We start from the raw sequence: 57,671 nt of genomic DNA on the forward strand, positions 1-57,671 counted from the left end.
GCCCCATCCCGGCCCGGCTCAGATGCACGCCCAGCGAGGCGGCGATCGACACCGCCTGCTCGAACGAGCCCGCCGGCCCCTCCCCGGCGTAGGCGTGGCGGCGGGTGTCCAGGAACAGAGTGCCGCTGCTCTGCCAGTGCCGCTCCTCGCGGCGCACCATCAGCTCACCGCGGCGCGCGGTCGCCCGCCAGTGCACCCGCCGCAGGTCGTCGCCGTGCCGGTACTCCCGGGGCGCCACGTCGTCCTCGCCCGCGTTGGCCACCGTGCGGGCCAGGCTGTCCCCGCCGCCGGTCCAGCCGCCCATCAGCCGGCCGGGCGGCAGCTCCACCAGCGGCGGCGTGACGGTCAGTCGGTCCGCCAGGCTGAACGAGCGCACCAGCTCCACCAGCCCGAACGGGTCGGCCAGCCGCACCGTCAGCGGCCCCACCTGGTAGCGGCCGCGCACGTCGGAGCGCACCCGGTAGCTCAGCTCGCGCGAGCCGTGCGGCTCAATCCGGTCGAGCACGAACCTGGCCCGCCCGCCGAGGGTGTAGGGCACCCTGTCCTCCACCAGCAGCAACCCGCCGGGCAGCCGCGAGACGTTCTCCAGCCGCAGGTCCACCCGGGCCTCGTGCCCCACCGACAGCCGCGGCGGGTCCAACCGGCGGGCGCAGGCCAGCCGGTAGCGGGTCCGCGAGACCACCAGCGACGACAGCAGCGGCAGCGCCAGTACCAGCACCCCGGCGCGCAGCAGGTCCCGCTCGCCGAGCGCGAACGCGCACACGATCGCGGTCACCCCGGCGGCCACGAAGGACCGTCCACGGGTGGTCAGACCGCCCAGTGTCCTCTTCACGTCCGGTTCTTCCGTCGCAGGCCGGCGGGCGGGGTCAGCGGCCCGGGCCGGGCACCGGCAGCCGGTCCACCAGGGCGGCCACCACCTGCTCGGGCATCCGCCGCTCCACCTGCGCCTCGGCCGTCGGCAGCAGCCGGTGCGCCAGCACCGGGACGGCCAGCGCCTGCAGGTCGTCGGGCACCACGTAATCGCGGTCGTCGAGCGCGGCGTAGGCGCGGGCCGCCCGCACCAGCTGCAGCGTCGCCCGGGGCGAGGCGCCCAGCCGTAGGTCCGGATGCCTGCGGGTGGCGGTGATCAGGTCGACGGCGTACTGCCGCACTCCCGGCGCCACGTGCACCCGGCGCACGACGTCGATCAGGGCGCGTACGTCGTGGGCGTCGGCCACCGGGGTGAGCCGGTCCAGCGGCGAGGACTGCCCGTGCACGTCGAGCATCTCCAGCTCGGCGGACGGGTCGGGATAGCCCATCGAGATCCGGGCGGTGAACCGGTCGCGCTGCGCCTCCGGCAGGGGGTAGGTGCCCTCCATCTCCACCGGGTTCTGGGTGGCGATCACCATGAACGGCGGCTCCAGCGGATACGTGGTGCCGTCCACCGTGACCTGCCGCTCCTCCATGCACTCCAGCAGGGCGGACTGAGTCTTGGGCGAGGCCCGGTTGACCTCGTCGCCGACCACGAGGTTGGCGAACACCGGGCCGGGCTTGAACTCGAACTCGCGCAGCTCCTGGTTGTAGGCGCTCACCCCGGTGATGTCGCCGGGCAGCAGGTCGGGGGTGAACTGCACCCGGCGCACCGAGCAGTCGATGGACCGCGCCAACGCCTTGGCCAGCATCGTCTTGCCCACCCCGGGCACGTCCTCGATCAGCAGGTGTCCCTCGGCCAGCAGCACCGTCAGCGCCAGCCGGACCGCCCGGGGCTTGCCCTCGATGACCGACTCCACGGCGTCGCGGATCTTGGTCGCCACCTGCGCGAGGCCGCTCAGTCCGGGGCCGCCGTCTCGGGACGCTCCGCGGGCGGGTACCGGGGGGTTCACAGATGACTCGCCGTGCGTCCCTATTGCCACAAACCCTCCTCAGCCACCTCCGGTCGCGGCGCCGACCACGGTACGGGGGCCGGCGGCCCGGGCGTGGTCTCCTGCGAGGCGGTGCGCATGTTTTGTCTGCCTTAACGACAGTACGTGGTCCGGTCCTCCCGCCGCGACGTTCGCGCACCGCGGGCGGGATCACCATTCTGCCGCTCCATGGGGATCGCCACATCATCGGCGACTTGTCCGTTTTGTTCCGCGCATCGCCGCATCCGGATCCGCCACTTCGCCCCACTCCGTGTTCCCGGCGCACCACGGGAATGCGGGAGGCCGCCGTGCGGCGGTAACACGTCCGCTGCGACGCGCTGGCGGCCCCCCGCGGCGCTCCATTCCACCCCACCATTCTGACCTGCGGGTTTGTCGCGTGGGACGCAATGAAACGTGGGTTTTGACAGTTGACGGTGGGGAGGAGTGGAGTAGAGTGGAGCGCCGTGGGGGCCGGTCGCGCCCTACGCGGCGCGGGGAGGTGGGCCGGTGTTTCTGGGCACCCACACTCCGCGCCTCGACGAGAAGGGACGGCTGTTCCTGCCGGCGAAATACCGCGAGGAGCTGTCGGGGGGATTGGTGATCACGAAGGGCCAGGAGCGCTGCCTCTACGTCTTCCCCATGGCGGAGTTCCAGCGGATCACTGAGGCCCTGCGCACCGCGCCGGTCACCGACCGGGCCCTGCGGGCCTACAGCCGGGTCTTCTTCGCCAGCGCGTCCGACGAGGCCCCCGACAAGCAGGGGCGCATCACCATACCGCCGCCGCTGCGCGCCTACGCCGGGCTGACACGCGACTGCGTCGTCATCGGGGCCAACACTCGCCTGGAGATCTGGGACGCCCAGGCCTGGGAGTCCTACCTGGAGGCCGAGGAACCCGCCTTCGCCGATCTGTCGGAGGAGGTGATGCCAGGGGTCCTTTGAGCATTCACGCGCCGGTCCGAGGACCGGTACGGCCGACGTTCGGCCAGGTCTCCACCCGCTCTCCGGCCAGCTGACGCAGCTTCCCCGGTGTCAGGTGGCACTGTCTCCCCGCGGCAACGCGGTGGACTTCCTCACAGGGCAGCGGATGGGGACCTGGCCGGACGAGGCGGCCGGCTCTCGGGGGCTGCCGCAGGGATCTTCGCAGATCCCGCGCCCTGTGATTCGAACGATGGTTTGAATCCCGTGGCGGCAGGTAGAGAGCGGACCGGCGACACACCACCACGAACGGTCGCCTGCGCGTGCCGCATCCGGCACCGTTGACCGACGTGGCGTCACAAGGGGGTGAATCCGATGCACGACAGAGTTTCCGCGCCGCAGGCCGGTCACATACCGGTGCTGCTCGACCGCGTTCTGTCACTGCTCGCCCCTGCCGTCGAGTCCGTCCCTCCCGGACGCGACCCCGTCTACGTCGACGCCACCCTGGGCCTGGGCGGCCATGCCGAGGCCATGCTGCAGGCGCACCCCCGGCTGCGCCTGATCGGCCTGGACCGCGACCCCTCCGCGCTGGAGCGCTCCGCCCGCCGGCTGGAGCGCTTCGCCGAGCGGATCACGCTGGTGCACGCCGTCTACGACGAGCTTCCCCGGGTGCTGGCCGACCTGGGCGAGCCGCACGCCGACGCGGTCCTGTTCGACCTCGGCGTCTCCTCCCCCCAGCTGGACGAGGGCGAGCGCGGCTTCGCCTACTCCTACGACGCTCCGCTGGACATGCGGATGGACCCGACGCAGAGCCTGACCGCCGCCGAGGTGGTCAACGGCTACCCGGCCGAGGAACTGGCCCGCATCCTGCGGGAGTACGGCGAGGAACGGTACGCCCGGCGCATCGCCGCCGCGATCGAGCGCGAGCGCGCACGCGAGCCGCTGCGCTCGACCGCGCGACTGGCCGAACTGGTGCGCGCCGCTATCCCGGCGGCGACCCGCCGGACCGGCGGCAACCCCGCCAAGCGGACCTTCCAGGCGCTGCGCATCGAGGTCAACGGCGAGCTGACGATCTGGCGGCGGGCACTGCCGGCCGCCCTCGACGCGCTGCCCGTCGGCGGCCGGGTGGTGGTGCTGTCGTACCACTCGCTGGAGGACCGCATCACCAAACGGGTGCTGGCCGAGCACAGCACCGATACCACCCCGCCCGGGCTGCCCGTCCCGCTGCCCGACCGGCAGCCGCGGTTCCGGCTGCTGACCCGGGGCGCCGAGCTGCCCACCGACGAGGAGATCGCGGCCAACCCGCGCGCCGCCTCGGTCCGCCTGCGCGCGGCCGAGCGGATCCGCGAACCGGTCACCGGCCCAGGAGGTACGGCATGACCACGACCACCGGCTCCCGGTCGCGACCGGCCGAGCGCCCGGCCCGATCTCGCAGGGCGGTCCCGCGGCGTTCCGCCGGTGGGCGGCCCGCCGATCCGCCGGTCCGCCCGGGCGGGCCCGGCCGGGCCGAGGACACCGACCGGGTCCGCCCCGCGGGGCCGGTCCGGCGGCCGTCCGCGCCGCCGCGGACGCCGTTCGTGCTGCTGATCGTCGCGCTGCTCAGCGGCGCCCTGGTCAGCCTGCTGCTGCTGAACACGGTGCTCGCCCAGGACGCCTTCGAGCTGACCCGGCTGCAGCGCAGCGTCAAGCTGCTCGACCAGGAACGGCAGGCGCTGGAGAGCGACATCGCCCGCGAGGAGTCCCCCGAGCGGCTGGCGCGCAAGGCCGAGAACCTCGGCATGGAGCCGTCCGCCCCGGTCGCCTTCGTCGACCCGCACACCCGCCGGGTGGTGGGCGGCGCGGCACAGCCCGTCCCGCACGACGCGGCGGCGGCCGCCGGGGCCGCGGGCGCCCTCGGGGTGCCCGGCGCGCTCATTCCCGGCGACGGCGTGATCCCGGCGGCGACACGGCCGTGACCGCCGGGGGAGGATCATGACGACCCGGAGGGGAAGGGGCCCGGCCGGGCCCCCGCCGGGCCGTAGGGGCTCCCCGCAGGGCCGGGGGAACAGCGGCCCGGGCGCGGCGCGCGCGCCCGGGCGCCGGCCCGCCCGCCCGTCTGGCACCCCGCCACGCCCGTCGGGCGACCGCGGGAAGACCGATCGGGGCGGCAGGGGCGAGCGCGGCGGCAGGCCGGACGCGCGGTCGGCGCAGCGCGGACCGGCGCCCGAGCCCGGCAAGGGCGGGCGTCCCGCGCCGAAGGAGCCGAAGGAGCGGCAGACCGCCCCCCCGGCGTCCGGCAGGCGTCGGCCTGGCACGGCCGGCCGGACGTCGCAGCCGCCCGGCCGCCCGGCGGCACCGGCCACCCGGCCCGCCCGCGGCTCCTCCGGCGGCCGGTCCGCCCGGCCGGCCCGCCGCCGCCCGCCCGGCGGCGGGGGTCCCCGGCGGCCCCGCCTGGTGTTCCGGCGCAGCGACCCGCTGCGGCGGCTGAACGCCGGGCTGCTGGTCATCGCGTTCGTGCTGTCGCTGTTCGCTGGACGGCTGGTGCAATTGCAGACCATCGAGTCCGACGTCTACACCGCGCGGGCCCTCAAGCAGCGGCTGCACAAGCTGGAACTGCCCGCGGTGCGCGGCGACATCACCGACGCGCACGGCCACCCGCTGGCCAAGACGGTCGAGGCCCGTGCGGTGTTCGCCGACCCGTACATGATCAAGGACGGGCAGCGGCCGAAGGTCGTGGCGGCGCTGGCGCCGATGCTGGGCCTGAACCCCGACCAGCTGCTCAAGAAGATCAGCACCCCCGACAGCCGGTTCGTCTACCTGGCCCGGGGCATCACCCCCGACCAGGGCCGGATGGTCGAGGCGCTGCGCCTGACCGGCATCGACACGCTCCGCGAGTACCGGCGGATCTACCCCAACGACCGGCTGGCCGCCGGCGTCATAGGTTTCGTGAACCACGAGGGACGGGGTGGCGCCGGGCTGGAATCGGCCATGAACTCCGAGCTGGCCGGGGTGGACGGCTGGCAGCGGGTGGAGATCAGCCCCACCGGCCAGCACATCCCGATGGGCGAGGACAGCAAGCGCCCGCCGGTGCCCGGCAAGGGCGTGCGCCTGACCCTGCTGCGCGACCTGCAGGCCAAGGCCCAGGAGGCGATCGAGGAGCAGGTCAGGGCCACCGGCGCGCACAGCGGCAGCGTCATCGTGATGGACCCGCGCACCGGCCAGATCCTGGCCATGGCCACCACCCCCGGCTACGACCCCAACCACTACGGCCGGTCCAAGCCCGCCGACTGGGGCAACCCGGTCATCCAGGACGCCTACGAGCCGGGCAGCACCAACAAGGTCATCACCGCCGCCGCCGTGCTGGAGAAGGGCGGGGTGACCCCGCAGACCCCGTTCCGGGTGCCGGACCGGATCCAGCGCTACGACCGGACGTTCCACGACTCCAGCCCGCACCCGACCGAACGGCTGACCTTCGCCGGGGTGCTGGCCAAGTCCAGCAACGTCGGCACCATCCTGGCCAGCGAGCACATCACCGCCCAGACGCTGTACGACTACCTGCGGGCGTTCGGGTTCGGCGAGCGCACCGGGGTGGGCCTGCCGGGCGAGAGCGTGGGGCTGCTCAGCCCGCCGTCCAAGTGGTCGGGCACCGACCGCTACCCGATCTCCTTCGGCCAGACCGTCTCGGTGAACGCGCTGCAGATGGCCAGCGTGTACGCCACCATCGCCAACGGCGGGGTCCGTGTCACGCCCCACCTGATCGCCGGCACCACCGGTCCCGACGGCGTCTTCACCGCCGCGCCGCCGCCCGCGCAGCGGCGGGTGATCAGCGACCGGACGGCCCAGGAGATCATTCGCATGCTGGAGGGCGCCACCACCGACGAGGGCACCGCCCCCAAGGCCCGCATCCCCGGCTACCGGGTGGCCGGCAAGACCGGCACCGCCGAGATCGCCAACCCCGCCTGCGGCTGCTACAAGGGCGGTGGCTACACCTCCTCGTTCGCCGGGTTCGCCCCGGCCGACGATCCGCAACTGGTGGTCCAGGTGGTCGTGCAGAAGCCCACCCGGGGGAGCCACTATGGTGGCGACGTGGCCGCGCCGGTCTTCCGGGACGTGATGGCCTTCGCGCTGAAGACCCGGAAGATCCCGCCCACCGGGGGAGTGCCACCGAAGATCGATATCTACGCCCGCGACTGACCGCGATCGGTACGGTGAGCGAGTGACGTTCGCGCCGTGCCGCGGACGGTCACGCCGGCCCCTGTCCCGCCGCGAAAGAACCGTGATGCGCCCGACGACCAATCCCGCCCGCCCGCTGTCCGGGCTGGCCGAGCTGCTGTCCGCCGAGACGGACGGGCCCGGCCTGGCCAGAACCGCAGTGACGGGCATCACCCATGACTCCCGGCAGGTGCTGCCGGGCGACCTGTACGCCGCGCTGCCCGGTGCCCGCGCGCACGGCGCCGACTTCGCCGCCCAGGCCGCGGCGGCCGGCGCCGTGGCGATCTGGACTGATCCGGGCGGCCGCGAGCGGGCCGCCGCCACCGGCCTGCCCGTGCTGGTCACCGACGACCCCCGGGCCCGGCTGGGCGAGGCCGCGTCCTGGGTGTACGGGGATCCGGCGCGCGACCTGACCCTGATCGGGGTGACCGGCACCAGCGGCAAGACCACCACCGTCTACCTGCTGGAGGCCGGGCTGCGCGCCGCCGGGGTGGACACCGCGGTGATCGGCACCGTGGAGATGCGCATCGGCGACACCAGGCTGCCCAGCGCGCTGACCACCCCCGAGGCCACCGACCTGCACGCGATCTTCGCCAGGATGCGGGAGGCGGGCGTGGGCGCCGGGGCCATGGAGGTCTCCAGCCACGCCCTGGACCAGGGCCGGGTCGGCGGCGCCTTCTACGAGGTGGCGATCTTCACCAATCTGTCCCAGGACCATCTGGACTACCACCCCACCATGCAGGACTACTTCGCCGCCAAGGCGAAGCTGTTCACCCCCGCCTACAGCCGGGTCGGCGTCGTCAACGTCGACGACGGCTACGGCCGCGAGCTGGTGCGGACCGCCCAGGTGCCGCTGACCACCTTCTCGGCCGCCGGCGACCCGTCGGCCGACTGGCGCGCCGAGGACGTCCGGCTGGGCGCCGACGGCAGCGTCTTCCGGGTGGTGGGCCCCGGCGGCATCGAGGCCGACGTCTCCATCCGGCTGGCCGGCCCGTTCAACGTCGCCAACGCGCTGGCCGCGATCGTGGCGCTGGTGGAGGCCGGGATCGGGCTGCCTACCGCGGTGCGCGGGGTCGGCTCGCTGACCGGCGTGCCGGGCCGCCTGGAGCCGGTGGAGGAGGGGCAGGACTTCGCCGCCCTGGTCGACTACTCGCACAAGCCCGGCGCCGTGGAGGCGGTGCTGACCTCCCTGCGCGAGGTCACCGCCGGACGGCTGATCGTGGTGCTCGGCTGCGGCGGCGACCGCGACCGCGGCAAACGGCCGCTGATGGGCGAGGCGGCGGCCCGGCTGGCGGATGTGGCGGTGTTCACCGACGACAATCCCAGGTCGGAGGACTCCCTGGCGATTATCGCCGCTATGGTCGAGGGCGTGCTCAAGGTGCCGCAGGCAGAGCGGGCGCACCTGGTGGTCGAGCCCGACCGCGCCGCGGCGATCGCGCTGGCGCTCGGCCGGGCCCGGCCCGGCGACGTGGTCGTCGTCGCGGGCAAGGGCCACGAGCAGGGACAGTACGTGGCCGGCCGGGTCCTGCCGTTCGACGACCGCGAGGTCGTCCGCGCCGAGCTGCGCCGGCTGATGGCCGCAACGGACGGAAGGGACGTGGCCCAGCGGTGATCCCACTCGCGCTGACGGAGATCGCGCAGATCACGGGAGGCGAGGTCGCGCCGGGCGCGGGCGGCGTGGTGGCCGCCGGCCCGGTCGTCATCGACTCGCGGGCCGTCACCCCCGGCGCGCTGTTCGTGGCGCTGCGCGGGGAGCGCGCCGACGGCCGCCACTTCGCCGCCGCGGCGGTGGCCGCCGGCGCCGCCGGGGTGCTGGCCGAACGCCCCCTGGACGACCCCGGGCTGCCTGCCGTGGTCGTGGACGACGCCGTGGCCGCGCTCGGCGGGCTGGCCCGCGGGGTGCTGGCGCGCCTGCCGCAGGTCACCGTCGTCGGGGTCACCGGCTCGGCCGGCAAGACCTCCACCAAGGACCTGATCGCGCAGGTGCTGGAGCGCCATGGCCCCACGGTCGCCGCCAAGGGGTCGTTCAACAACGAGATCGGCCACCCGCTGACGGTGCTGCGCGCCGACTCCGGCACCCGGCACCTGGTGCTGGAGATGGGCGCCCGGGGCGTCGGGCACATCGCCTACCTGTGCCGGATCGCGCCGCCGCGCATCGGCGCGGTGCTGAACGTCGGCAGCGCCCACATCGGCGAGTTCGGCGGCCGGGAGATGATCGCCAAGGCCAAGGGCGAGCTGGTGGAGGCGCTGCCGCCGGACGGCGCCGCCGTGCTCAACGCCGACGACCCGCTGGTGCGCGCGATGGCCGCCCGCACCGACGCCGAGGTCGTCACCTTCGGCCGGGCGGCCGACGCCGACGTGCGCGCCGTCGACGAGTCCCTGGACGACCGCGGCCGGGCCCGCTTCACGCTGGTCACCCCGCAGGGCGCCGTCCCGGTCGCGCTGCGGCTGCACGGCTCGCACGCGGTCGGCAACGCGCTGGCCGCCGCTGCGGTGGCGCTACGGGCCGGGATGGCGCCGGAGGCGATCGCCGCGGCGCTGTCGCAGGCCGGCCCGGTCAGCCGGTGGCGGATGGAGGTCGAGGAGCGGCCCGACGGGGTCACGATCGTCAACGACGCCTACAACGCCAACCCCGAGTCGATGCGCGCCGCTCTCGACGCGGTCGCGCACATGGCGCGGGCCGCCGGCGGGGAGGGCCGGGCGTTCGCCGCCCTGGGCGAGATGGCCGAACTCGGTGCCCGTTCTGTGGCGGAACACGAGAAGATCGGGCAGCATGTCGCGCGCAGCGGATTCGCCGGGCTGGTGGCCGTGGGCGCCGCGGCGGCCCCGCTGCTCGACGGGGCCAGGCAGGTGGGGTCATGGACGGGAGAGTGCGTACAGGTGGATGACGTCGGCGCGGCGGTGACCGCGCTCAGCGAGCGGCTGCGGCCGCGGGACGTCGTGCTGGTGAAGGGCTCTCGTGTCGCCGGGATGGAGCGGGTCGCCCAGGGGCTGCTGGCGGCCGCCGGCGGGCGCGGCGCCGATGGGGGTGCCGACCGGTGAAGAACATCATCCTGGCCGCGGCGGTCGCGCTGTTCATCGGCATGGTGGGGACCCCGGTGTGGATCCGCATCGTCCGCCGCCTGGGCTACGGCCAGATGATCCGGGAGGAGGGCCCGTCCGCGCACCACGGCAAGCGCGGCACCCCCACCATGGGCGGCGCGGTCTTCATCGTCGGCTCGCTGGCCGGCTACGCCGCCGCGCACATCTTCACGCAGACCCCCCCGACGGTGTCCGGCGCGCTGGTGCTGCTGCTGATGACCGGGCTGGGCCTGGTCGGCTTCGTCGACGACTACATCAAGGTGTTCAAGCAGCGCAGCCTGGGCCTGCGCAGCGGCGCCAAGATGATCGGCATCATCCTGGTCGGCGTGGTCTTCGCGATCGGCGCGCTGAACTTCCCCAACGGCTACGACGTCACCCCGGCCAGCGACCGGCTGTCGTTCCTGCGCGACTTCGGCCCCTCGATCGGCCCCTACCTGTTCGTGCTGTGGGCGCTGCTGCTGATCGCCGCGGTCTCCAACGGGGTCAACCTGACCGACGGGCTGGACGGCCTGGCCGCCGGGCCGGCCGCCATGGTGCTGGCCGCCTACGTGATCATCGGCAACTGGCAGCTGCGCAACAGCTGCTTCAACGACGGGCTGGCACCCAACTGCTACAGCGTGCGCGACCCGCTGGACCTGGCGGTGGTCGCCGCCGCGGTGCTCGGCGGCGTGTTCGGCTTCCTGTGGTGGAACGCCCCGCCCGCCAAGGTCTTCATGGGCGACACCGGCTCGCTGGCGCTGGGCGGCGTGCTGGTGGGCCTGGCCATCCTGACCCGCACCCAGTTCCTGCTGGCGATCCTGGCCGGCCTGATCGTGATGATCACCCTGTCGGTGATGATCCAGGTCAGTGTGTTCCGGGTGACGTTCAAACTGAAGGGCACCGGGAAACGGGTGTTCAAGATGGCCCCGCTGCAGCACCACTTCGAGCTGTCCGGCTGGGCCGAGACGACGATCGTCGTGCGGTTCTGGCTGATGTCGGCGTTGTTCGTGGCGGTCGGTGTCGGACTGTTCTACCTGGAATGGATGCCCAAGGGGTGAACTGGAAGGATTCGGCGGTCTGCGTCGCCGGGCTGGGCGTGTCGGGCCGGGCGGCGGCCCGGGTGCTGGCCGAGCGGGGCGCCCGGGTCACCGTGGTGGACGCCCGCGACGACGAGGCCGCCCGTGAGCAGGCCGCCGCACTGGCGGCGCACGGCGTGACGGTGCGGCTGGGCGACGGCGGCACGCTGCCGCCCGGCACCGAACTGGTCGTCGTCTCGCCGGGCTGGCGCCCGGACGCGCCGCTGCCGGCGGCCGCCGCCGCGGCCGGGATCGAGATCTACGGCGAGGTCGAGCTGGCCTGGCGGCTGCGTCCGGAGGGCGCGGCCCCGTGGCTGGCGCTGACCGGGACGAACGGCAAGACCACGGCGGTGCGGATGCTGGCGTGCGTCCTGCGGGCCGCCGGGCACCGGCCGCTGGCCGTCGGCAACGTCGGCACCCCCATCGTGGAGGCGGTGCTGGACCCCTCCTACGACGTGCTGGCGGTGGAGCTGTCCAGCTACCAGCTGCACTGGTCGTCCACCGTGGCCCCGCTGGCCGCCGCCGTGCTCAACGTGGCGCCCGACCACATCGACTGGCACGGCTCCCTGGAGGCCTACGCCGCCGACAAGGGCAGGATCTACGCGCCCGGCGCCATCGCCGTCGTCAACGCCGACGACCCCATCTGCGTCCGGCTGGCCGAGGGCGCGCGGCGCACCGTGGGCTTCACACTCGGCGTTCCCGCACCGGGGCAGCTCGGCGTCGTGGAGGACCTGCTGGTGGACCGGGCGTTCACCGCCGATCCCGTCCGCGAGGCGGCGGAGCTGGCCGGGCTGGGCGACGTACGGCCGTTCGCGCCGCACAACGTCGCCAACGCGCTGGCCGCTGCCGCGCTGGCCCGCGCCTACGGGGTGCTGCCCGAGGCCGTCCGGGAGGGCCTGCGCGCCTTCGTGCCCGACCCGCACCGCATCGCGCACGTGGCGACCGTGGCCGGGGTCGACTACGTCGACGACTCCAAGGCCACCAACCCGCACGCGGCGGCGGCGTCGCTGGCGGCCTGCGAGTCGGCGGTATGGATCGCCGGGGGCCTGCTCAAGGGGGCCGACGTCGAGGACCTGGTGCGCTCGTGCGCGCCGCGGCTGCGCGCGGCGGTGCTGATCGGGGCCGACCGCGCCCAGATCGCCGACGCGCTGGCGCGACACGCACCGGATGTCCCGGTCGTCGACGTCGCCGCCACCGACACTGGGGCGATGGACACCGTCGTGACCGAAGCCTCCCGCCTGGCCCGTCCGGGCGACACCGTGCTGCTGGCCCCGGCCGGGGCCTCCTTCGACATGTTCGCCAGTTACGGCGCCCGCGGCGACGCGTTCGCCGCCGCGGTGCGGCGCCTCGCCGAGTCGGCGGCCGGCTCGCCGGACGCGGCCCGGTAGGCGCCGATGACCTCCCTTCCCGCGGAGGGGAACGGTGCGGGCCGGCCGGGGCCGCGTGCGCAGTTCGCCGCTGTGGTCGGGCTGCTGGACCGCCCGCTGACCTCCTACTACCTGGTGCTGGGCTGCTCGATGCTGCTGCTGGCGCTCGGCCTGACGATGGTGCTGGCCTCCTCCAACGTCGAGCAGCTGGAGCAGACCGGATCGGCGTTCACGCTGTTCCAGAAGCAGGCCATGTGGATCGGGATCGGGCTGCCGGCCATGTGGCTGGCGGCCAGGCTGCCGCCGCGCACCTTCCGGGCGCTGGCCTACCCGCTGCTGCTGCTGTCGGTCATCGGCCTGGTGATCGTACTGGTCCCGGGGCTGGGCACCACCGCCTGGGGCGCCACCCGCTGGATCGATCTGGGAGCGTTCCAGATCCAGCCGTCGGAGCCGGCCAAGCTGGGCCTGGTGCTGTGGGGCGCGGACCTGATGGCCCGCCGCGAGCGGCTCGGCGAGCTCACCGACTGGCGGACGCTGCTCATCCCGCTGCTGCCCGGCGCCGGGGCGGTGGTGCTGCTGGTGATGCTGGGCGACGACCTGGGCACCACCCTGGTGCTGCTGACGATCTTCCTGACGCTGCTGTGGGTGGTGGGTGCCCCCAGCCGGCTGTTCGTCGGCATGACCGGGCTGATCGGGCTGCTGGTGGCCATCCTGATCGTGGTGGAGCCGTACCGCATGCAGCGGCTGACCGGCTTCCTGGACTCCTCCGGCGACCCGCTGGGCGTGCGCTACCAGGGCACCCAGGGGCTGCTGGCGATCGCCTCCGGCGGCTGGTTCGGCACCGGGCTGGGGGAGGGCCGCGCCCAGTGGGGGTTCCTGCCGCACGCCGAGACCGACTTCATCTTCGCGATCGTCGGAGAACAGCTGGGCCTGGTCGGTACCCTCGTCGTGCTGGGCCTGTTCGGCCTGCTGGCCTACGCCGGCCTGCGGATCGCCCGGCGGGTCAGGGACCCGTTTATGCGGCTGGCCGCGGCGGCGGTCACCGGATGGCTGTCGGTCCAGGCGATCGTCAACATCGGGGCGGTGATCGGCGTGCTGCCCATCACGGGCATCCCGCTGCCGCTGGTCTCCTACGGAGGATCGGCGTTGATCCCCACCCTGGTCGCGCTCGGCATGCTGCTGGCGTTCGCGCAACGCGAGCCGGGTGCGCGGCAGGCACTGGCCGCACGGGGTCCCGGGCCGGCCGTGCGCGCCCTAAGCTGGCTGGGTCTGACCCGGCGTTAGAGGCCGCGCATTCACCGTAGGGTTTTCACCATCACGTCAAGGAGGCGTACTCGAGCATGAGGGTTGTCCTGGCCGGCGGCGGGACCGCTGGACACATTGAGCCCGCCCTCGCCCTCGCCGACGCGCTGCGCCGCGAGGATCCGAGCGTCGGGATCACCTGCCTGGGCACCGAGCGGGGCCTGGAGACCCGCCTGGTCCCGCAGCGCGGCTACGACCTCGCCCTGATCCCGCCGGTGCCGCTGCCGCGCACGCTGACCCCCCGGCTGCTGACCGTCCCGGGCCGGCTGCGCGGGGCCATCAACGCGGCCGCCGCGGTGCTGGACCGGGTGCAGGCCGACGTGCTGGTCGGCTTCGGCGGCTATGTGGCCACCCCCGGCTACCTGGCCGCCCGCAAGCGCCGTGTGCCGATCATCGTGCACGAGGCCAACCCGCGGCCCGGCCTGGCCAACCGGCTGGGCGCCCGGTTCACCGAGGACGTCGCCGTCTCGCACGCCGACTCGCCGCTGCCGCACGCCAGGTTCGTCGGGATCCCGCTGCGCCGCGACATCGCCACCCTGGACCGGCTGGCGGTGGGCGACAAGGCCCGCTCCTACTTCGGGCTGCTGCCGGACCTGCCGACCCTGTTGATCTTCGGCGGCTCGCAGGGCGCCCGCTCGCTCAACCGGGCCGCGGTGGCCGCCGCCCCGGCGTTCCGCGCGGCGGGCATCCAGGTGCTGCACATCGTGGGCCCCAAGAACACCGAGGAGCCCGAGCCGGCCGCCGGCGGTCCGCAGTACGTGACGCTGCCGTACTGCGACCGGATGGACCTGGCGTACGCCGCCGCCGACATGGCGATGTGCCGGTCCGGCGCGATGACCTGCGCCGAGCTGGCTGCCGTCGGCCTGCCCGCGGCGTACGTGCCGCTGCCGCACGGCAACGGCGAGCAGCGGCTGAACGCCGAGCCGATCGTGGCGGCCGGCGGCGGCCTGCTGGTCGACGACGCCGAGCTGAGCCCCGAGTGGATCCACGCCAACCTGCTGCCCGTGCTGGGCGACCCGGCCCGGGTCGCCCAGATGTCGGAGGCGGCCGCCCGGATGGGCCGCCGCGACGCCGATGTGGCGCTGGCCCGGCTGGTCCACGAGGTCGTCGCCGGGACCCGGTCCCGATGAGCCGGGCCGCCGGGCCGGGCGGGGAGAACGGCGGTGAGGCGATCAAGCACGCCCACTTCATCGCCATCGGCGGTGCCGGCATGTCGGGGATCGCCCGGATCATGCTGCGGCGCGGCATCGCCGTCTCCGGCAGCGACGCCAGGGACTCGGAGATGCTGGCGCACCTGGCGTCCCTGGGCGCTGAGGTCTTCGTGGGGCACGCCGCCGAGCACCTCGGCGACGCCGACACCGTGGTGGTGTCCACCGCCATCCGGGAGGACAACCCCGAACTGCAGGCGGCGCGCGAGCGCGGCCTGCGGGTGCTGCACCGTTCCGAGGCGCTGGCGGCGCTGATGACGGGGCGCCGGGCGGTGGCGGTTGCCGGCACACACGGCAAGACCACCACGACCTCGATGCTCACCGTCGTGCTGCAGCACGCGGGCGCCGACCCCGCCTACTGCATCGGCGGGCAGCTGGTCACCACCGGGCTGGGCGCCGACGACGGCACCGGCGACGTCTTCGTGGCCGAGGCCGATGAGAGCGACGGCTCGTTCCTGCGCTACCGCCCGCACATCGCGGTGGTGACCAACGTCGAGGCCGACCACCTCGACAACTACGGGGCCTTCGAGCAGGTCAAGGAGAACTTCGCCCGCTTCGTGGAGCGGGTGGGGCCCGGCGGCGCGCTGGTGGCCTCGGCCGACGACCCGGTCGCCCGCGAGCTGGCCGACGGCGCCCGCGGGCGCGGGCTGACCGTGCTGACCTACGGTGAGGCGGCCGACGCCGACCTGCGCGTCACCGGGTTCAGCCCGCGCGGCCTGGGCTCGCGTTTCGAGATCGAGGGCCTGGGCGAGCTGACCCTGGGGGTGCCGGGGCGGCACTACGCCCACAACGCCACCGCCGCCGTGGCCGTGGCGCAGCTACTGGGCCACGACTTCGCGACCGTGCGGGAGGGACTGGCCTCCTTCACCGGGTCGATGCGCAGGCTGGAGCGCAAGGGCGAGGCCGGCGGGGTCCAGGTGTTCGACAGCTACGCCCACCACCCGACCGAGCTGACCGCCGACCTGCGGGCGACCCGCGACTACGTCGGGCAACTGGCCGCCGAGGGGCGGGCCGGCCGGATCGTGGCGGTGTTCCAGCCGCACCTCTACAGCCGCACCCGGTTCTTCGCAGCCGAGTTCGGCCAGGCCCTGGGGCTGGCCGACGTGGCGGTGGTGCTGGACGTGTACGGTGCCCGCGAGGACCCCGAGCCCGGGGTGAGCGGCCGGCTGATCGCCGACGCCGTCCCGGACGGCACCCGGGTCGAGTACGTCCCGGTCTGGGACGAGGTGCCCGCGGTGGTGGCGGGCCTGGCCCGCCCCGGCGACCTGGTCATCACGCTCGGCGCGGGGGACGTGACTGCGCTGGGCCCGCTGATCCTGGCCCGGCTGGGCTGAACGGCCCGGCCCGCCGGGGCCGAAGTCTCCCGGTCCGGCCGTGGAGGGGAGGTCGACATCGAGGTCACGGCACAGCCGCCGACGAGGCGGCGGACGGGTGCGGACACCCCGGCCCCGCGCGGCCCCAGGCGGTGGAAACCGGTCCTGGCGACACTGCTGGTGGTGGCCGTGCTGGCGGCGGTCGCCTGGGTGCTGCTGGGCTCCAAGCTGCTCGTGGTGCGGCACGTGGAGGTCTCCGGCACCCATCTGGCGCCCCGCGACCGGGTGGTCGCCGCGGCCCGGATCACGCTGGGCCTGCCGATGGTCAGGCTGGACACCGCCGCCGTCCGCGACCGGGTGCAGGGCGTTCGCGAGGTGGAGTCGGCCCGGGTCGAGCGGGTCTGGCCGGGTACGGTGCGCATCGAGGTGCGCGAGCGGGTGCCGCTGGTGGCCGTGGAGCGCTCCGGGCGCTTCCACCAGCTGGACCGGTTCGCCATGACCGTGGTCGACTCGGCGCGGCGGCCGGCATCGCTGCCGCTGCTGACGGTGGCCGCGCCCGGCCCGGACGACCCGGCCACCACCGCCGCGCTGCAGGTCGTCGGGGAACTGCCGGCAGAGCTGTCGCGGCGGCTGACCGCCGTCGATGCCCCCAGCCCCGAGTCGGTCACCCTGCGGCTGGGCGGCGCCCGGCCCGGCGGGGCCGACGGCGATCCGCTGACGGTGGTGTGGGGCGCCCCCGGGCGCGCCGCGGAGAAGGCCCGGTTGGTGGACGCGCTGCGGCGGTCGGCGGCGGGGCGGGCGGCCGGCACCATCGACGTCAGTTCGCCCGAGGTGGTGACCACCCGATGAGCTCCGGCGGCCCGGTAGGCAAAGGATCACACCGGCGATCCGGTGCCGCCGTGTGTGTCGGCGGGTATGGGCGCCGCGATATGGGGCAGTCTTGGAGGATCGCAGGCGCGCCGTCCCGGCGCGCCGCCGTGTCGTGGAGGGGAGGGGACCGGGATGGCCGACCGCACGGGTGATCCGAGGGGCAGTCGGGCGATATGCGCCGACCGGGGCAACCCCGGCCCACCGCGACACGCCGGTTCACTTCGCGGGGGGTTAGTTGACCCTGGCGGTGACCCGCCCCTACTGTCCGTATCAGCCTTCAGGTTGACATAAGTCTAACCCTCAACTTGAGGGTGAGGGTTGACGGGCGGCCCCGGGCACCCATCACGGATCACAAGACCAGGTCAGTAACATCGCGCGGGCCGGTGTGCGGCTTCACCCGAAGCCCCCCGGCCAGCCGGACAGAACGAGCGGAAAGGCCCCTCGTCGTGGCAGCACCGCAGAACTACCTCGCGGTCATCAAGGTCGTCGGCATCGGCGGCGGCGGCGTCAATGCCGTCAACCGGATGATCGAAGAGGGCCTCAAGGGCGTGGAGTTCATCGCGATCAACACCGACGCCCAGGCGCTGCTGATGAGCGATGCCGATGTCAAGCTCGACGTCGGCCGCGAACTCACCCGCGGGCTCGGCGCCGGGGCCAACCCCGACGTGGGCCGCAAGGCCGCCGAGGACCACCGCGAGGAGATCGAGGAGGTCCTCAAGGGCGCCGACATGGTGTTCGTGACCGCCGGCGAGGGCGGCGGCACGGGGACCGGCGGGGCGCCGGTGGTGGCCAACATCGCCCGGTCGCTGGGCGCGCTGACCATCGGCGTGGTCACCCGGCCCTTCAGCTTCGAGGGCAAGCGCCGGGCGATGCAGGCCGAGGCGGGCATCGAGACCCTGCGCGACGAGGTCGACACCCTCATCGTCATCCCCAACGACCGGCTGCTATCCATCTCCGACCGCCAGGTCAGCGTGCTGGATGCGTTCAAGGCCGCCGACCAGGTGCTGCTGTCCGGTGTGCAGGGCATCACCGACCTGATCACCACCCCGGGCCTGATCAACCTGGACTTCGCCGATGTCAAGTCGGTGATGAGCGGGGCCGGCTCGGCGCTGATGGGCATCGGCTCGGCGCGCGGCGACGACCGCAGCGTGGCCGCGGCCGAGATGGCGATCTCCAGTCCGCTGCTGGAGGCCAGCATCGACGGGGCGCACGGGGTGCTGCTGTCCATCTCCGGCGGCTCGGACCTGGGACTGTTCGAGATCAATGAGGCGGCCCAGCTGGTGTCCAACGCCGCCGCCCCCGACGCCAACATCATCTTCGGCGCGGTCATCGACGACGCGCTCGGCGACGAGGTCCGGGTCACCGTGATCGCCGCGGGGTTCGACGAGGGCCGCCCTACTAAGCCGGCGCCGGGGGCGGACACCCGCAGGCTTCCGGCGTCGGCGAACCGTTCTTCCACCGCCCCGGGTCCGGGCACGGCGCAGGGCAACCCCATCCCGACCAGGGTCGGCCGGACCGACCCGCCCGCCGCGCCGCCGTCGGGCCACCAGTCGGTCGCCCAGGCCGCCGCGGCCCCGCAGTCCGCGCCGGCGCAGCCCGCCCCGGCGCCCGCCCGCGAGGAGACCTCCGCCGCCCGGGAGCCGGGCGCCGGCTCCGGCGACGCGTCCGCCGCCGAGCCCTCGTCCGCCAAGGACGACGCGACACGCCCGGCCGCCTCCGACGCGGCGGCCGGCTCCGGCCAGGCCAAGGCGGAACGGGACCCCGGCGCCGCCGTGCCCCCGCGGCCCCGCACGCCGCCGGAGCAGCCCCCGGCCCGGATGCACGCCCCGGAGAGCGATGGTGGCACCGGCCCGCGCCGCCGTCCGGTCGTCTTCGACGAGCCTGACGACGACCTCGACGTCCCCGACTTCCTGAAGTAGTGGACGCCTCCCCCCGGGGCCGGACGTTCCCGCGGGTGCCATGAGCGCCCGCGAGGACGAGCTGGCGGCCAATCTGGCCGGGGTCCGCGCACGCGTCGCGGCGGCCTGCGCCGCGGCCGGCCGGGACCCCGCCGAGATTACGCTGATCGCGGTAACCAAGACCTTCCCCGCCTCCGACGTGCGGCTGCTGGCCGGACTCGGGATCACCGACGTGGGAGAGAACCGCGACCAGGAGGCCGCGCCCAAGGCGGCCGAGTGCGCCGACCTCTCACTGACCTGGCATTTCGTCGGGCAACTGCAGACCAACAAGGCCCGCGCGGTGGCCGCCTACGCCGACGTGGTGCATTCGGTGGACCGCTCCCGGCTGGTGACGGCGCTGTCGGCCGGCGCGCTGCGGGCCGGCCGGACGCTGCGCTGCCTGGTGCAGGTGTCCCTGGACGAGCGTCCCGGGGGCCGGGGTGGCGCGGCCCCCGGGCAGGTGCCGGAACTGGCCGACCTGATCGCCGCGTCCGAGGGCCTGGAGCTCGGCGGCGTGATGGCCGTGGCGCCGCTGGGCGCGGACCCGGCCCCGGCGTTCGCCCGGCTGGCGGAGGTCGCCGCCGCGGTGCGCGCCGCGCACCCGGCCGCCACGGCCGTCTCGGCCGGGATGAGCGAGGATCTGGAGCAGGCGGTCGCGTGTGGCGCGACACACCTGCGGATCGGTACGGCGTTGCTCGGCGGCCGGGACGCAATCGTCAGGTAATGTCCCCACAGTGGTCCCTGCCCGGGGCGGGGCCGCATTCAGCTACTGTCCGAGCAGCGGCCGTCCGCCAGGCGCGGCACCCACAGGACGACGGAGGGGCGTATGGCCAGCGCGATGCGCAAGATGGCGGTCTACCTCGGCCTGGTTGAGGACGACCGCTACGACGATAAGTACGACGACTACGACGAGTACGACGTCTACGACGACGAAACGGCCGATCACGGCCGGCGTCGCTCCGAGGAGTCCGGCGGCCAGCTTACCCGAGCCGAGGACGGCCCGGACCGGGATCGCGATCATCACGCCCCGTCACCGCCCGACCGACGCTCCGTGGCCCTTTACGAGTCCGGTTCGTCAGACCTTGCGCGCATCACTACCCTGCATCCCAGGACCTACAACGAGGCCAGGATCATCGGGGAGCACTTCCGTGAGGGCACCCCGGTGATCATGAACCTGACCGAGATGAGCGACAGTGACGCCAAACGTCTGGTCGACTTCGCGGCAGGTCTCATATTCGGCCTGCACGGGAGCATCGATCGTGTTACGAACAAGGTGTTCCTGCTGACACCCGCCAACGTCGAGGTGACGGCCGAGGACAAGGCCCGGATGGCAGAACGAGGATTCTTCAACCAAAGCTGACGGCCACATGAGAGAGCGCACGTGAACATCGTCGTCACCGTGTTGACCACGGTGCTATGGATCTTCCTCCTGTTCCTGATTGGGAGGCTGATCCTGGAGGTGCTGCAGTCGTTCGCCCGGTCATGGCAGCCCAGAGGGGTGCTCCTGGTGGTGGCGGAGATCACCTACACCATCACCGATCCGCCACTGAAACTGCTGAGACGTTTCATCCCGCCCGTTCGGCTGGGTAACGTGGCACTAGACCTCAGCTTCACGGTGCTCTTCCTTGTGGTCTACATCTTGATCATCTTCATAGGGGGGCTGGTCTAAATGATCATCTTCGTCCGGGAGCTCTGATCGGATACCGTCCTTTGGGACAGACTCCAAGCGCGCCAAGGAGACGACATGCCGCTCACACCCGCTGACGTGCGGAACAAGCAGTTCAGTACCACCCGGCTCAGGCCGGGCTACGACGAGGAGGAGGTGGACGCCTTCCTCGACGAGGTCGAGGCCGAGCTCGACCGCCTCATCCAGGAGAACGAGGAGCTGCGCGCCAAGCTGGCCGAGTGCCTGCGCGGCAAGGTGCCGGCGATGGCCGCTCCGATCGTCGAGCCCAAGCCGGACCTGCCCCCGGTGCCCGAGCCGCCGCGACCCGAGCCCAAGCCCGAGCCCGAGCCCGCCCTCGGCTCCCTGGGCATGCCCGCGCCCAGCGGTGAGGACAACATGGACACCGCCGCCCGGGTGCTGGCGCTGGCGCAGCAGACCGCCGACCAGGCGATCGCCGACGCCCGCCGGGAGGCCGACGAGACGCTGGGCCGCGCGCGCCGCGAGGCCGAGGAGATCGTCGGCAAGGCCCGTCGGCAGGCCGAGCAGATCGTCGGCGAGGCCCGCTCGCGCGCCGAGGCGCTCGACCGCGACGCCCAGGACCGGCACCGCCAGGTGATGGGCTCGCTGGTGCAGCAGCGCGAGGAGCTCGAGCGCGAGGTGGACCACCTGCGCGCGTTCGAGCGCGAGTACCGCAGCCGGCTGAAGGTCTATCTGGAGGGCCAGCTGCGGGAGCTGGAGATAGGCGCCACCGAGGCGGGACCCTTCGGCACGGGGGTTCCCGGCACGGGAGGACCGCAGACCGGGCCGCAGCAGGTCATCTCGCACCCGGACGCCCGCAACGGCCAGCCGCAACCGGCCCCGGCGCCCACCACGACCGGCCCCGCGCCGTTCCCGCCGCCGGCCGAGCCCGCCCAGCACGTGCAGCACGCCCAGCACTCCACCACGGGAGCCTTCCACACGGCCGACAATCCGCCCCACGACAGGCGTTGACGCCCGTCGCCTGAGCGATAGTGTCTTGGGATCATCGCCGCGCCGCGAATGGCAGCGAGGCCATTCGCGCGGCGCTGCGCGGACCGGCGGTAGACCCAGGCGCCTCGGGCTGCCTGTAGAGAGTGGGACCCAGTGATCATCCTGAGTGGCGTCCTGGTGGTCGTGGCCATCGGCCTGCTGGTGGCGGGCATCGTGGCCGGGGACGAGGCCGGAGCACAGGTGCTCGGCGTCGACGCGCTGATGATGATCTACATCTCGATCGCGGTCAGCATCGTGTCGGCGCTGTGCCTGATCGTCGGCGTCTTCCTGCGGCGCAGGGAGCTGCTGTTCGGTACGGGCGCCTCCCCGGCGCGCACTGCGAGGGCCAAGGGCCGCAAGGGCCGCAAGAAGGCCGGGCGCAAGCCGGGCCGGCAGACTCCGGCGCCCGCCACGGCACGGGCCGCCGACACCGCGCCGGTCGCGACCGGCGCCGCCCAGCCCGCACGGGTGCCCGACGAGGCGCTGGTGCACGTCATCCCCGGGCGCAAGCGCTACCACCTGGCCAGCTGCCGCCAGGTCGCCGGCCGCGGCACCGAGGAGCTCACCTACGTCGAGGCCCGGGAGGAAGGGTTCAGCCCCTGCACCGCCTGCATGCCCGACACCGTGCTCGCGGCACGCGCCGCGTCAGCGGCACAGTCCGCCGAGCACGACGCCAAGAGCGCCGAAGACGCCAAGGGCACCAAGGGTGCTAAGGGCTCCAAGACCACCAAGGGCTCCAGGACCGCCCAAGCCGCCGCCGACAGCGAGGCCGAGCGGCAGGACGGGACGGCCGAGCAGGAGCGCGGGCCCGGCAAGGACGCCGGGAGCGGCACCACCGCAGTGCTGACCAAGCCCGACGTTCCCACCGACTCCGCCACACGGCCCGGGCCGGGCGAATCCGCGCCCACCGCCCCCGCCCCGGCGGCACCGAGCACGGTGCCGTCCGCCTGGTCCCCTCCGGCGTCCTCGCAGGACGGGAGCCGCGACACCGCCGCCCGGTCCACCGCGAAGCCCACCGTGGCCGAGCAGGCGGCTTCGGAACCGGCCAGTGACATTGCCGGCGATGCACAGACCGCCCCGGCGCCCTCCGCGGGCTCCGACCCGCAGGTCCGCATCCTCAGCGGCACCAAGCGCTTCCACCGCTCCGACTGCGCGCTCATCGAGGACATCGGCGACGAGACCGAGGAACTCCAGGCGCTGCCCCTGTCGGAGGCGCGGGCCCGCGGCTGCACCCCCTGCCTGGTCTGCCAGCCCGACAAGGCGCACGCCCGCGACTGACGCGCCGCCCGCCGTGCAGCCGGGGACTACTTGCGCTTGACGTCCACCCCGCCGAAGAGCGCCACCCCGCTCAGCCGGATCACCGGGGCGTCGGCGTCGAAGGCGTCGTCTTCGGGCGTCGAGACGCCCCCGAAGACGGCCGAGATCGAGTTGATCACCCTGACACCCGGCGGCACCTTGAGCGTGACACCGCCGAACAGACAGGTCACGGTGAGGTGCACCTCGCGGCGGCTCAGCACCGCCTGCCGGAAGTCCAGATCCACCCCGCCGAAGGCGGCCAGCACGCTGGTGTCCGGCTCGACCAGCCACCGGCCCCGGCGGTCGGCGCCGCCGAAGACGGCCACGATGCTCGTTGACTCGCGGCGCGGTGCCGGCAGCGACGGCTCCTTGTCGAGCCGGACGCGGGGCTGCGGCTGCGGGTCCGGCAGGGGGCCGATCGGCTCCCCGGCGTCCGGCAGGTCCGCCACCAGCGGGGCCAGCTCAGCGTAGGTCCTGGCCTCGTAGACGGCGTCGATGCGTTCGGCGTGCTCGGCCGGTGTCAGCCGGCCCTCGGCCAGCGCCTCGCGCAGCCGGTCGGCGACCCGGTCGCGATCGGCGTCGGACGCCCGCATCGCGGCGGGACCGGCGGGCGGAGCGGAGTGCGGTGCGGGCGATTCGGGCGCGACGGCCGGGCGCTGTGCCGGCCGGGATGAAGTCTCGGGGGAGTCCACCCGACCATCATCGCAAACACGATGCATCTCGACAAAGCGCTCCAGCCGTCCGGTCCGGGACACGACGCGCCGTGCCGCCCCCGAAGGCGCGGCACGGCGCGTCCGTACGCCGCCCGGTCCAACCCGTCTCGCACCAGGTCCAGCCCGTCTCGCGCCCGGTCCAACCCGTGCTGCGTCCGGTTCAACCCGCGTTGCGCCCGGTCAACCTGTGCTGCGTCCGGTTCAGCCCGCCTTGCGCAGGTGGAACACCAGGCCGAGCTCCTCGTCCCGCTGGGCGGGCAGCGGCTCGGCCGGGTCGCCCTCCCGCATCGAGACGGCCAGCACCTCGGCGGCGATCTGCCCGCCGTGCGCGCGCAGGGTCTCGGCGAGGTCGGCGGCGGTGGCGCCCTCGGCCCGCCACCACAGCTCGATCCGATCGGTGACCTCCAGGCCGGTGGACTTGCGGGCGTCCTGGACCAGCCGGATCACCTCCCGCACCAGCCCGGCGCGGCGCAGCTCGGGGGTGATGGCCAGGTCCAGGGCGAGGGTCTCGCCGGCCGCGCTCTCCACCGCCCAGCCGCTGCGCGGACGCTCGGTGACGATCACGTCGTCGGGGCCCAGCACCACCTCGCCGACCTCGGCGACCGGCAGGGTGACCGTGCCGTCCGCCCGCAGCGCCGTGACCAGCCCGGCGGCATCGGCCCCGGTCACCGCCTTGGCGACCTTGGGCGCGTCCTTCTTGTAGCGCCCGCCCAAGGCCCGGAAGTTGGGCTTGACCTCGTACTCGACCAGGTCCCCGCCGATCGCCGACAGGTCCTCGAAGTGCTCGACGTTGAGCTCGTCGGCGATCTGGGCGCGCAGCTCGTCCGGCAGCGACGCCCAGCCGGGGGCGCCCACCAGGGCACGGCCGAGCGGCTGCCGGGTGCGGACCCCGCTGGAGGCGCGGGCGGCCCGGCCCAGCTCCACCAGCCGCCGCACCAGGGCCATGTGCGCGGTCAGCTCCTCGTCCAGCAGGTCCTCGCGGACCTGCGGCCAGTCGGCCAGGTGCACCGAGGCGGGGGCGTCGGCGGGCCGGATGACGTCCCACACGTAGTCGGTGATGAACGGCACCAGCGGCGCCATCAGCCGGGTCAGGGTCTCCAGGCACTCGTACAGGGTGGCGAACGCCGACGCGCCGTCCGGGGTCTGCGGCCCTTCCCAGAACCGCCGCCGTGACCGCCGCACGTACCAGTTGGACAGGTCGTCGACGAACTCGGCCAGGCGGCGCCCGGCGCGGGCGGTGTCGAACTGCTCCAGCGCCGCGTCCACCTCACGGACGGTACGGTGCAGCTCGGCCAGCGCCCAGCGGTCCAGCAGCGGCCGGTCGGCCGGGGCGGGCGCCTGGCCCATCCGCTCCGGCGTCCACGCGCCCCCCTCGCCCGAGGCGGCCGCGTTGGCGTACAGGACGAGGAAGGAGGCGGTGTTCCAGTAGGTGAGCAGGACCTTGCGGACGATCTCCTCCAGCGCGGCGTGGCCCACGCGGCGGGCGGCCCACGGCAGGCCGCTGGAGGCCATGAACCAGCGCAGCGCGTCGGCGCCGTGCCGGTCCATCAGCGGGATCGGCTCCAGCACGTTGCCCAGGTGCTTGCTCATCTTGCGGCCGTCCTCGGCCAGGATCAGGCCCAGGCACAGCACGTTCTCGTAGGAGGACCTGTCGAACACCAGCGTGCCGACCGCCATCAGCGAGTAGAACCAGCCGCGGGTCTGGTCCTGGGCCTCGCAGATGTACTGCGCCGGGTACGAGGACTCGAACACGTCCTGGTTCTTGTAGGGGGCGCCCCACTGCGCGAATGGCATCGAGCCGGAGTCGTACCAGGCGTCGATGACGTCGGGCACCCGCCGGGCCTCCTTGCCGCACTGTGGGCAGCCGAAGGTCACGTCGTCCACGTACGGGCGGTGCGGGTCCAGGGCGGACAGGTCGCGCCCGGCGTGCTCGCCCAGCTCCTTGAGCGAGCCCACGGCCGTCACGTGGTCGTCCTCGCACACCCACAGCGGCAGCGGGGTGCCCCAGTAGCGGCTGCGCGACAGCGACCAGTCGACGTTGTTGCGCAGCCACTCCCCGTACCGGCCCTCCTTGACCGTTTCGGGGAACCAGTTGGTGGCGGCGTTCTCCGCCAGCAGCCGGTCCTTGATCTGGGTGGTCTTGATGTACCAGGCGGGCAGCGCGTAGTAGAGCAGCGCCGTGTGGCAGCGCCAGCAGTGCGGGTAGCTGTGCTCGTAGTCCTCGCCGCGGAACAGCAGGCCCCGCTTTTGCAGGTCCTTCAGCAGCGGTTCGTTGGCGTCCTTGAAGAACGTCCCGCCGACCAGCGGCACCGTGGCCTCGAAGCGGCCGTCGGGTCGGATCGGGTTGACCACCGGCAGGTCGTGGGCGCGGCAGGCGGCGAAGTCGTCGGCGCCGAACGCGGGCGCCAGGTGGACCATGCCGGTGCCGTCCTCGGTGGTCACGAAGTCGGCGGCGATCACCCGGTGCGCGTCCGGGATCTCCACCAGGTCGAACGGCCGCCGGTAGGTCAGGCCGACCAGCTCGGTGCCGGGCAGCCGCTGGATCGTCTCCCAGCCCTCACCGAGGACCTTCTCCAGCAGCGGCTCGGCGACCACGACCGACTCGGCGCCGTTGGTGGCGACCAGGTACGTCACGTCAGGGTTGACGGCCACGGCGGTATTGGACACCAGCGTCCACGGGGTGGTCGTCCACACCAGCAGGGCGGCGCGGCCGGCCAGCGGGCCGGAGGTGAGCGGGAACCGGACGGTCACCGACGGGTCCACGACGGTCTCGTAGCCGCCGGGCTGGCCCAGCTCGTGGTCCGACAGCGGGGTGCCGCAGCGCGGGCAGTAAGGGCTGATGCGGTGGTCGCGCACCAGCAGGCCCTTGTCGAAGATGACCTTGAGCGACCACCAGACGGCCTCGACGTAGTCGGCGTCCATGGTGCGGTAGGCCTGGGACATGTCGACCCAGTAGCCCATCCGCTCGGTCATCGTCTCGAAGGCGTCCACGTGGCGCAGCACCGACTCGCGGCAGCGGGCGTTGAACTCGGCGACGCCGTACCGCTCGATGTCCTGCTTGCCGGACAGCCCGAGCTCCTTCTCCACCGCGACCTCGACCGGCAGGCCGTGGCAGTCCCAGCCGGCCTTGCGGGGGACGTGGAAGCCCTTCATGGTCTTGAAGCGGGGGAAGACGTCCTTGAAGACCCGGGCCTCCACGTGGTGGACGCCGGGCATTCCGTTGGCGGTGGGCGGGCCCTCGTAGAACACCCAGCGCGGGCCCTGCGCGGTGCGCTCCAGCGACCGCTCGAAGACCTTGTCGTCCTGCCAGCGGCGCAGCATCTCCCGCTCCAGGGCGGGCAGATCGACCTGCGCGGGCAGCGCCCTGAACTGACGGCTCACTGCGGGAACCTCCGGTACGGCACAAGAAAACCTCATGTGGACCGGAGGGACGAGGCTCGCCCTGCGGGCCCCGCGGTACCACCCTCCCTTGACCGCGCCCGAGGTGGGCACGGCCCTCTTCATTCGAGTCTCGGCTGCCGGTTCTACTGGACCCGAAGGTGGTTCTTCCGGCGGCTCCGGGGTGATCAGACCGCCGGGCACGCCTCCGGGCTCGCACCGTCCCCGGATCGCTCATGGCTGCGTACGGCGGCAGGTGTCCCCATCAAGGCCCTGCCTGTGAGACTGCCGTAAGCGACGATACTGCACTTGCGGGGTGAACTCTCCCCGATATCGGTGCCGGGGCGCATGCGGGAGGTGGCGGTTGGCCGTTCGGGTGGCGATCCGGGTCGGGCCCGGCGCGTCGCGGACCAGGGTCGGCGGGGTGTACGGCGACGCGCTGGTGGTGAAGGTGACGGCCCGGCCGGTGGAGGGGAAGGCGACTGAGGCGGCGCTGCGCGCGGTGGCCGACGCGCTGGGGGTGCGGCGCCGCGACGTGCAGTTGGTCAGCGGGGCCACCGGCCGCGACAAGGTGGTGGAGGTGACCGGGGACGAGGCCGCGATCAGGGAAAAGATCAACGGGTTGCGAGGTTCCTGAGGACCGGCTGGTGGGCACATATGCGGCCTGTCATCAGGTCGGTCGTTCGCCGCCCGGTAGAAGGAGACCTATAGTGCCCGCACTGCCCGTAGAGAAGCCCAGCGCGAGAGGGACCGGAATGGCCGGCACGAGGGGAGAGCCGGCCTCCTCCGGCGAGGTGGCCGAGCGCACGTCCCCGGCCAAGCGGCGCCGGTCCGCCGTCCGGTCGGCGGGTGCCAAGGACTCCGCGCGGGCGGGCGCCGACCACGCCACCGCCCAGGCCGCCGAACTGCCGGTCCGCGGTGACGAGGAGCGCTGGACGGAAACCGAGCTCGCCGAGGTGCGCACCCGCCTGGACGGGGAGATCAAGGCCCTGCGGGCGGAGATCCTCGCTGCCGAGACGCAGATCGCCGAGGGCGACACCAGCGACGGGGCCGGCGACGACCAGGCCGACACCGGGGCCAAGACCTATGCCCGCGAGCACGAGATGGCGCTCGCCCACAACTCCCGGGACCTGCTGGCGCAGAGTGAGCGGGCGATCGCCCGGATGGACGCTGGCACATACGGGATCTGTGAGTCGTGCGGCAAGCCCATCGGCAAGGCGCGCCTGCAGGCCTTTCCTCGTGCGACCCTATGTGTACCATGCAAAACACGCGAGGAGCGTCGCTGAACGACGCCCAAGACTCCCAGAGCGCAGCCGAGGGCCCCGGCGGGTTCCCTCGGCCGCGCCGTATCGGCGTGCTGATCGCGGTGGCGCTGACCGCGCTGACCCTGGACGCGATCACCAAGGTCCTCGTGGTGGCGCGGCTGGAAGGCCGTACACCCATCGAGCTGCTCGACGGGCTGCTGACCCTGCGGGTGACCCGCAACAGCGGCGCGGCCTTCTCCATCGGCACCGGGCTGACGATCGTGTTCACCACCATCGCCCTCGGGGTGGTGGTGGCGATCTTGCGTACCGCCCGTAACCTGCGCAGCCTGCCGTGGGCGATCAGCTTGGGGCTGCTGCTGGGCGGTGCCACCGGCAACCTGACCGACCGGCTGCTGCGCGCCCCCTCCCCGATGGAGGGCCATGTGGTGGACTGGATCGAGCTGCCGTACTTCCCGGTGTTCAACGTGGCCGACTCGGCGATCGTGTGCGGCGGCATCCTGGCGGTGCTACTGGCCGGCCGGGGCCTGCAACTGGACGGCACGCGGGTGGGCGACACGGACGCCGGCGACAGCGCCGATGACGCGGATGCCACCAAGGACGCCGCCGGGAACGCCGCCGAGGGCGGTGCCGGGGACGCCACCAGGGACGCCGCCGGGGACGCCGCCGGGAACGCCGTCGAGGGCGGTGCCGGGGACGCCGCCGCGGACCGCGGCGCCGACAAGGAGCGGCGGAAGGAGCCATGACGGACGTACGCAGCCTCCCGGTCCCGGACGGACTTGAGGGCGAACGGGTGGACGCGGCGCTGGCCAGGCTGTTCGGGCTGTCGCGCAGCCGGGCTGCCGACATCATCGCGGCCGGTGACGTGCTGCTGGACGGCCGGACGGTGGCCAAGTCCGACCGGGTGCACGGCGGCGGCTGGCTGGAGGTGACGCTGCCGCCCCCGCCCGCCCCGCCGCGGCCGGTGGCCGAGCCGGTGCCGGGCATGGCGATCCTGTACGAGGACGACGACATCGTGGTGGTGAGCAAGCCGACCGGGGTGGCCGCACATCCCACCACGGGCTGGACGGGGCCGACCGTGGTCGGCGGGCTGCTGGGCGCCGGGCACACCGTGGCCACCAGCGGCGCGGCCGAGCGGCAGGGCATCGTGCACCGGCTGGACGCCAACACCACCGGCGCCATGGTCGTCGCCAAGAGCGAGGTGGCCTACTCCCGGCTGAAGCGGGCCTTCAAGGAGCGCCGGGTCGACAAGCGCTACCACGCGCTGGTCCAGGGGCACCCCGATCCGTTCCGCGGCACCGTGGACGCGCCGATCGACCGGCATCCCTCCGGGGACGGCCGGTTCGCGGTGGTCGCCGGAGGGCGGCCCTCGGTCACCCACTACGACACCCTGGAGGCGTTCCGGGCGGCCAGCCTGCTGGAGATCGACCTGGAGACGGGCCGCACCCACCAGATCCGGGTGCACATGTCGGCGATCCGGCACCCGTGCGTGGGCGACCTGCTGTACGGGGCGGACCCGACGCTGTCGGCGCGGCTCGGGGTCACCCGCCAGTGGCTGCACGCGGTCCGGCTGGGTTTCGAGCATCCGACGGCGGGCGAGTGGATGGAGTTCGAGAGCCCCTATCCCGACGATCTCGCCCGCTCCCTGGAGCGGGTCGCCGAGGACTACTGAGCCGGGACCACCGAGCCGGCGGAGCCCGGACCGGGGCCTCAGCCGGTCAGCAGCCGCAGCAGGGCTGCAGTGCCGGCGGCGATGACCAGCACCACCAGGAACGGGGCGCGCAGCAGCAGGGCGGCCACGGCCGCGCCGAGACCGGCCAGCCGGGGCGCGTCCAGTTCCAGCGCCCGGCCGGCGGCGAAGGTCTGCACGGCCACCAGCGCGGTCAGCAGCGCCACCGGCACCAGCTCGGTGAAGCGGCGTACCCTCGGGTCCTCCAGGATCCGCTGCGGGGTGACCAGCCCGCCCAGTTTGAGGGCGTAGCAGCCGGCGGCGGTCGCCAGCACGGCGATCCAGGTGTTCACGCGCCGAGCCCCTTTCGTCCCTCACCAGCCGTCCCGCCGGCGGCCTCGGCATCGCCCGTCCCGCTACCGGTGCTTGCGTCACCGGCGGTCTCCGCGGCCGTTTCACCACCGGCCGCCCCGCCGACCATCTCGCCGGTCGTTCCGCCGGTCGTTCCGTCGGCCGTTCTATCGCGGGCGGGTGCGCGCAGCCCGGCCAGGGCCGCCACGGCGGCGAGCATCACCGGCACCCCCGGCGGCAGTAGGGGAGTGGCGGCGATCGCGAGTACGGCGGCGGCCACTGCCACCCGCGCCTCGGCCCGGCCCGCCGTCAGCCTCGGCCACAGCAGCGCCAGGAAGACCGCCGGGCCCAGCACGTCCAGGCCGAACGTCCGCGGATCGCCGATCCGGGCCGCGCCCACCGCCCCCGCCAGCGTGCTGAGGTTCCAGGCCAGGTACAGGCTCACCGCGGTGGTGTAGAACCCGGCGCGGGCCGAGCGGTCGTCGGGCTGGCCGGTCGCCACCGCCGTGGTCTCGTCGATCACCACGTGGGCGGACAGCAGCCGCCGCCAGCCCCGCACCCGCAGCATCCCGGCCAGCCGCAGCCCGTAGAGCCCGTTGCGGGCGCCCAGCAGCACCGCGCCGAGCGTGCCGGCCACCAGGTTGCCGCCCCCGCCGACCACCCCGATCAGCGCGAACTGCGAGGCACCGGTGAACGCCAGCAGGCTCAGCACGCACGCCTGCGCCACCGACAGGCCCGCGGTCACCGCGGCGGCGCCGAACGCCAGCCCGGAGACGCCGACCGAGATGCCGACCCCCAGCCCGTCGCGCACGGCGGGACGCACGGAGGCCGGGGGAGGTGAGCCCTCTCCGCGGCCGGGTCCGGACGTCGCGGTGCCGGGGCTCGTGCGGTGGCCCGGTCGGGCCGTCAACGGGCCTCCCGCGCGTCCTCGGCGGCCTCCAGCCCGGCCTCGATCACCGCGTTCATGATGCGGGCCAGCCGGTCGACGCCCAGCGCGGGCGCCCGCCGTGCCATGGCCTCGACGATCTGACGCTCACGGTGCGGGTCGCGCCCGGCGAAGCCGCCCACCGGCTTGAGCCGCTGCACCGCCCCGGCCAGCTCGGCCCGCCGGGCCAGCAGCAGGGCCAGCGCGGCGTCCACCTCGTCGATGGCGGCCCGTGCCTCCTGCAGGGACCTCACCTCCCGCGTCAAGGGCAGCCGCACCATCGGGTCTGCGGCGTCGGTCGCCGATTCCACCGTGCGCATCGTGTGTCCTCTCTCCGCGATGGCCGGCGGCCCGCGACGGGGATGACCGGCCAAAAGAAAAAGCAGAGCCCCTACGGGACTCTGCTCGGCCGGCTCCGGGGATCGTCGCTCAGGGGGCGCCGACCGGCTCGTCCGGAGCCGGCGGGGTAAACCCGAAATAGCGTCGATCCACGGGTCCACCCTAAGGAAGAGGTCCTCCCTCTGCCAACTTCCACCCCCTATGTCTCATCTGACGAGACATGTGAGTAGGACGGCGGGCGCCCGGGAAACGCCGTGTCACGGCGCGCCCGACCCGAGGGCGGCCGGATCAGGCGGAGCGCAGGCCCCGGGCGCCCGCGGAGGGCCGTCCGCTTGCCCTGGTCGAGCGGACGCCCCACCGGCAGGCCCCGGGGCACCGGCGATCCGGGTCAGCGGCGTTCGTAGACGGCCTCCCCGTCGACGAAGGTCATCTTGACCTCGGTGGTCCAGATGTCCTCCGGGTCGAGGGCGAACGGGTCGCGGTCCAGGACGGCCAGGTCGGCGCGCATGCCGGGGGCGAGCGTGCCGGTCTCCTGGTCGGCGTGGTTGATCCGGGCCGAGCCCGCCGTGTAGGCGTGCAGGGCCTCGGCCAGCGCGATCCGCTGGTGCGGCAGGAACGGCGTGGCCGCGGTGGGCCAGGCGGCGCGCGCCTCGTCCGACGGCTCGGTGCGGTGCACCGCCACGTGGATCGCCGCCAGTGGGTTCGGGCTGGTCACCGGCCAGTCGCTGCCCATGCACAGCCGCGCCCCGGTGCGCAGCAGGTCGCCGAACGGGTACTGCCGGGCGTTGCGCTCGGCCCCCAGGAACGGGGTGGTCAGCTCGTCCATCTGCTGGTGGTGGGTGGCCCACAGCGCCTGCAGGTTGGCGGTCACCCCCAGCTCGGCGAAGCGCGGCACGTCGTCGGGGTGCAGGACCTGCAGATGCGCGATGTGGTGCCGCAGGTCGCCCGCCCCGTTGGCGGCGCGGGCCGCGGCCAGCGAGTCCAGGGCCTCGCGGACGGCGCGGTCGCCGATCGCGTGGAAGTGCACCTGGAAGCCGAGCCGGTCCAGCTCGGCGACGTGCTCGCGCAGCAGCGCCGGGTCCACGTGCGACAGGCCGCGCCCGCCGCACGGGCAGCCGCCGGCGTCCAGGTAGGGGTCGAGCATCCCGGCGGTGAAGTTCTCCGCGATGCCGTCCTGCATGATCTTGACCGAGCCCGCCCGGAACCGGTCCCCGCCCTCGGCGGCGGCCAGGGCGCGGCGGGCCAGCAGGTCCTCGATCTGCTCGGCGCCCCGCGCGCGGTCCCACCACAGCGCGCCGACCACGCGTGCCCTGAGGGCGCCGGAACGCGCCGCGTCCAGGTAGATCCCCAGCTGGTCGTCGTAGCCGGCGTACGGGCCGACGATGGCGTCCTGCCAGCCGGTGATGCCGAAGGAGAACAGGTACCGCTGTGCGTCCAGCAGCGCGGCGGCGTACTCGGCGGGCTCGGCGCGCGGCAGCAGCCGCCCGGCCAGCTCCATCGCGCCCTCGTGCAGCAGCCCGGTCGGGCGGCCGTCGGCATCCCGCTCGATGCGCCCGTCCGCCGGGTCGGGGGTGGCGGCGTCGATCCCGGCCAGCTCCAGCGCCCGGGTGTTGACCCAGGCACCGTGGTGGTCGCTGTTGATCAGGTAGACCGGGCGGTCCGGGCAGACTCGGTCCAGCAGGTCCCGGCGGGGCATGCCGCCGGGGAACGCCGACATCGACCAGCCGCCGCCCTCCACCCAGGGACGGTCCGGGTGGTCGGCGGCGTACCGGGCGATCCGTTCCAGGTAGGCGTCCAGGCCGGTGAGCTCGGCCAGGTTGCAGCGGGCCCGTTCCATGCCGCCCTGCACCGGGTGGATGTGCGCGTCGATGAAGCCGGGCAGCAGCAGGCCGCCCGCCAGGTCGACGATCTCGGTGCGCGGGCCCCGGGTGCGGGCCAGTTCCGCCTGCGTGCCGACCGCGCTGATGCGGCCGTCGCGGACGGCGACGGCCTGCGCGTACGGGCGGGCGGGATCGGCGGTGAACACCCGCCCGCCGAGGAACAGCAGATCCGGTGCGCCGCTCATCGCGCCGGCACGATCACGTAGGTCTTGCGCATGGTCTCGTGGACCTGCCAGGTGCCGTGCCAGCCGTCCGGCAGCACGACCGCCGAGCCGGGCGACAGCTCCACCCGGGCGCCGTCCTCGCCGGTCAGGGTGGCGCTGCCGGACAAGATCTGGCAGACCTCGTGGTAACCGTCGCGGACGGCGGTGAACGTGCCCGGCCCACACTCCCACACGCCCGCCGAGGCCGGGCCGTCCGCCCAGATCTCCAGCGTCGTCTCCCGCTGGCCGGTCAGGCTGGTCGGCTTGGGCTCGGCCGCGGGCAGCGCGGCGGCGGTCGCCCCGGCCAGGTGGCGGAGGGCCGGGACGGTGCCCGGTGCGGTCGTCATGGTCGTACTCCCCTCGGACATGTCAGCGGCCGGAGATCAGGTCGGCCAGCCGGGCGTAGCCGGACGTGCCGGTCAGCCGGTCGTTCTCCCGCCGGTCGGCGGTGCGGTACAGGGCGTAGATCAGCTGGACGCCCATCCAGCGCAGCGGCTCGGGTTCCCACTGGCGGACCTGGCGGCCCACCCACGGCAGCTGGGTCAGCTCGCTGTCTTCGCCGAGCACTAGGTCAGCCAGGGTACGGCCGGCCAGGTTGGTGGTGGTCACGCCGCTGCCGACATAGCCGCCGGCCTTGCCCAGCCCGGTGGAGCGGTCCAGGTCCACCACCGAGCACCAGTCGCGCGGCACCCCGAGCACCCCGCACCAGGCGTGGTCGATCCGGGCGTCGGCGGCGGCCGGGAACAGCCTGGTGATCATCCGCTGCAGCGCGGCGGCCGTCTGCGGATGGGTGGTGCCCCGGTCGTCCCAGCGCGAGCCGAACCGGTACGGCACGCCCCGGCCGCCGATGGCGATCCGGTCGTCGGCGGTGCGCTGGGCGTAGATGTAGGCGTGCGCGGTGTCGCCCAGCAGTTCACGGCCGTGCCAGCCGATGTGCTTCCACACGTCCTCGCCCAGCGGCTCGGTGACGATCATGGAGCTGTTCATCGGCAGCCACTGGCGGCGCTGCCCGGCGATCCCGGCGGTGAAGCCCTCGGTGGCGCGGATCACGTACTCGGCGGTGACCTCGCCGCGGTCGGTGACCGCGGTGGCGGGCGCGCCGCCGCGGCGGGGCCGGATCTCGGTCACGGTGGTGGACTCGAAGATGTCCACGCCGAGCCGCTCCACCGCCCCCGCCAGGCCCTGGGCGAGCTTGGCGGGCTGGATGCGCGCGCAGTGCGGGGTGTGGGCGGCCTCCAGCGTTCCGGCCACACGCAGCCGCTCCTCGCGCTCGTCGCGGGAGAGCAGGTACAGGTCCTCCTCGCCCCAGCCCCAGCCGCGGTCCTCCTTGAGCGCGGCGTGCAGGCGGCGGCGCTGCGCGGGGTTGGTGGCGACATGGGTGATGCCGCCCTTGACGATGTCGGCGTCGATGCCCTCACGGTCGCAGACGCCGATGACCTCGTCGATCGCGGCCATCATGGCCTGCTGGAAGGCCACCACCGACTCGCGGCCCAGCCGCTGGGCGTAGCGCCGCTTGGAGCCGGCGATCTCGGCCGACAGCCAGCCACCGTTGCGGCCGGAGGCGCCGAACCCGGCGAACTCCCGCTCCAGGATCGCGATGCGCAGGTCCGGCCTGGCCTTCTTCAGGTAGTAGGCCGTCCACAGGCCGGTGTAGCCGCCGCCGACGATGCACACGTCGTACTCGCGCGGCCCGGGCAGCGCCGGGCGGCCCTCGGGCAGGCCGGCCTGGCGGTACCAGAAGGACACGCCGCCGTTGGCGAACGCGGGGGTGCGGGGGAAGTCGTTTTCGCTCATGAGAACTCCTGAAGCGTGGAGACCTTCACCTTCAGGTGGAGGAGGAAATGCGGCGCGATGCCGCACGGATCGGTGTGCGATCGGTCGCACCTGGTGGCGAGAGCCGAGCCGTCGGGTCTACCGCCGGGCTGGCGGGATGTGAAGCCTGTGGAGGCCGTGTAAGACCCCGGCTTGGGTTCGTCCCGGGGGCTGTCGCCAGTGAAGCAGGAAGATCCGGCCTGTGAGGGCTGGAATCCTTCAGTTTCAGCGAGGGAGGAAGTCAAGTCAGGACTGTTTCCACATCGGGGTCGTCGGGCAGGAGCACCGCGTCCTCCACCCGCCAGGTCAGGGTCACCTCGTCGCCGGGACGGGCCGCGCTGAGCCGTCCGGCGGCCTCGCGCACCAGCGCGGTGTCGCCGTCGGGCAGCCGCAGTTCCAGCTTGCGCGACGAGCCCAGGTAGATCTCCTGCAGCACGGTGGCCGGCAGCGCGTTCCAGCCGGGTTCGGCCCGCTCGCCGGCGCCGACGACCACCAGCCGCTCGGGGCGGATCACGATCGCGGCCGCGCCGGTCAGCTCCCCGGCGGCGGTCAGCGTCCGTCCCGCCTTGCCCAGCGCCGAGCGCCCGGCGCCCGCCTCGGCGGCGCCGCGCAGCACGGTCGACTCGCCGAGGAACTTGGCGACGAACAGGGTCTCGGGCCGCTCGTACAGCGCGTGGGCGCTGCCGACCTGCTCGATCCGGCCGTTGTTGAACACCGCGATGCGGTCCGACAGCACCAGCGCCTCGTCCTGGTCGTGGGTGACGTAGACGAACGTGGTGCCCAGCTCGGCGTGGATGCGCTTGATCTCCAGCTGCAGCCAGTCGCGCAGCTTCTTGTCCAGCGCGCCCAGCGGCTCGTCCATCAGCAGCACCCGGGGGCCGTAGACGATGGCGCGGGCCACCGCGACGCGCTGCTGCTGGCCGCCGGACAGCTCCCGGGGGTAGCGGTGGCCGTACTCGCCCAGCCGGACGGTCTCCAGCGCGGCGGCGACCAGCTCCCGCCGCCGGTCCTTGGCGATCTTGCGCCGCCTGAGCGGGTAGGCGATGTTCTCGGCCACGGTCATGTGCGGGAACAGGGCGTAGTGCTGGAACACCATGCCGATGTCGCGCTTGTGCGGCGGCGCCGACTCGATCGCGGTGCCGTCCATCCGCAGCGATCCGCTGGTCGGGGTGACGAACCCGGCGATGGCGTTCAGCGTGGTGGTCTTGCCCGACCCGGACGGGCCGAGCAGCGTCATGAACTCGCCCGGCTCGATGGTCAGCGACACCTCGTCCACGGCGACGAAGTCGCCGTACCGTTTGGTCAGCCGGTCCAGCGCGATCTCGGCGCCGCGCCCGGCCCGCCCGGCGCGCTCGGTGTCGGGGGTCTGTGCAAGGCCGCGGCTAGCGGGCACGGCTCCTCCTCGCGGTCAGCAGGGTGGCGGCCAGCACGATCGCCGTGGTCAGCGTGATGATCATCGTGGCGGCCGCGGCGATGGTGGGGTCGGTGTCGCGGGTCACGCTGCCGTACATCTGCACCGGCAGGGTCTGCAGGTAGGGGCTCTGGATGAACAGTGAGACCACGACCTCGTCGAAGCTGGTCACGAACGCGAACAGCGCCCCGGAGACCACGCCCGGCGCCACCAGCGGCAGCGTGACGGTGCGGAAGGCGGTCCAGCGCCCGGCGCCGAGCCCGGCGGCGGCCTGCTCCAGCCGCCGGTCGAACCCGGCCAGGGACGCCGTCACCGGGATCATCACGAACGGCAGCGCCAGCACGGTGTGCGCCACCACGAACCCGAACAGGGTGCCGACCAGCTGCAGTTTCAGAAACAGCGCATAGGTGCCGATGGCGAACACCACGCCCGGCACGATCATCGGGCTGAGCAGGGTGCCCTGCGCGATCGGCAGCCCGCGCAGCCGGGCGCGGGTCAGCCCCAGCGCCGCCAGCGTGCCCAGCACGGTGGCGGTCAGCGTGACCAGCAGCCCGACCTTGATCGAGTTGACGAACGCGTCGGTCCACCGCGGGTCGCCGAAGAAGTTGGCGTACCAGCGGGTGGACCAGCCGGTCGGCGGGAAGACCAGCGACGGCTTGTCGGTGAACGACAGCGGTACCACGACCAGCACCGGTGCCACCAGCCACAGCCCCACCAGGGCGCAGAAGGCCCACAGCGCCGCGCGGGCGGCCCGGGAACCGTTGTTCACAGCGACACCTTCCTTCCGGCGCGCCGGGTGACCAGCGCCACCAGCACCAGCAGGGCCAGCGTCATGCCGAGCAGCACCACGCCCATCGCGCCGCCGCGGCCCCACTGCAGCAGGCCGTTGACCTGGGTGAAGATCTGCTGGGAGATCAGCGCGTCGTCCGGGGAGCCCAGCAGCGCCGGGGTGATGTAGAAGCCCAGCGCCGACACGAACACCATCAGCGAGCCGGCGGCGATCCCGGGCAGCGACAGCGGCAGGTAGATCCCGGCGAACGCGGTCAGCGGGCGGGCGCCGAGGCTGCGGGCGGCCTGCACGTAGCGCCGGTCGATCCCGCTCATCACCGCGTACAGCGGCAGCACCATGAACGGCATGAGCAGTTGCACCATGCCGACGATCACCCCGGCCTGGGTGCGGATCAGGTGGACCGGCCCGAGGCCGACCAGGTCGAGGGTCCGGTTGAGCACGCCGGTGTCCTGCAGGATCACCATCCACGCGAACGTGCGCACCATTAGCGACGTCCAGAACGGCACCAGCACCAGCAGGGTCAGCGCGGCCCGGCCGCGGGGGCCGGCGACGGTCATCAGGTAGGCGTAGGGGTACGACAGCAGCAGGGCGATCACCGTGACCCACAGGGCCGTGGTGAAGGTGCGCACCAGCACGTCGATGTTGGCCTGGGTGGTGAAGAACCAGGTGAAGTTGCCCCATCCGGTCTCCGGCTCGGTGAAGGCCCGCCACAGCATCGTGGCCAGCGGGTAGGCGAAGAACACCAGCACCAGTACCAGCGCGGGCAGCAGCAGCACCGCGGGGCGGGCGGCGCCGCGCTCGCGGGGCGCCCGGCCCGGGGCCGCCGGTCCCGCGGTGGGACGGGCGGCGCCCGGGGCTTCGTCGAGGACGGCCATCAGCGGACTCCCGTCAGCCGCCCAGCCAGGCAGACCACTTCTCGATCAGCGCGTGCTGGTTGGCGGCCCACCACTTGGCGTCGATCTTGAGCGCCTGCTTGGAACGTTCCGGTGAGGTGGTCAGGAACGCCGTGCCCAGCGGGTCCAGCGTGGGCTGCGCGCCGGTGTGGATCGGGGAGTAGGAGGTCAGCTCGGTCAGCTTGGCCTGCTGCTGCGCCCCCAGGTAGTAGTTGATCAGCGCCATCGCGGCCTTGGGGTTGCGGGCGCCCTTGGGCACGGCCAGCACGTCCATGATCGGCATGAACTGGTTCCACTGAACCTCGTACTTGGCACCGTTCTTGATGGCGTCGTAGGCCCGGCCGCTCCACAGCATCACCATGTCGGCCTCGCCGGACTCCAGCAGCTGCTGGGACTCGGCGCCGGTCTTCCAGAACACCAGGTTGGGCCGGATTGAGGTGAGCTTCTTGTTGGCACGTTCCACATCCAGCGGGAACAGCTGGTCCGGCGCCACCCCGTCGGCGACCAGCGCCGCCTCGTAGGGGCCGGGCGCGGCGTCGTTGGCGATGCCGGGGATGGCGCGCTTGCCCGGGAACTTGGCGGTGTCGAAGAAGTCGGCCCAGCCCTGCGGCGGGTTGGCCCCGTACTTGTCCTTGTTGTAGGCCAGCACCATGCCGTACTGCATGGCCGGGACCGTGCACTCGCCGGCCAGGCCCTCGGGGACGTTCGACTTGTCGATGATCGAGTAGTCCAGCGGCGCCAGCAGCTTGCCGCACTGGGACTCGCCCCAGATCGCGTCGGTGTCGACCACGTCCCAGGTGACGTTGCCGGAGTCCACCTGCGCCTTGATCTTGGCGTAGTCGGTCGGGCCGTCCGAGAGCACCCGGGCGCCGGACTCGGCGGCGAACGGCTCGACGGCGGCTTTCTCCTGGCCGCTCTGGTAGACGCCGCCGTAGGACACAAAGGTCAGGTTCACGCCCTTGAGCGCGTCCTTCTTGACCGAGCCGGCCTTGGCGGGACCGGTGCCGAGATCGACGTCGGCACCGGAGCCGGAGCCGCCGCCGCAGGCCGCGGCCATCGTCACGGCGGCCGCCGCGGCGGCGAGCCGGAGCACGTGGGACTTGTTCATCTTTCGCCCCCCTTTCTGTGAGGTGTGCGGGGTCGGGTGCTAGTCGGGGGTGGGCGGAGCGATGATCCACATGACCTCGGCCGGCTCCTCGGCGGCGTTGGCCACCCGGTGCGGGACCGAGGTGCGGTACTCGATGCTGTCGCCGGCGGCCAGCTCGTAGGAGCGGGCCTCGTCCTGGTCGCCCAGCCACAGCGTCACCCGCCCGCCGAGGACCACGAAGATCTCCTGCGAGTCCCCGTGGGCGTACGGCTCGTCGCCGGTGGACGCCCCCGGATCGAACTCGCCGACGTAGACCTCGACGTTGCGCAGCGGCCGCTGGGACACCAGGTACTTGCGGGCCCCCGGTCCGGTCGGCAGCTCCGGTCGGTGCGCGCGGGGCAGCACCCGGTGCCCGACCTCGTTCTCCTCGGTGAACAGGTCGGCGACGGTCAGCCCGAGCGCCCCGGCGATCCGGCGCAGCATCCCGATGCTGGCGCTGGTACGGCCGCGTTCGAGCTGGCTGACGAAGCTGGGGCTGGCCCCGGCCCGCTCGGCGAGCTCCCGCAGCGGCATCTTGCGCATCTGCCGGTACTCCCGGATCCGCGCTCCCAGAGGGGTGAGATCCGGTGCCGGGTCATCCGATGATCCGTGAGATGCCACTGAACGCTCCGCCTCTTGCACTGAACAAAGTGTTCACTTGTGTGAAGGCAAACGTAGAGTGACGGTCAACACAGCGGCAAGGGCCTGCCAAGTCACGAATTGATAAACCCCCGCTCCTGTCTACGCGCCCGGACCGCCCGCCGATCCGTACGCCGGTTCACGCACCACGCCGGTTCACGCGCCGGTCCGCGCACGCGAAAGAGCCGGCCGGGTGGACCCGGCCGGCTCGCAGGAGACGGATTCGATGACGGCGGCGGAACGAACGTCAGTCGCGGATGCCGAACAGCAGTCGCAGGGCGATCTCCATGTGGTCGAGCACGGGCTGCTCGACGTCGCCGATGTGCTCGATGAAGCGCTTGGGGGAGAACGGGCCCACGTCGTAGACCGCCGCGATGCCCGTCACGGGGGTGTCGATGCGGACGCTCAGCACCGTCTCGGGGACCTCACCGGGGTCCTTGATCGGCACCACCTGGATGCCGCGCAGATGGGGGACGAAGACGTCGTCCAGCACGACGATGCCCGTCCGCTCGCGATTAACGGTCTGCAGTCGCCACACCTGGCCGCGCTTCACGCGGCACCCGCGGCGGCGCCCCAGAAGTCCGGGTCGCGGTCGGTCTCGATGGTGTTCAGCCAGTCCTCGTCACCGAGCACGCCGGCCCCGCCGAGCTGGGTCAGCGCGTCGTGCAGCAGCGCCTTGCGCACCGACTCGCCGATGAACAGCGACCTGGAGACGCCCACCCGCTTGACGTGCGCGTCCAGCATCCGCAGCTGGGTCTCGGGCAGTGACACGTTGATCCGCTCAGTCGCCATGTCCACAACATTAATACACACGCTCCGTGTGTATCACCCGTGTGTACCGGTGTGTCGTGAAATCACGCCGGGAACATCGCGACACGGTGGGTTATGTCCGTCACGGACGTGCGGTGGTCGGGTGGGGAGGGCGCCGGGCGCGGCGCGGCGCGGTGCCGGCGGGCGGGGCTCGGCAGACCCGGTTGTCGGGGTTTGTGGGTCTATCCAGGGGTTTGGGACGTTCCCAAAAGTGCAGGCCGAGTAACCGTGCCGGTGTGCGGAATGCCGGACCGGCCGCCGGAGACCGCTCCGGCGGGAGGATCAGGCGGGAAGCTCAGAGGCGGGAAGGTCAGGCGGGAGGATCAGGCGAAGGTGTGGCCGAGGTTCGCCAGGGCGTTGTCCAGGTAGGGGCGCCTGCCGGTGCGCACCCCGTAGGCGATGTCCCCGAGAACGCCGCAGCGGGCGTAGAAGAGGGCCCGCTCCCGGCCGGCCTCGTCGAGGCCACCGTCGTACCGGGCCACGACCAGCTCGAAGACTTCCGGGCCCAGGTCCCGGTACAGCAGTCCCAGATCGTGGACGGGGTCGGTGACGGCGGCGTCCGTCCAGTCGATGATCCCGGTGACCGCGCCCGCCCGCACGTCCACCAGGATGTGCTCGGCCCCCAGGTCGTTGTGGCAGAACACCAGGTCCCGGGGCTCGGGCGGAGGTGCGCTGCCGAGGAAGTCCTCGATCGCGGCGCGGGCCGCCGCCGGGATGCGCCCGGCGCCCGCCCGGTAGTCGTCCTCGGCCTCCGCCAGCCACTCGGTGAACGGAGCGGTGTCCGGCTCCACCAGGCCGTCCATCCGCTCCAGCGGGACCTGGTGCAGGGCGCCGAGGAACCCGCCGAGGGCGGGCGCCAGCCGTGCGGGCTCGGCCACCGGGTTCTCGTGCAGGGGAGCGCCGGGCACCTTGACGTAGCCCAGGACGCCCGCCTCGGGATCGGCGAAGACCGGCTCGGGGACCGGCAGGGGCGACAGCGCGGCCACCGCCGTCAGCAGGTCGGCGTCGCGCCGGATCGCCGCGCTGCGCTCCTCGGGGTCGTCCTCCTTGCTGAACCGGACGACCAACTCGCCGTCGACCTCATAGGCGACGTTGTCGTACCCCTCGCCCAGCCTGACGACGGACCGCACCGGCCGTCCGGGCAGGTGCCGGGCCAACAGCGCACGGATCTCGTCGTCCACACCGGCACCCTAGCGCCTGAGCGCCCCGAACTCACGGACCCACCGGCACGTCGGACGGGATGACCGTCGCCCCCCGCCCCGGAACGACGGAGGACCTCCCGATGACGTCCCAGCGGCCCGCCTGCCCGCACTGTGGCGAGCAGCCGATCCCGATCATGTACGGCTACCCGGCGAACATGGCGGTGGCCTTCGAGGCCGAGCGCCGTGGCGAGATCGTGATCGGCGGCTGCGTGGTCGACGACGACAACCCGATCTGGTTCTGTCGGGCCTGCGGCAGGCGCTACGGCCGCCTCGGCGACCTGCGCTGAGGGCGGTTCGGCCCCGAAGAAAGCCCTGATCAGGACGGTGATGGCCCCCTCGGTGACCGGCCGGTGTGAGATTGTGGTACGGAGGCGTCCGCCGCGCGGGGTGATGCGGATGGACGCCCGCGGTGACGGGATCGATCGGGCGGACGGGGTGTCCGGAGTGTCGGGCGGCGGGTGTCGGCGGGGCGCGTTAGGCTCGCAGGCGCCGCGCCGTTCCGGTGGCGATCACCGGGGCGGCGATCTTTCCCCCGGTCCGGTAATGGCGACACGTGTCCCGCGGCACGTGCGCGGTCGCATGCACTAGGAGGCGCAGCGGGCATGGCCGACTCGTTCGTACATCTCCACGTACACACCGAGTACTCCATGCTGGACGGCGCCGCCCGGCTCAAGCAGATGTTCGCCGAGGTCGAACGGCAGAAGATGCCGGCGATCGCGATGACCGACCACGGCAACATGCACGGCGCCTACGACTTCTGGAAGCACGCCAAGGACGTGGGCGTGACCCCGATCATCGGGATCGAGGCCTACGCAGCGCCCGAGTCGCGCTTCCACAAGAAGAAGGTCCAGTGGGGCGAGCCGTCCCAGAAGCGTGACGACGTGTCCGGCGGCGGCCTGATCAACCACAAGACGCTGTGGGCGCGCGACAAGACCGGGCTGCACAACCTGTTCAAGCTGTCGAGCCGGGCCTACATGGAGGGCTTCGTCTTCAAGTACGCCCGCATGGACGAGGAGTTGCTGGCCGAGCACGCCGAGGGCGTGATGGCCACCACCGGCTGCCCGTCCGGCAAGGTGCAGACCCGGCTGCGGCTGGGGCAGTTCGACGAGGCGCTCAAGGCGGCGGCCACCTTCCAGGACATCTTCGGCAAGGACAACTACTTCCTGGAGTTGATGGACCACGGGCTGGAGATCGAGCGCCGGGTCCGCGACGGGCTGCTGGAGATCGGCCGGCGGCTCGGCATCCCGCCGGTGGTGACCAACGACTCCCACTACACCCACGAGTCCGAGGCCGCCGCGCACGACGCGCTGCTGTGCGTGCAGGTCGGCAAGCAGCTGGCCGACCCGGACCGGTTCCGCTTCGACGGGTCCGGCTACTACATCAAGACCGCCGACGAGATGCGCGCCATCGACACCTCCGACGCGTGGGCCGAGGGCTGCCGCAACACCCTGCTGATCGCCGAGCGGGTCGACCCGTCCGGGTTCTTCGAGCAGCGCAACCTGATGCCGCGCTTCCCGGTGCCCGAGGGCGAGACCGAGGCGTCCTGGTTCCGCAAGGAGGTCATGCGGGGCATGGACTGGCGTTTCCCCGACGGTTACGACGACGAGCACCGCACGCAGGTCGAGTACGAGATCGACATCATCACCCAGATGGGCTTCCCCGGGTACTTCCTGGTGGTCGCCGACTTCATCATGTGGGCCAAGAAGAACGGCATCGCGGTGGGGCCGGGCCGTGGCTCGGCGGCCGGGTCGCTGGCCGCCTACGCGATGGGCATCACCGACCTGGACCCGATCCCGCATGGGCTGATCTTCGAGCGGTTCCTCAACCCCGAGCGCGTGTCCATGCCGGACGTCGACATCGACTTCGACGAGCGCCGGCGCGGCGATGTGATCCGCTACGTCACCGAGCGGTGGGGCGCCGACAAGGTCGCCATGATCGCCACGTTCGGCACCATCAAGGCCAAGGCCGCCGTCAAGGACGCCGGGCGGGTGCTGGGATTCCCCTACGCCCTCGGCGACCGCATCAGCAAGGCGTTCCCCCCGGCGGTGATGGGCAAGGAGATCCCGCTGTCGGGCATCTTCGACGACAAGCACCCCCGGTACGGCGAGGCGGGCGAGCTGCGCAAGCTGTACGAGGAGGAGACCGACGTCAAGCAGGTGCTGGACCTGGCGCAGGGCCTGGAGGGGCTGATCCGGCAGACCGGCGTGCACGCGGCCGGCGTGATCATGTCCGCGGAGCCGCTGACCGACCACATCCCGATCATGCGCCGCGACAGCGACGGGGCGATCATCACGCAGTTCGACTACCCGACCTGCGAGACGCTCGGCCTGCTGAAGATGGACTTCCTGGGCCTGCGCAACCTGACGATCATGGACGACGCCCTGAAGGCCATCAAGGCCAACAAGGGCATCGACATCGACCTGCTCAAGCTCGACCTCGACGACAAGCCGACGTTCGAGCTGCTGGCCCGCGGCGACACCCTGGGGGTGTTCCAGCTGGACGGCGGGCCCATGCGGTCGCTGCTGCGGCTGATGAAGCCGGACAACTTCGAGGACATCTCCGCCGTCCTGGCGCTGTACCGGCCCGGCCCGATGGGCGCCAACTCCCACACCAACTACGCGCTGCGCAAGAACGGCCAGCAGGAGATCACCCCGATCCACCCGGAGCTGGAGGAGCCGCTCAAGGAGATCCTCGACACCACCTACGGCCTGATCGTCTACCAGGAGCAGGTCATGGCCATCGCGCAGAAGGTGGCCGGGTACACCCTCGGCGGCGCCGACCTGCTGCGCCGCGCGATGGGCAAGAAGAAGAAGGCCGAGCTGGACCGCCAGTTCGAGTTCTTCGAGAAGGGCATGAAGGACAACGGCTACTCCGACGCCGCGATCAAGGCGCTGTGGGACATCCTGCTGCCGTTCTCCGACTACGCCTTCAACAAGGCCCACACCGCCGGATACGGGCTGGTGTCGTACTGGACGGCCTACCTGAAGGCCAACTACCCGGCCGAGTACATGGCCGCGCTGCTGACCAGCGTCAAGGACGACAAGGACAAGAGCGCCCTCTACCTCAACGAGTGCCGGCGGATGCGGATCACCGTGCTGCCGCCGGACGTCAACGAGTCCGACGCCGACTTCACCCCCAAGGGTGACACCGAGGTCCGCTTCGGCCTGTCGGCCATCCGCAACGTGGGCGACAACGTGGTGGACGGCATCATCGCCGCCCGCCGCGACAAGGGCGCCTTCACTGACTTCAACGACTTCCTCAACAAGGTGCCGCCGGCCGTGTGCAACAAGCGGGTGGTGGAGTCGCTGATCAAGGCCGGGGCGTTCGACAGCCTCGGGCACCGGCGCAAGTCGCTGCTGGTGGTGCACGAGCAGGCCATCGACTCGGTGATCGACATCAAGCGCAAGGAGGCGATCGGGCAGGACTCGCTGTTCGGCGCCTTCGACGAGGGCGAGGACTCCGCTGCGTTCACGGTCGCCATCCCCGAGGGTGAGGAGTGGGACAAGACCACGCTGCTGGCCTTCGAGCGGGAGATGCTCGGCCTGTACGTCTCCGACCATCCGCTGCTGGGCGTGGAGCACATCCTGGCCAAGGAGGCCGACGCCTCGATCGCCACGCTGACCGCCGACGGCGATCGGCCCGACGGGCAGGTCGTCACGGTGGCCGGGCTGCTGTCGGGCCTGCAGCGCAAGGTCACCAAGCAGGGCAACTCGTGGGCGATGTTCCAGCTGGAGGACCTCGGCGGCTCCATCGAGGTGATGTGCTTCCCCTCCTCCTACCAGCTGTGCTCCACGCTGCTGGCCGAGGATGCGATCCTGGTGGTCAAGGGCCGGCTGGACAAGCGCGAGGACGTCGCCAAGATCATCGCGATGGAGGTGACCCAGCCGGACCTGACGGTCAGTGAGTCGGGCGCGCCGCTGGCGGTCAGCATGCCGATCGGGCGCTGCACCCCGCCGGTCGTGGAACGGCTCAAGGAGGTCCTCACCACCCATCCCGGCTCCAACGAGGTGCACCTGCACCTGCAGAACGGCCCGCGCACCACGGTCGTCCGCCTCGACGACAAGCTGCGGGTGGCCCCCTCGCCCGCCCTGATGGGCGACCTCAAGCAACTGCTCGGCCCGTCCTGCCTGCTGTGAGCGGCGCGATCCCGCGGCCGCCGGGCGGTCGCGGGATCGTCGTCCGTTCCCGCCCGGCGAGGCGATCGTGACGGACCGTACGGTCCCCGTCAGCTCTCCGGGAGAACGACGTGGTTGCCGGCGAAGAGGTTGGCGGGGTCGTACCGCTTCTTGACCTCGGCCAGCCGCCGGTAGTCCTGCGGGGTGAAGGCCGCCGCGGTCCGGTCCGGGTCGGTCAGGAAGTTCAGGAACGTGCCGCCGGTGGTGTAGGGACCGATCCGCGCGGCAGCGTCCCGTACGGCCGACCGGACGGCGTCCACCTGCTCGGGGCGTTCAGCCTCCGCGCCGAACATGGCAGAGAACGGGACGTCGCGGTGACCGGCCGGCCCGGCGCCCTCGGGCGGCCGGGCCATCGCCCCGCCCCAGTGCCGCACGTCAACCGCCGCGACCGGCCCGCCGTCCTCGACCACCCCGATCATCGCGTCGACGGCGTCGCCCGGTAGGTCGTCGAGCAGTTCCAGACGTTCCTCGATGGCCGACGGCGGGGGCGGCGGCCTCAGCAGCGTCGAGGTGTCGGCGTAGGCGATCGGACGCAGCCCGTCCACCAGGGGCGCTCCGGCGGCCTCGCGCAGCGGCGCCAGCATGCGTTCGGCGTCGTCGGCCTCCCCCAGGTAGAACACCCGCAGGGCCAGGACGCGCCGGCCCCGCAGCGGCTCGGGCAGTTCGGGGGACGGCGGCATCCGCATCATCGTGATCGCGGTGTTGGACTCGTCCGGCTCCTCCGGCGCCCACTCGCGGTAGCGCGCCAGCACTTGCGCGGCCCGGTCGAAGCCGAACACGGCCATCCCGGCGTAGATGGGCCCAACCGGATACAGCGGCAGCTCCAGTGCCGTCACCAGCGCGAACCCGCCGCCTCCGCCGCGCATCGCCCACAGCAGATCGGGATGCTCGTCGCCGCGGACGGTGAGCATCTCCCCGTCGGCGGTCACCACCTCGGCGCCCAGCACCCCGTCGGCGGCGTAACCGTGCCTGCGCGACATCCAGCCGGTGCCGCCACCGAGCGTGTAGCCCACCACGCCCACCGTGGGCGAACTACCCGACAGCGGGGCCAGCCCGAACGGCGCGGCGGCGGTGACGACATCCCCCCACACGGCCCCCGCGCCCACCCGGACGGTGCGGCGCGCGGGGTCGACCCGGACGCCGTTCATCGCCGAGGTCCGCAGCAGCAGCCCGCCGTCACAGGCCCGCACCGCCCCGTGCCCGGTGGACTGTACGGTGATCGGCAGGCCGTGCGCGCCCGCCGCGCGGACCACCGCCTGCACCTCCCGCGACCCGGCCGCCTCGGCGATCAGCGCCGGGCGGTGCTCCACCAGACGCCGCCACGGCTGCCGGGCGGTGTCGTAGCCATTGTCGCCGGGCAGCAGCACCCGGAGCCCGGCGTCCCGCAGTTCCCGGACCGCGGGGACAACACTTTCACGCACCTGTGACCCTCCTTGTCACTTGCGGTTGAACAGTCGCCTGGTCCAGCACCGCCGGCACCCCGGGCCCGACGCCCGCCCGCCGCGCGCCGCCCGCGGCCGGGCGTCGGGCGGCGGGCGGCGGGCGGCGCGCGGGTGCTGTCGCAGACCTTCACCAGGTCCGCGGCCTCGATGGCCGGATGTGCAGGTGAGGCCACAGGGCCTCCTCGCTGTCGCGCTGTCCGGAACCGATGCTGGCTGTCGATACCCCGAAGGGGCATCCCGCGAGGGAAGGCTTTCGTGACTGCCGCCGGGGGCGCAGCGGGCGCGTGCGTACTGCGGGGGAAGTAGCGCCGATCTCCTCTCGGCGGCGGACGCCCGGTCCGTGGCGGCTGGTTTATGGTGCGGGCATGGGTTTGCGGGGCATTCGGCGGGTCCGTGTACCCGACGCGCTACAGGACTTCGCCATGGCGGCGGGTGCGGCGGTGTTCGTGCTGGTGGGTGTGGCCACCGCGCCCCCGGGACGGACGGGGCTGGACGCGTTCGGGGTCGCCCTGCTGCTCGGCGGGGCGCTGGCGCTGGTCGGCCTGCGCCGGGCCCCGGCCGCGACGCTGGCCGTCGCCACCGTGTGCGGGCTCGGCTACCTGCTGCGCGGCTATCCCGGCGTGGCCGCCGCGGTCCCGGTGATGATCTCGCTGTTCGCCGCCGCCAGGGCCGGTCACCGGCGGACGGTGGCCCTGCCCTTCGCCGCGCTGCTGGTGCTGATGGCCGGCGACCTGACCGTCGCCGAGGTCGGCCTGCCCCCGCGCCAGATCGTCCAGGACCGGTTCCTGCTGGCCGGCTGGCTGGTGGCCAGCGCCGCGCTGGGCGGGGCGTTCCGGCAGTGGGGCAACTACGTCAGGGAGGCCGAACGGCGCGCCGCCGAGGCCGAGCGCACCCGTGAGGAGGCCGCCCTGCGCCGAGCCGGGGAGGAGCGGCTGCGGATCGCCCGCGAGCTGCACGACTCGCTCACCCACAGCATCTCGATCATCAAGGTGCAGACCGGGGTGGCCGTCCATCTGGCCCGCAAGCGCGGCGAGCGGGTGCCGGACGCGCTGCTGGCCGTCCAGGAGGCCAGCGCCGAGGCGATGCGGGAGCTGCGCGCCACCCTGGAGGTGCTGCGCGACGGCGACCCGGGCGGCAGCGGGCTGGACCGGCTCGGCGAACTGGTGGAGCGGGCGCGCTCGGCCGGGCAGCCGGTCGCCCTGACCGTCGACGGGGACGAGCGGGCGGTGCCCCCCGAGGTCGGCCGGGCCGCCTACCGGATCGTCCAGGAGGCCCTGACCAACATCACCCGGCATGCCGGGCCCGCGTTGGCGGAGGTGCGCCTCACCTATGGCGCCGACACGCTGACCGTCCGGGTGGACGACGACGGCCTCGGCACCGGGGGCGCCGCCGGCGGCGCCGGGATGGGGCTGGTGGGCATGCGCGAGCGGGTCGCCGAGCTCGGCGGGCGGCTGCGGACCGGGCCCCGGCCCGAGGGCGGCTTCACGGTGTGCGCCGAGCTGCCGATCCCCGTCGCCGCTTTGCCGCCGCAGGCCGCGCCGGTGCCGGAAGCGTCATGATCCGGGTGCTGCTGGTGGACGACCAGCCGCTGATCCGGGCGGGATTTCGGGCGCTGCTGGAGGCCGAGGAGGACATCGAGGTGGTCGCCGAGGCCGCCGACGGGCTGCGCGGCGTCGAGCTGGCCGCCGCGCACCTGCCCGACGTGGCGCTGATCGACGTGCAGATGCCGGTGCTGGACGGCATCGAGGCGACCCGCCGGATCGCCGCCGACCCCCGGCTATCGGGCGTGCACGTGGTGATCCTGACCAACTACGGCCTGGACGAGTACGTCTACGACGCGCTGCGAGCGGGCGCCGGCGGCTTCCTGGTCAAGGACACCGAGCCCGCCGACCTGCTGCACGGCGTCCGGGTGGCGGCGCGCGGCGACGCCCTGCTGTCGCCGGCCATCACCCGCCGGCTGATCGGCGAGTTCGTCGCCCGGCCCCTGGACGGCCGGGTCGGCGCCGGGCTCGCCGAGCTGACCAACCGGGAACGAGAGGTGGTGGCGCTGGTGGCCGGGGGGCTGTCCAACGACGAGATCGCCGAGCACCTGGTGATCAGCCCGGTCACCGTCAAGACCCATGTCAGTCGGGCGATGACCAAGCTGCACGCCCGCGACCGCGCCCAGCTGGTGGTGTTCGCCTACCAGGCCCGGCTGGTCACGCCTCCGTGAACGCCTCGCCGCCGGCCGAGGACTGCCAGTCGGTCAGCCGGCCCCGGGAGTCGAAGCGGGCCCGGGCGGAGCCGCCGCCGGGCGTGCGGGCCTCGATCGAGGCGGAGGTCTCCCGGTAGGGCACCCGGTGGTGGCTGAGGAACCGGGCCAGGGTGAGCCGGGGGTCGTGCGGGAAGAGGCCGGCCGCGTTCAGGACCAGTCGGGGCACCGGGATCGGGTCCCAGCCGGCCCTCGGCGTCTGCGGGTCGTCCACGTGCAGGTAGGCCGAGCCGCCGTCGTAGCCGGCGCCGATGTAGCCGCCCCCGCCGAGGATCCCGCCGGCCACCATCGCGACCAGTTCGCCGCCGTGTCCGGCGGGGCCGTCGTACCACGACAGGTCCACCTCGGGGGTGACCAGTTCCGGCACGCCGAGCCGCTCGCCGATCTCGCGGACCACCAGGGTGGGCGCCACCGCGGGGTGGCCCTCGCCGAACTGCGGGTTGGCCCACCCCCACAGCCAGGTCTGTTCCCGTACCGCGTAGCTGCCCAGCAGGGACACCCGTACCGTCACGCCGCCGCTGGAGTAGGTGCGCGCGGTCAGGTCGGCGTTCCAGTCCTCACGTGGCAGGAACTCCGCCAGGGTCTCCTGCTGCTGCAGGACGACCGCGGCGAGGGCCGCGCCGAGGCGCTGGAAGGCGGGGCTGAACCCGGCCTGCGTCGTGGTGGGACCAGACATGTCGGGCACATTATCTCAGGGATCGGCGCGGGTTTCCGCCCCGTCGGCGGGTCGGCCGGGTCCGGGCCGCCCCGGCCCCCGCCGGACGCGTCCGGCATCCGGCGCCGGCGGACGGAGCTCCGCCCTCGGGCGGCGCGGCCCCTGATGTCGTTTCCGTGTTTGATCGTTTACTTACCGGAGTCGCCGCCCATTTTCCGGGCATTGCCGGATTCGTTACTAGATGTTCCGTCCAATATAAAGTCCATGGTCTGCCAGAGGTTGATCATGGCGGGATGATATATAGGCCGGATTTGCTGGGTGTGGGCGGCGCTGTCGGAGTCTTGGCCGAGGTCACACGGCTGACCTGGGGGTCTCGCATCGAAGTGGTGTAGACCTGTGGCATATGTCCTGCTATGGTCATTGCTGCTCTGCGGTGGGGGGTCCCGGGCTTCGCGTGCTTTACAACGACGTTTCGTGCGTGGCCGTCATGTAAACAGAGTGCTAATTCTGCCGGTCGACTTAATTGTCACCTCCCGGGTTCATCCTTTACCGCTAATATCCGCAGGTGCCGGTAAAGGGCGAATGGTCCATTCCGGTGGGGCGGCCACCGCGGGGGTGCCGCCGGGGGAGGGTTCGTTGTCATCTGTCTCGGATTTCCTTGAGGGTGCCTACACGCGCGCGATCGCGGACGGGAACTGGCGTCAGCTGGTGCCGCTGGGGCTGGCGGGGCTGCTGGTGTGGTCGTTGTGGGCGTACCGTGTCGTGCTGTCCCGATTGGCCAAGCCGATCGTCAACGACTTCCGCACCTCGGTGTCGGTGATCATCCCGTCCTACCGGGAGGACCCCGACATCCTGCTCAAGTGCCTGGACAGCTGGCTGGCCCAGGACCCCACCGAGCTGATCCTGGTCGTGGACGTGGCGGACGTGGAGTGCCAGCGCCGCCTGGCTCAGGTGGAGGACCCGCGGCTGCGGGTGCTGGTGTACGAGCACGCCGGCAAGCGCTCGGCGCTGGGCGTGGGCATCCGGGCGGCCAACTGCGAGATCGTGGTGTTCGCCGACTCTGACACCTGGTGGCAGCCGGGCCTGCTGGAGGCCGTGCAGATGCCCTTCGTCGACCCCGACGTCGGCGGCGTCGGTACCCAGCAGAACGTCTACCAGCGCGAGACCAGCGTCTGGCGGCGGATCGCCGACTGGCTGGTCAACCTGCGCTACTACGACTACGTCCCGGCCATGGGCAGCAAGGGCGGGGTGGCCTGCCTGTCCGGCCGCACCGCCGCCTACCGGCGCTCGGCGATCCTGCCGGTGGTGGAGAACCTGGAGAACGAGTTCTTCCTGGGCCGCCGCTGCATCGCCGGCGACGACGGCCGGCTGACCTGGCTGGTGCTGGCCTCCGGCTACAAGACCGTGCACCAGTCCACGGCGCGGGCCGTGTCGATGTTCCCCGACTCTTTTCGGGCCTTCGTCAAACAGCGGATCCGCTGGAGCCGCAATTCCTACCGCTGCTACCTGACGGCGCTGTGGAAGGGCTGGCTGTGGAAGACGCCGTTCGTCACCAAGGTGACCGTGCTGCAGATTCTGCTGACCCCGGTCACCATGGGCATCACACTGGCCTACCTGCTGTTCAGCCGGCTGCAGCTCACCCCGCTGGGCATCGGGCTGGCGGTGGGATGGCTGCTGCTGGGCCGGGGCGTCCGCGGCTGGTCGCACCTCAAGCGGCACCCCAAGGAGATCGTGCTGCTGCCGCTGCTGGCGCTGGTGGTGATCATGATCGCGCTGCCGATCAAGCTGTACGCGTTCGTCACCATGAACAAGCAGGGCTGGCTGACCCGCAGCTCCGAGCAGGTCGGCGGGGCGGGCCAGACCGCCGCGACGCTCCAGGAAGCGGCCTGAGGTGAGGGCGAGCACCTCGAAGGCCGCCAGGGTCCGCGCGGGCGGGCTGGCGATCGGCCTGGTGGCCGCGGTCACCGCGAGCGGGGCGGCGGCCCACGCCGAGCCCACCCCCCCGGTCCAGCCCACGCCCGGGACGGTGACCCGCACGCCCGGCGCCACACCAGGCACTACACCCGACACCACACCAAGGGCCACTCCCGGCACCACCCCGGGCGCCTCGGCCTCGCCGTCCGCCACCGCCCCGGGAGCCGGCACCGACCCGGCGCCGTCCGCGGCGGTCCCGTCCGAGCCCAGCCCGGCCGACGTCGGGACGGTGCGCCCCGAGGACGCCCGGGCCCAGGCGATCCTGGTCGACCGGGAGGACCAGCGCATCATCCAGACCCGGGCGGTGCTGGCGGCGATGCTGCAGATCGGCGGGGTGTCGTCGGCCTACTGGAAGCAGCCGCAGATCTACGGCTCCGCGCACGGCAAGACGCTGGTGCTACCCGAGCGCGACGACCCGTACACCATCACCGACCTGGCGGCGGCCGGCGGCGGCAAGTACTTCCGGCGGCTGTCCGACGGCTCCTACCTGCTGGGCATCCACGTCTTCGTGGCCGACGGCGCCGAACTGCTGCTGCAGAGCGGCAGCCGGCCGCTGGTCATCCGGATGGGCAGCGGCCCGGGCGCGTTCAGCTCCATCGTCAGCTTCGGCGGCGACATCGACCTGATCGGCACCGCGCGCTCCCCGATCCGCGTCACCAGCTGGAACGTTCCGGACAAAGGGCCCGACACCGCCGTGGAGGACGGCCGGGCCTACATCCGCGCGGTCGGCGGCAAGTTCAAGATGGAGTACGCCGCGGTCTCCCATCTGGGCTTCTGGAGCGGCCGCACCGGCGGGATCGCGCTCACCGGCACCGACCGGCCGACCAGCGCCGTCAAGCACCGCAGCAAGGCGCAGCGCCACGAGGACAAGCGGCTGCGGCTGGAGCGCAACCGCAACGGCCAGGGCGGCGACGGCGGCGGGCCGGGCGACGTCGAGCTCGGCCCGGCCGGCGGCACCGCCTCGCACCTGCCCGCCGAGGAACTGGTGAGCGGGTCCATCCAGAACAGCGTCATCACCGGCAACGCCTACGGACTGTTCGTCTCCGGCTCCAACCAGACCCAGGTCATCGGCAACCGGGTCCACGACAGCCTGGTGCACGGCGTGCTGATGCACCGCTTCGCCAAGAACGCCACCATCGAGAACACCACCGTCACCGGCAGCCGCGGCGACGGGTTCGTGCTGTCGCGGGCCACCGAGAAGGTCCGTGTCGTGGGCTGTATCGCCGAGCGCAACGGCCGCAACGGCTTCACCCTCAACGGGCAGGCGCTGGCCGACGGTCCCTCGGCCTCCGGGGAGTCCCTGGTCAGCTACGGCGACAGCTCGGTGAGCGGCAGCACCGCCCGTGACAACGGCCGCTACGGCGTCGAACTGCTCGGCGGCCGGAAGCTGTCGGTGCAGGGCAGCCGGATCGTCGGCGGCGACATGGGCATCGTGGTCCGCGCCGGGGCCGTCGACGTGCGGATCTCCGGCAACACGGTCACCGGGCAGCGCCGGCACGGCATCGCGCTGCGCGACGGGGTGACCGGCGCCGCCGTGGGCGGCAACATCGTCAACGGCCCGGTCACCGGGATCTACGTCCGCGACTCCACCACCACGATCATCGGCAACACCATCCAGGTCGCCAAGGTGCCCAAGGCGCACGGCATCTCGGTGCTCGGCGGCTCGGAGGGCACGGAGGTCACCAGCAACACCATCCGGGGCGCCGGGACCAGCGCGGTGCACGTCTCCCGCTCCCAGGGACGTGTGGAACGCGCCGACAACAACACCGACGGGTGGACCGACACCTCCACCCTCTGGATGAAGGCCCAGCGGTGGATCAAGCCCATGAACCTGGTGTGGGCGGCCGTCTTCCTGCTGGTGATCATCTCCGCGCTCCGCTCGCGCGAGGCCGGTCCGAGCGTGCGCCGCGGCGTCCACCCGTACGCCCGGCAGACCCGGCTGGAGGAGCGCCTCCCACAGGTGCTGCAACGCCGCATCCCGCGGTACGGGGCCGACACGACCCCGCGATCCCACAACGGCGCTTCGGGAGAAGGGGCCCTGACATGACCCACCAAGGGGGAGAGCGGCCGCCGCGCAGGCGGCGCAGGATGGGCAGGGTCCTGGTGACGCTGCTGGTGCTGGGGGCGTCCGGCGGCGGCACCTACGCCTACATGGCGTACCTCAACGGCGAGGAGCCGATGCCCGCGGTCGACGACGTCCGGCCGCAGGACGCCCAGCAGCAGGCGACCCTGGTCGACCAGGAGGACCTGCGGGTCATGCAGACCCGCGCGGTGCTGACGTCGGCGCTGGCCCGGGGCGGGCCGCGCGCCGCGCAGGTGCGCCAGCCGCACATCGCCAGCTCGGCCAACGGCCGGACCCTGGTGCTCACCAAGCGCAGCAAGCCCTACTACGTGGCCGATCTGGAGCGCTACGGCCAGGAGGACTTCGAGCAGCAGAGCGACGGGTCCTACCTACTGGGCATCAACGTCTTCGTGGCGCCCGGCGCCAAGCTGGTGCTGCAGAGCGCCAGCGGGCCGCTGCACCTGCGCATGGCCAGCGTCCCCGGCTCGTTCACCTCCATCGTGGGGGTCGGCGCCAGCATCCGCATCAACGGCTCGGCGCAGAACCCGGTCAACATCACCAGCTGGAACCCCGAGACCGGCCGGTCGGACACCCAGGTGGCCGACGGCCGCGCCTACATCCGGGCGATCGGCGGCGAGCTGCGGATGCGCCACACCCACGTGTCGCACCTGGGATTCTGGAGCGGCCGCACCGGCGGCATCGCCATCACCGGGTCGGACCGGCCCAACGACTCCTCCGAGCTCGTGCCGCGCGCCCAGTGGAAGCCGCGCCGCCAGATCGTGCAGATGCCCGACGGGCGGCGCGAGACCACCGGAGGCGGCCTGAACACGATCGAGGTGACCCCCGCCCGGGGCGGCTCGGCCAACGGCTTTTCGATCCCGTCCGCCAACCTGGCCACCGGCACGATCGAGAACACCACCATCACCGGCAACGCCTACGGCGTGTTCATCACCGGCTCCAACCAGACCCAGATCGTCGACACGGTGGTCCGCGACAGCCTGGTGCACGGCGTGCTGATGCACCGCTTCGCCCGCAACGCCACCATCGAGAACACCACCGTCACCGGCAGCCGCGGCGACGGGTTCGTGCTGTCGCGGGCGACCGAGCAGGTCAACATCACCGGCTGCCTGGCCGAGGGCAACGGCGGCAACGGCTTCACCCTCAACGGGCTGCCGCTGGCCGAGGGCCCCTCGGCCTCCGGCGAGGCGATCGAGGGCTTCGGCGACAGCTCGGTGATCAGCAGTACCGCCCGCGACAACGGCCGCTACGGCATCGAGGTCCTCGGCGGGGTCGACCTGGCCGTGCAGACCAGCCGGGTGGTGGGCGGCGACATGGGCATCGTGGTGGGCGGCGGGGCCCGGGGCGTGCGGGTCTCCGGCAACGAGCTGACCGGCCAGCGCCGCCAGGGCATTGCCGTCCGCGACGGCGTCAGCGGCGCCCAGATCAGCGGCAACATCGTGCGGGACACCCGCACCGCCCTGTTCGTCCGCGCCTCCAACGCGGTGATCAGCGGCAACACCGTACGGTCGGCGACGCTGCACGGGGTGACCCTGCTCGGCGACACCACCGGCACCCAGATCGTCGGCAACACCCTGGCCGGGGCCGGGCGCAGCGCCATCGACCAGGTCAGGTCGGACGGTCAGGTGACCGTGCGCAACAACAACACCGGCGGCTGGCAGGAGACCGCCGCGTTCTGGACGCAGGTCAAGCGGATCGCCAAGCCGATGAACATCATCTGGGCGGGCGTGTTCCTGCTCGTGGTCGTCTCGGCGCTGCGCTCGCGGGAGATCGGGCCGCGCATCGGCCGTCGCCGTGACGTGCACCCCTACGAGTTGCAGCGGGTGCTGGAGGAGCGTCCCGCGGTGGTGCTGGAACGTCCCGAGCCCGCCGGTGCGCAGCCCGGCGAGCGGCGGGACGAGTTCACCGGTGTGGGCAGTCGATAGGAACCTGGCGGCATGACAGACAAGATCGATCTGAAGTTCGTGGCGGGCCTGCTGATCGGCGCGCTGGTGATGGGCGCCCTGGTGGTGGTGCTGATGAGCGGCGGGCAGGACGGCGAGCGGGCCGCGGACCAGAGCGTGCCCATGCCCCGGGGGCCGGTCGGCGCCGGAGCGTCCGAGGACCGCGGCGAGGACGCCGAGGAGGACATCGAGGAGGCGGGCGAGGAGGGCGAGCCGTTCACCTCCGCCGGGCCGCCGCCGGACATCGAGGTGCCCGACGGCGAGGGACGCGTCGTCTGCCCGGCCGCCACCAGGACGGTCGGCGACGCCCGGGAGCTGCAGACCGCGCTGAGCACCGCCGAGCCCGGCGACAGCATCCACCTGGAGGACGGCATCTACGTGGGCAAGTTCGTGGCCCGCGCCGCCGGCACCGAGGACAAGCCGATCTTCCTGTGCGGGGGAGAGAACGCCGTCCTCGACGGCGGCGGGATCAAGAAGGGCTACGCCCTCCACCTCAACCAGGCCAGCCACTGGCGGCTGGTGGGCTTCACCGTCCGCAACAGCCAGAAGGGCGTCATGGCCGACACCACCGACGGCGCGGTGATCCAGGACCTGCGGGTGCACGACATCGGCGACGAGGCGATCCACCTGCGCAACTTCAGCAGCGGCAACACCGTCCA

50 protein-coding genes (2 of these 50 running past the window's edge) are annotated in these 57,671 nt (G+C 72.8%); 30 read left to right on the forward strand and 20 right to left on the reverse strand.

Features of this window, described 5'->3' with window-relative positions:
• Positions 1-832 carry the 5' portion of a DUF58 domain-containing protein gene (locus C4U03_RS01230; RefSeq protein ID WP_103935720.1) on the reverse strand. It extends 437 nt beyond the left edge of the window, so the window shows 832 of its 1,269 coding nt (coding positions 1-832); its start codon is at positions 830-832; the stop codon falls past the left edge of the window.
• Between the two features lie 34 nt (positions 833-866).
• Positions 867-1,892 carry an AAA family ATPase gene (locus C4U03_RS01235; protein ID WP_200826952.1) on the reverse strand — a complete coding sequence of 342 codons (1,026 nt, stop codon included), beginning with the start codon at positions 1,890-1,892 and terminating at the stop codon, positions 867-869.
• Between the two features lie 495 nt (positions 1,893-2,387).
• On the opposite strand from C4U03_RS01235, the gene mraZ reads away from it, so the two are divergent.
• The 18 genes from mraZ to C4U03_RS01325 all read left to right on the forward strand — a co-directional run bounded on the left by mraZ (position 2,388) and on the right by C4U03_RS01325 (position 23,071).
• Positions 2,388-2,819: a division/cell wall cluster transcriptional repressor MraZ gene (mraZ, locus tag C4U03_RS01240; protein WP_103935722.1), complete on the forward strand. Its 432-nt coding sequence runs from the start codon at positions 2,388-2,390 to the stop codon at positions 2,817-2,819.
• Positions 2,820-3,170: 351 nt separating this feature from the next.
• Positions 3,171-4,175 carry a 16S rRNA (cytosine(1402)-N(4))-methyltransferase RsmH gene (gene rsmH / locus C4U03_RS01245; RefSeq protein ID WP_103935723.1) on the forward strand — a complete coding sequence of 335 codons (1,005 nt, stop codon included), beginning with the start codon at positions 3,171-3,173 and terminating at the stop codon, positions 4,173-4,175.
• Complete coding sequence (locus tag C4U03_RS01250) at positions 4,172-4,750, forward strand: FtsB/FtsL family cell division protein (protein WP_103935724.1); 579 nt, start codon at positions 4,172-4,174, stop codon at positions 4,748-4,750. The genes rsmH and C4U03_RS01250 overlap by 4 nt, the downstream gene beginning before the upstream one ends.
• Positions 4,751-5,228: 478 nt before the next feature.
• Positions 5,229-6,968 (forward strand): peptidoglycan D,D-transpeptidase FtsI family protein, encoded by a 1,740-nt coding sequence (locus tag C4U03_RS01255; protein WP_235017556.1) that lies wholly within the window; start codon positions 5,229-5,231, stop codon positions 6,966-6,968.
• Between the two features lie 85 nt (positions 6,969-7,053).
• A complete protein-coding gene (locus C4U03_RS01260; protein WP_103935726.1) occupies positions 7,054-8,598 on the forward strand; it encodes a UDP-N-acetylmuramoyl-L-alanyl-D-glutamate--2,6-diaminopimelate ligase in 1,545 nt (514 codons plus the stop codon).
• Positions 8,595-10,028 carry a UDP-N-acetylmuramoyl-tripeptide--D-alanyl-D-alanine ligase gene (locus C4U03_RS01265; protein WP_103935727.1) on the forward strand — a complete coding sequence of 478 codons (1,434 nt, stop codon included), beginning with the start codon at positions 8,595-8,597 and terminating at the stop codon, positions 10,026-10,028. The genes C4U03_RS01260 and C4U03_RS01265 overlap by 4 nt, the downstream gene beginning before the upstream one ends.
• Positions 10,025-11,104, forward strand: coding sequence for a phospho-N-acetylmuramoyl-pentapeptide-transferase (mraY, locus tag C4U03_RS01270; protein ID WP_103935728.1), 1,080 nt, complete (start codon positions 10,025-10,027; stop codon positions 11,102-11,104). Before C4U03_RS01265 ends, mraY begins: the two co-directional genes overlap by 4 nt.
• Positions 11,086-12,510, forward strand: a complete 1,425-nt coding sequence (murD, locus tag C4U03_RS01275; protein ID WP_103935729.1) for a UDP-N-acetylmuramoyl-L-alanine--D-glutamate ligase — start codon at positions 11,086-11,088, stop codon at positions 12,508-12,510. The genes mraY and murD overlap by 19 nt, the downstream gene beginning before the upstream one ends.
• Before the next feature lie 6 nt (positions 12,511-12,516).
• Positions 12,517-13,773, forward strand: coding sequence for a putative lipid II flippase FtsW (ftsW, locus tag C4U03_RS01280; RefSeq protein WP_103935730.1), 1,257 nt, complete (start codon positions 12,517-12,519; stop codon positions 13,771-13,773).
• Between the two features lie 56 nt (positions 13,774-13,829).
• Positions 13,830-14,921 carry an undecaprenyldiphospho-muramoylpentapeptide beta-N-acetylglucosaminyltransferase gene (gene murG, locus C4U03_RS01285; RefSeq protein ID WP_103935731.1) on the forward strand — a complete coding sequence of 364 codons (1,092 nt, stop codon included), beginning with the start codon at positions 13,830-13,832 and terminating at the stop codon, positions 14,919-14,921.
• Positions 14,918-16,333: a UDP-N-acetylmuramate--L-alanine ligase gene (murC, locus tag C4U03_RS01290; RefSeq protein WP_103935732.1), complete on the forward strand. Its 1,416-nt coding sequence runs from the start codon at positions 14,918-14,920 to the stop codon at positions 16,331-16,333. The genes murG and murC overlap by 4 nt, the downstream gene beginning before the upstream one ends.
• A 162-nt stretch (positions 16,334-16,495) precedes the next feature.
• The gene (locus C4U03_RS01295; RefSeq protein ID WP_235017558.1) at positions 16,496-17,161 is read left to right on the forward strand and encodes a cell division protein FtsQ/DivIB; all 666 of its coding nucleotides are present in this window, start codon (positions 16,496-16,498) and stop codon (positions 17,159-17,161) included.
• Between the two features lie 467 nt (positions 17,162-17,628).
• On the forward strand, positions 17,629-19,101 hold the full coding sequence (gene ftsZ, locus C4U03_RS01300) for a cell division protein FtsZ (protein ID WP_200826953.1): 1,473 nt from the start codon (positions 17,629-17,631) through the stop codon (positions 19,099-19,101).
• 40 nt (positions 19,102-19,141) lie between these two features.
• Positions 19,142-19,843, forward strand: coding sequence for a YggS family pyridoxal phosphate-dependent enzyme (locus C4U03_RS01305; protein WP_103935734.1), 702 nt, complete (start codon positions 19,142-19,144; stop codon positions 19,841-19,843).
• A 102-nt stretch (positions 19,844-19,945) separates the two neighbouring features.
• Complete coding sequence (locus C4U03_RS01310) at positions 19,946-20,479, forward strand: cell division protein SepF (RefSeq protein ID WP_103935735.1); 534 nt, start codon at positions 19,946-19,948, stop codon at positions 20,477-20,479.
• Between the two features lie 21 nt (positions 20,480-20,500).
• Positions 20,501-20,788: a YggT family protein gene (locus tag C4U03_RS01315; protein WP_103935736.1), complete on the forward strand. Its 288-nt coding sequence runs from the start codon at positions 20,501-20,503 to the stop codon at positions 20,786-20,788.
• A gap of 75 nt (positions 20,789-20,863) precedes the next feature.
• Positions 20,864-21,775: a DivIVA domain-containing protein gene (locus tag C4U03_RS01320; RefSeq protein WP_103935737.1), complete on the forward strand. Its 912-nt coding sequence runs from the start codon at positions 20,864-20,866 to the stop codon at positions 21,773-21,775.
• Between the two features lie 132 nt (positions 21,776-21,907).
• Positions 21,908-23,071 carry a prolipoprotein diacylglyceryl transferase gene (locus tag C4U03_RS01325; RefSeq protein ID WP_103935738.1) on the forward strand — a complete coding sequence of 388 codons (1,164 nt, stop codon included), beginning with the start codon at positions 21,908-21,910 and terminating at the stop codon, positions 23,069-23,071.
• Between the two features lie 26 nt (positions 23,072-23,097).
• Here the strand turns inward: C4U03_RS01325 and C4U03_RS01330 are convergent, their stop codons facing one another.
• Together C4U03_RS01330 and ileS are read right to left on the reverse strand one after the other, a co-directional pair.
• Positions 23,098-23,781, reverse strand: coding sequence for a DUF1707 SHOCT-like domain-containing protein (locus C4U03_RS01330; protein ID WP_327372253.1), 684 nt, complete (start codon positions 23,779-23,781; stop codon positions 23,098-23,100).
• A gap of 222 nt (positions 23,782-24,003) precedes the next feature.
• On the reverse strand, positions 24,004-27,219 hold the full coding sequence (ileS, locus tag C4U03_RS01335) for an isoleucine--tRNA ligase (RefSeq protein ID WP_103936258.1): 3,216 nt from the start codon (positions 27,217-27,219) through the stop codon (positions 24,004-24,006).
• 325 nt (positions 27,220-27,544) lie between these two features.
• On the opposite strand from ileS, the gene C4U03_RS01340 reads away from it, so the two are divergent.
• From C4U03_RS01340 to C4U03_RS01355, 4 genes are all read left to right on the forward strand, one after another.
• Entirely contained in the window at positions 27,545-27,817 is a 273-nt protein-coding gene (locus C4U03_RS01340) for a DUF167 domain-containing protein (protein WP_103935740.1), read from the forward strand.
• A 268-nt stretch (positions 27,818-28,085) separates the two neighbouring features.
• Positions 28,086-28,466 carry a TraR/DksA family transcriptional regulator gene (locus C4U03_RS01345; RefSeq protein ID WP_235017625.1) on the forward strand — a complete coding sequence of 127 codons (381 nt, stop codon included), beginning with the start codon at positions 28,086-28,088 and terminating at the stop codon, positions 28,464-28,466.
• On the forward strand, positions 28,439-29,188 hold the full coding sequence (lspA, locus tag C4U03_RS01350; RefSeq protein WP_200826954.1) for a signal peptidase II: 750 nt from the start codon (positions 28,439-28,441) through the stop codon (positions 29,186-29,188). Before C4U03_RS01345 ends, lspA begins: the two co-directional genes overlap by 28 nt.
• The gene (locus tag C4U03_RS01355; RefSeq protein WP_103935743.1) at positions 29,185-30,114 is read left to right on the forward strand and encodes an RluA family pseudouridine synthase; all 930 of its coding nucleotides are present in this window, start codon (positions 29,185-29,187) and stop codon (positions 30,112-30,114) included. Before lspA ends, C4U03_RS01355 begins: the two co-directional genes overlap by 4 nt.
• 38 nt (positions 30,115-30,152) lie before the next feature.
• Here C4U03_RS01355 and C4U03_RS01360 read toward each other — a convergent pair whose 3' ends face one another.
• From C4U03_RS01360 to C4U03_RS01425, 14 genes are all read right to left on the reverse strand, one after another.
• The gene (locus tag C4U03_RS01360) at positions 30,153-30,464 is read right to left on the reverse strand and encodes an AzlD domain-containing protein (protein ID WP_103935744.1); all 312 of its coding nucleotides are present in this window, start codon (positions 30,462-30,464) and stop codon (positions 30,153-30,155) included.
• Entirely contained in the window at positions 30,461-31,285 is an 825-nt protein-coding gene (locus C4U03_RS01365) for an AzlC family ABC transporter permease (RefSeq protein WP_103935745.1), read from the reverse strand. Before C4U03_RS01365 ends, C4U03_RS01360 begins: the two co-directional genes overlap by 4 nt.
• A gap of 83 nt (positions 31,286-31,368) precedes the next feature.
• Positions 31,369-31,668, reverse strand: coding sequence for a chorismate mutase (locus tag C4U03_RS01370; protein ID WP_103936259.1), 300 nt, complete (start codon positions 31,666-31,668; stop codon positions 31,369-31,371).
• 446 nt (positions 31,669-32,114) lie between these two features.
• Positions 32,115-33,791 (reverse strand): amidohydrolase, encoded by a 1,677-nt coding sequence (locus C4U03_RS01375; protein WP_103935746.1) that lies wholly within the window; start codon positions 33,789-33,791, stop codon positions 32,115-32,117.
• Positions 33,788-34,156 (reverse strand): cupin domain-containing protein, encoded by a 369-nt coding sequence (locus C4U03_RS01380; RefSeq protein ID WP_103935747.1) that lies wholly within the window; start codon positions 34,154-34,156, stop codon positions 33,788-33,790. Before C4U03_RS01380 ends, C4U03_RS01375 begins: the two co-directional genes overlap by 4 nt.
• A gap of 22 nt (positions 34,157-34,178) precedes the next feature.
• Positions 34,179-35,603: an NAD(P)/FAD-dependent oxidoreductase gene (locus C4U03_RS01385; RefSeq protein WP_103935748.1), complete on the reverse strand. Its 1,425-nt coding sequence runs from the start codon at positions 35,601-35,603 to the stop codon at positions 34,179-34,181.
• Positions 35,604-35,862: 259 nt separating this feature from the next.
• The gene (locus C4U03_RS01390; protein WP_103935749.1) at positions 35,863-37,014 is read right to left on the reverse strand and encodes an ABC transporter ATP-binding protein; all 1,152 of its coding nucleotides are present in this window, start codon (positions 37,012-37,014) and stop codon (positions 35,863-35,865) included.
• Positions 37,004-37,801 (reverse strand): ABC transporter permease, encoded by a 798-nt coding sequence (locus C4U03_RS01395; protein WP_200826955.1) that lies wholly within the window; start codon positions 37,799-37,801, stop codon positions 37,004-37,006. Before C4U03_RS01395 ends, C4U03_RS01390 begins: the two co-directional genes overlap by 11 nt.
• Positions 37,798-38,697: an ABC transporter permease gene (locus C4U03_RS01400; RefSeq protein ID WP_103935750.1), complete on the reverse strand. Its 900-nt coding sequence runs from the start codon at positions 38,695-38,697 to the stop codon at positions 37,798-37,800. Before C4U03_RS01400 ends, C4U03_RS01395 begins: the two co-directional genes overlap by 4 nt.
• A 13-nt stretch (positions 38,698-38,710) precedes the next feature.
• The gene (locus C4U03_RS01405; protein ID WP_103935751.1) at positions 38,711-39,823 is read right to left on the reverse strand and encodes an ABC transporter substrate-binding protein; all 1,113 of its coding nucleotides are present in this window, start codon (positions 39,821-39,823) and stop codon (positions 38,711-38,713) included.
• Between the two features lie 39 nt (positions 39,824-39,862).
• Entirely contained in the window at positions 39,863-40,483 is a 621-nt protein-coding gene (locus C4U03_RS01410; protein ID WP_327372261.1) for a helix-turn-helix domain-containing protein, read from the reverse strand.
• Between the two features lie 244 nt (positions 40,484-40,727).
• Positions 40,728-41,033, reverse strand: coding sequence for a hypothetical protein (locus C4U03_RS01415; protein ID WP_103935753.1), 306 nt, complete (start codon positions 41,031-41,033; stop codon positions 40,728-40,730).
• The gene (locus tag C4U03_RS01420; protein WP_103935754.1) at positions 41,030-41,272 is read right to left on the reverse strand and encodes a ribbon-helix-helix domain-containing protein; all 243 of its coding nucleotides are present in this window, start codon (positions 41,270-41,272) and stop codon (positions 41,030-41,032) included. The genes C4U03_RS01415 and C4U03_RS01420 overlap by 4 nt, the downstream gene beginning before the upstream one ends.
• A gap of 341 nt (positions 41,273-41,613) precedes the next feature.
• Positions 41,614-42,471: a phosphotransferase family protein gene (locus tag C4U03_RS01425; RefSeq protein WP_200826956.1), complete on the reverse strand. Its 858-nt coding sequence runs from the start codon at positions 42,469-42,471 to the stop codon at positions 41,614-41,616.
• Between the two features lie 101 nt (positions 42,472-42,572).
• On the opposite strand from C4U03_RS01425, the gene C4U03_RS01430 reads away from it, so the two are divergent.
• Together C4U03_RS01430 and dnaE are read left to right on the forward strand one after the other, a co-directional pair.
• The gene (locus C4U03_RS01430) at positions 42,573-42,779 is read left to right on the forward strand and encodes a hypothetical protein (RefSeq protein WP_103935755.1); all 207 of its coding nucleotides are present in this window, start codon (positions 42,573-42,575) and stop codon (positions 42,777-42,779) included.
• A 315-nt stretch (positions 42,780-43,094) separates the two neighbouring features.
• On the forward strand, positions 43,095-46,628 hold the full coding sequence (gene dnaE / locus C4U03_RS01435) for a DNA polymerase III subunit alpha (protein ID WP_103935756.1): 3,534 nt from the start codon (positions 43,095-43,097) through the stop codon (positions 46,626-46,628).
• 89 nt (positions 46,629-46,717) lie between these two features.
• Here dnaE and C4U03_RS01440 read toward each other — a convergent pair whose 3' ends face one another.
• On the reverse strand, positions 46,718-48,088 hold the full coding sequence (locus C4U03_RS01440; RefSeq protein WP_103935757.1) for an FAD-binding oxidoreductase: 1,371 nt from the start codon (positions 48,086-48,088) through the stop codon (positions 46,718-46,720).
• A 386-nt stretch (positions 48,089-48,474) separates the two neighbouring features.
• On the opposite strand from C4U03_RS01440, the gene C4U03_RS01445 reads away from it, so the two are divergent.
• Both C4U03_RS01445 and C4U03_RS01450 read left to right on the forward strand, forming a co-directional pair.
• On the forward strand, positions 48,475-49,668 hold the full coding sequence (locus C4U03_RS01445; RefSeq protein WP_235017560.1) for a sensor histidine kinase: 1,194 nt from the start codon (positions 48,475-48,477) through the stop codon (positions 49,666-49,668).
• Positions 49,665-50,321: a response regulator gene (locus tag C4U03_RS01450; RefSeq protein WP_103935759.1), complete on the forward strand. Its 657-nt coding sequence runs from the start codon at positions 49,665-49,667 to the stop codon at positions 50,319-50,321. Before C4U03_RS01445 ends, C4U03_RS01450 begins: the two co-directional genes overlap by 4 nt.
• Here the strand turns inward: C4U03_RS01450 and C4U03_RS01455 are convergent.
• Positions 50,308-51,036, reverse strand: coding sequence for a DUF6882 domain-containing protein (locus C4U03_RS01455; protein ID WP_103935760.1), 729 nt, complete (start codon positions 51,034-51,036; stop codon positions 50,308-50,310). The two genes, C4U03_RS01450 and C4U03_RS01455, sit on opposite strands and share 14 nt — an antisense overlap.
• A gap of 615 nt (positions 51,037-51,651) precedes the next feature.
• Here C4U03_RS01455 and C4U03_RS01460 point away from each other — a divergent pair.
• The 4 genes in view from C4U03_RS01460 to C4U03_RS01475 are tightly spaced (at most 12 nt apart) and all read left to right on the forward strand, a layout consistent with a single transcriptional unit that may run on beyond the window.
• A complete protein-coding gene (locus tag C4U03_RS01460) occupies positions 51,652-52,905 on the forward strand; it encodes a glycosyltransferase family 2 protein (RefSeq protein WP_200826957.1) in 1,254 nt (417 codons plus the stop codon).
• Between the two features lies 1 nt (position 52,906).
• Entirely contained in the window at positions 52,907-55,036 is a 2,130-nt protein-coding gene (locus C4U03_RS01465; protein WP_103935762.1) for a right-handed parallel beta-helix repeat-containing protein, read from the forward strand.
• A complete protein-coding gene (locus C4U03_RS01470; RefSeq protein ID WP_103935763.1) occupies positions 55,033-56,994 on the forward strand; it encodes a right-handed parallel beta-helix repeat-containing protein in 1,962 nt (653 codons plus the stop codon). Before C4U03_RS01465 ends, C4U03_RS01470 begins: the two co-directional genes overlap by 4 nt.
• Positions 56,995-57,006: 12 nt before the next feature.
• Positions 57,007-57,671, forward strand: the 5' portion of a protein-coding gene (locus tag C4U03_RS01475; protein WP_200826958.1) for a right-handed parallel beta-helix repeat-containing protein. Its footprint extends 499 nt past the window's final position; 665 of the gene's 1,164 nt are visible here — the first part of the coding sequence; its start codon is at positions 57,007-57,009; its stop codon lies off the right edge, out of view.

This window comes from Thermomonospora echinospora (genome assembly GCF_900108175.1).
GTDB lineage: Bacteria > Actinomycetota > Actinomycetes > Streptosporangiales > Streptosporangiaceae > Thermomonospora > Thermomonospora echinospora.

Bases quoted from the DNA above. Each gene is read 5' to 3' on its own strand.
- C4U03_RS01470 (WP_103935763.1), top strand. From the start codon at position 55,033: ATGACCCACCAAGGGGGAGAGCGGCCGCCGCGCAGGCGGCGCAGGATG.
- C4U03_RS01355 (WP_103935743.1), top strand. From the start codon at position 29,185: ATGACGGACGTACGCAGCCTCCCGGTCCCGGACGGACTTGAGGGCGAA.
- murC (WP_103935732.1), top strand. From the start codon at position 14,918: ATGAGCCGGGCCGCCGGGCCGGGCGGGGAGAACGGCGGTGAGGCGATC.
- C4U03_RS01320 (WP_103935737.1), top strand. From the start codon at position 20,864: ATGCCGCTCACACCCGCTGACGTGCGGAACAAGCAGTTCAGTACCACC.
- C4U03_RS01305 (WP_103935734.1), top strand. From the start codon at position 19,142: ATGAGCGCCCGCGAGGACGAGCTGGCGGCCAATCTGGCCGGGGTCCGC.
- lspA (WP_200826954.1), top strand. From the start codon at position 28,439: ATGCAAAACACGCGAGGAGCGTCGCTGAACGACGCCCAAGACTCCCAG.
- C4U03_RS01455 (WP_103935760.1), bottom strand. From the start codon at position 51,036: ATGTCTGGTCCCACCACGACGCAGGCCGGGTTCAGCCCCGCCTTCCAG.
- murG (WP_103935731.1), top strand. From the start codon at position 13,830: ATGAGGGTTGTCCTGGCCGGCGGCGGGACCGCTGGACACATTGAGCCC.
- ileS (WP_103936258.1), bottom strand. From the start codon at position 27,219: ATGAGGTTTTCTTGTGCCGTACCGGAGGTTCCCGCAGTGAGCCGTCAG.
- dnaE (WP_103935756.1), top strand. From the start codon at position 43,095: ATGGCCGACTCGTTCGTACATCTCCACGTACACACCGAGTACTCCATG.
- C4U03_RS01250 (WP_103935724.1), top strand. From the start codon at position 4,172: ATGACCACGACCACCGGCTCCCGGTCGCGACCGGCCGAGCGCCCGGCC.
- murD (WP_103935729.1), top strand. From the start codon at position 11,086: ATGGATGCCCAAGGGGTGAACTGGAAGGATTCGGCGGTCTGCGTCGCC.
- C4U03_RS01385 (WP_103935748.1), bottom strand. From the start codon at position 35,603: ATGAGCGAAAACGACTTCCCCCGCACCCCCGCGTTCGCCAACGGCGGC.
- C4U03_RS01430 (WP_103935755.1), top strand. From the start codon at position 42,573: ATGACGTCCCAGCGGCCCGCCTGCCCGCACTGTGGCGAGCAGCCGATC.
- C4U03_RS01405 (WP_103935751.1), bottom strand. From the start codon at position 39,823: ATGAACAAGTCCCACGTGCTCCGGCTCGCCGCCGCGGCGGCCGCCGTG.
- C4U03_RS01260 (WP_103935726.1), top strand. From the start codon at position 7,054: ATGCGCCCGACGACCAATCCCGCCCGCCCGCTGTCCGGGCTGGCCGAG.
- C4U03_RS01375 (WP_103935746.1), bottom strand. From the start codon at position 33,791: ATGAGCGGCGCACCGGATCTGCTGTTCCTCGGCGGGCGGGTGTTCACC.
- C4U03_RS01380 (WP_103935747.1), bottom strand. From the start codon at position 34,156: ATGACGACCGCACCGGGCACCGTCCCGGCCCTCCGCCACCTGGCCGGG.
- C4U03_RS01310 (WP_103935735.1), top strand. From the start codon at position 19,946: ATGGCCAGCGCGATGCGCAAGATGGCGGTCTACCTCGGCCTGGTTGAG.
- ftsW (WP_103935730.1), top strand. From the start codon at position 12,517: ATGACCTCCCTTCCCGCGGAGGGGAACGGTGCGGGCCGGCCGGGGCCG.
- C4U03_RS01420 (WP_103935754.1), bottom strand. From the start codon at position 41,272: ATGGCGACTGAGCGGATCAACGTGTCACTGCCCGAGACCCAGCTGCGG.
- C4U03_RS01400 (WP_103935750.1), bottom strand. From the start codon at position 38,697: ATGGCCGTCCTCGACGAAGCCCCGGGCGCCGCCCGTCCCACCGCGGGA.
- rsmH (WP_103935723.1), top strand. From the start codon at position 3,171: ATGCACGACAGAGTTTCCGCGCCGCAGGCCGGTCACATACCGGTGCTG.
- C4U03_RS01450 (WP_103935759.1), top strand. From the start codon at position 49,665: ATGATCCGGGTGCTGCTGGTGGACGACCAGCCGCTGATCCGGGCGGGA.
- C4U03_RS01370 (WP_103936259.1), bottom strand. From the start codon at position 31,668: ATGGTGCGGCTGCCCTTGACGCGGGAGGTGAGGTCCCTGCAGGAGGCA.
- C4U03_RS01445 (WP_235017560.1), top strand. From the start codon at position 48,475: ATGGGTTTGCGGGGCATTCGGCGGGTCCGTGTACCCGACGCGCTACAG.